The following is a 56,519-nucleotide window of genomic DNA, read 5'->3' as shown; positions in this document are numbered from 1 at the left end:
CAAGTGGCGCCTCGCACAGCGAGGGAATGACACAGGGCCGCAGCGGCGGTGGCCGGGCCGAGGGTTCCTCCGCCGCGCAAGACAGCGGCCGGGCCGCCGATAAGGGCGACAAGCAGACCATCGGTCAGGGCCGCGAGCGCGATAATGCCCGTCAGTCGCAATCCGAGTATGGCAAGCAGGGCAAGGACCAGACGATCGGTCAGAGCCGTGGCGATCGCGATCAGGCGCGTCAGTCCAAGTCCGAGAGCGACAAGAGCGGACAGAAGGACCAGACCATCGGACAGAGCCGCAGCGACCGCGACCACGCGCGTCAGTCGCAAGGCGCAGAGCAGAACAAGAGCATGACCACGGGCGCCAATACCAGGGACAATGCCCGGGACAAGGCTGCGCAAGACAAGAACGCGCAGGACAAGAACGCGCAAGGCAAGAATGCGCAGGGTCAGAGCACCACGACGACCGGCGCGAACACCAGGAATGACGCCCAGAGCAAGACCGCGCAGGATCCGAGCAAGTCAACCGGCGCGAACACTGGCAACAACGCCCAGGGTCAGAACACCCAGGGGCAGAACACGCAAGGCCAGAACGCCCAACGCCAGAACACGCAAGGCCAGAACACACAGGGCCAGAACGCGCAGGGCACAACGACCGGCGCCAACACGCAAGGACAGCCCAACACCCAGGCGCAGACACAAAGCGGAGCTGCGCAGAGCATGTCCGGCCGCGTGCAGGTGAATGCGCAGCAGCAGACCCAGCTGCAGCAGTCGGTGCTGAGCTCGCGCAATGTGGACCGCGTGAGGGTCAACGCCAACTCGATCAACTTCGGCGTCAATGCCGGCGTGATCGTGCCGCGGAACATCTCGGTGGTCTCGGTCGCGGATTATCCCGCGCTGATCGACGTCTATCCTGACTACCGCGACGACAGCTTCTTCGTCGTCGATGACGAGATCGTCGTCACCGACCGGAGCCGCAGGATCGTCGACGTCATTCCCGCCGGGCCGCGGACGCACTATGCCCGGAGCGGCAGTTCGAGCATCAGCGGTGGCGGCGGCAGCGTTGCCGCGCTGAATCTCAGCCCCGACGAGATCCGCATCGTTCAGCGCGTCCTGATCGAACGCGGCATGCTGTCCGGCGAAGCGGACGGCGTCCTCGGGCCGGAGACGCAAAGGGCATTGATGACCTTCCAGCGACAGGAGGGCTTCCAGGCCACCGGCTCGATCGATACCCGCACGGTCGCTGCGCTCGGCGTGTCCAACCAGATCAGCGCCACGCAGGGCCAGTCGACGACCGTCGGTCAGGGCGGCAGCAACCAGTCGACGTCGACGCCGCAGAACACGACCGGGCAAAGCACCGGCCAGAGCAACGCGCCGGCGCAGCAGAACCAGACCACGGGTCAGGCTCCGCAGAACCAGCCGTCCACAACCGGCGAGGCTCAGCAGAACCAGCCGGCGAACCCGGGCCAGGCCAGCACGCAACCGCCATCGGGCCAGACCACCGGCCAGGCCCCGGCCCAGAGCAACACTCAGTCCACCAGCCAGCCCGGCACCAACCAGAACACGCCGACTGGACAAACTAATCAGAACAATGCTCCGCCGCCTTCGACATCAGGGCAGCCGGCCAAGAAGTACTGACGCGCTTCCGAGCCCCGCCACGGCGGGGCTCTTTTCTGCTGCGGCTCACGGCATTGAAAGCGATGGACCGCAGCAAGCGGGATCTGATGCCAGCGCGCCCTGGCCATCCACACTCGCGTCCGTGGGTGCAGGGTGGGCAAAGCAAAGCCTGCCAACCGTTTCTCTCGCAATTATTTGATGGGCGGTGGGCACGGCGCGAGTGCGCCTTTGCCCAACCTACAATTCCGAATTCGCGGAGATGCCCCTCACGGCGCTCGCAGCAACTCGCCTAGCGGCCGCCTTTGCCCTTGTTCGTGGGCAAGGGGCAATTCGTGCAGACGCTGTCGTCACACATCCGGCAGATCGTGAAGCGATCCATCTCCGATGTGTCCTGCCGCGCCAGCAATTCGTGGATCAGGGTTTCAAGGCGCTTGGTTTCTGCCGGCGACAGCACATCCAGAAGCGATGCGACGGCTGAGATCCGGGACGTCATCAACTCGTTCCGGGTCGCGGCGCCCGTGACGGTGAGATGCAAGGCGATTTCGCGGCCATCCTTTCCGGCACGGCGCTCGACGAGCCGATCGGAGACCAGACGGTCCACCAAGCGGACCGTGCCGGAATGCGACAGGCCGAGGATACGCCGCAGCTTGTCGTTGGTCATGCCCTGGCCATAGCCGATGACGACGAGCGCCGCGGGCGCCTCGCCGCCGCGACCAATGACCTCGCGCGCGCTCTGCTCGATCCGATCCATGACCGCAAGAGAGAGCGCTCCCAGCAGGTTCGCGATTCCCGTTTCCATGACCGCAATAATATGTGCGCTGCGCACAAAAAACAACTTGACCAAATATGTGCGCTGCGCACATATTTGGTCGCAGGAAACGACGACATGGAGAATGACGATGAATCCGAGCAGCGCTGCGCGGGCGACACCAACGGCCACCGTCGGTGGGCCCATCCTGAAATACGTAGAGGCCAATGGCGTGCGGTTCGCCTATCTCGAACAGGGGACCGGCCCCCTCGTGATGTTCCTGCACGGATTTCCCGACAACGCCTGGTCATATCGCAAGCAGCTGCAGGTCTTCGCCGATGCTGGTTATCGTGCGATCTCGCCGTTCCTGCGCGGCTACGCGCCGACTGGGATTCCCGCGGACGATGTCTTCGACCCCATCGCGCTCGGCAAGGACCTTGAAGCGCTCATTGCGGCGCTGAGCGAGGATGGACAAGCCTGCGTGGTCGGCATGGATTGGGGCGGCACCTCGATCTTTCAGGCGCTGGCCACGGCGCCATCGTCGATCAAGGCCGCCGTGGTGATGAACACGGCTCACCCGATCACATTCTCGAGCATCAGGCGGGATCCCGAGATCGTTCGATCCATCTTCCACGTCTACTTCTTCCAGCTGATCGGCGCCGAGTCGGCGGTCAATATCGAGGGACTGCCCTTCGTCGACTATCTCTGGAAGCTGTGGTCGCCGACCTTCGACAACCAAGAGCATCTTCGTTCGGTCAAGGAGACGCTCGGCTCTCCCGGCACCATGGCCGCGGCCCTCAAATATTATGGAGGCCTCACCGAAGCGAGCCGCATGGGCCGGCTGCCGATCAACGACATGCACACGCCGACGCTGACAATCTATGGCAGCAACGATCCGACGGCGAAGTATTCGGTGAAAGAAGAGCGGCTGTTCAAGGGGCCGCACGAGCGCGTCGTTCTGCCCGACGTCGGGCATTTCCCGCACCTTGAGCGTGAGACCGAAGTCACCGGCCTGATCATGGACTGGTTCAGGACGCACGCATCCGCCTGAAAATAATCGCGGGCGCCGGACGGCGCCGCAGATCGATCCCATGGATTCTCTCAGCAGGAGTGCACGCGATGGACATAAAGACACAGCAGAAATACGCGGAGACGTTTCTCAGTCTCCACAGAACGGGGGATCCGCTCGTTCTGTTCAACGCGTGGGACGCCGCTACCGCCAAGGCCATTGCCAAGTCGGCGCCGGCCATCGCGACCAGCAGCGGAGCGGTCGCCTCCGCCCTTGGTTATGCCGACGGAGAAAATGTCCCGCTCGACTTGGTGGCCGGCCTGGTGTCGCGGATCACCGCGACCGTACCGGTCCCGGTATCGATCGATCTGGAAGCGGGATATGGCGACACCCCGGAGGCCGCCGCGGCTTCGGCGACGAAAATTCTGCAAGCCGGCGCCGTCGGCATCAATATCGAAGACGGGCTCTCCGGCGGAAAGCGCCAGCTCATCAGCCCCGAACAGCACGCCGCGAAGATCAAGGCGGTGCGCAATGCCGCGCAAGATTTCGGCATTCGCCTGTTCATCAATGCGAGGACCGATCCGTTTCTGCTGAAGTTCGGATCGCCGGATGATTGCCTGAACGAAGCGGCGCGCCGCGCGAAGGTCTATGCGGAGGCCGGCGCCGACGGGATTTTCGTTCCCGGCCTCACCGACCTCGCGCTGATCGAGAGGCTGGTTCGGCTTGCGCCGCTTCCCGTCAACATCATGGTGACGCAAGGTGTTCCCGAAATTCCCGATCTGGCCCGCGTCGGCGTTCGGCGGGTGAGCCTCGGGCCGTGGCCCATGATGGCAGCGATGCGCGTCATCGGACAGGCCGCCGCGGGGGTCGCCGCGAGCAAGCAGTACGGCACGTTCCTGCAGCCGAACGCCTGAGCCAACCTCTCACGCCGCGCTCGCGACGCGGTCGGTGTGACAGCCGGCATGAGCTCGCCGGCCCGGCGGCTCTGGCCTCCTCGCTGCTGTAGCCGAACAGCGCCATGAACGCCGAATTGACGTAGACGATGTTCTGCTCGACGTCGGTGAGGTTAACGTCCCCATGGTGTCCAAGACGTTTTTACAACCGGCCCCGAAGCGCCCAACATGCGCCATGCTTAACGTTCCGCGAACAACGCCAAAATGTCTTGATATGCACGGAACCTATTCGGCGTCCGTTCCCGCCCGGGGCCGGTGCAGCTGGCCGGCCACGGCCCGCACCTTGCGCGGCGCAGCCTGCCAGATCGCGAGCGCCGACAATCCGCTCACGGCGATGGCGATGGCGAAAGCGAGCGTGTAGTTACCGGCGCGATCACAGAGCAGACCCGTCACCCACGGCCCCGCCGCGCCGCCGGCCAGCGCCGCCAGCATGATCGTGCCGAAGATGCTGCCCTGATGCCTGCACTGGAAGATCTCGAACACCACCGCGCCCATGATCGAGGTGAGGCCGTAGCCGAGCGCGCCTTGCGTGAACACCATGACGTAGACCAGCCACAGGGAGGGCTGGAACTTCAGCGCCATCAGCGCCGCGAAGCAGATCGCGAACCCAGCGCAGCTGATCGCCCAGACCCATTCCCGCCCGATCCGATCGGAGACGTGGCCGAGCCAGATCTGGCCGGGAATGCCGAGCAGGCTGACGATGCCGAGCGCCCACACCGCGACGGAGGGGCTGAAGCCGATATCGAGCAGGAACTTGGTCTGATGCACCTGCACCGCGTACCAGATGTACAGGCCGCAGAAATAGCCGAGCGCGATCCACCAGAAGCGCGCGGTCGCAACGGCGCGGGCGAGCGTCCACTCGGTCGCGACCCAGGCAGGATCGACCACGTTCGAGACCGGCTTGGCAGCGCCGGACGCCGGCGCAGCGTCGCCATCAGGCTGGAGGCCGATATCCTCGGGCCGCTTGTGCAGCAGCAGATTGATCGGCGCCAGCACGATCAGGAGCAGCAGGCCCATCACGGTGCAGGCGGTGCGCCAGCCGGTCTGCTCGATCATGTGCTGCACCCATGGCAGCAGCGTCACCGAGCCGAGGCCGACGCCGGCAAAGGCAATGCCGATGGCAAAGCCGCGCTTACGGATGAACCAGTTCGGCAGGAACAGCGATTGGCCGGAATAGCCGAGACACACGCTGCCGGCGCCGACCATGACGCCGAGCGTCACGTAGAGGTGCCAGGGCGCGCTGGTCAACGGTGCCAGCAGCAGCCCGCCAACCATCAGAACGACGCCGAGCTCCATCACCGCGCGGGGACCGGCGCGATCCATCAGCCGGCCGATCAGCGGGCTCGCGACAGCGGAGGCCACGAAGCCGAACGAGAACGCACCCGCGGTGACACCGCGCTCCCAACCGAACTCGGAGATGATCGGCGGAAAGAACAATGAGAAGGCGGTGCGCGCGTTGACGCCGATCGCCATGGTGACGAAGGTCACGACGACCACGAGCCAGCCGTAGAAGAACGGAAGCCGCATTGTATGTTTCATCCCTGGACGATCCTTCGGACCATCTGGGGCTGCCTGGGTCAAGCGATTTTCGCGCATGCGCGTTTGAGTGTGGTATTCGCGAATAAGAATAAAGAGAGTGTGGCGAGCAGCGTCATTGCGGCCATCCTTCGAGACGCCCGCTGTCGCGGTCGTCTCGAAGGCGCTCAGGCCGCGTCGCGCTGCGACGGCTGGGCGGCTTCGTGCAATTCGATCTGGCCGACCGGCATCGGGCGGCCGAACAGGTAGCCTTGCGCAAAGTTGACACCGAGCGCGGTCAGCCGCTCGAACTCCTCGGCTGTCTCGACGCCTTCGGCGGTGACCGACATGTCGAGCCCGCGCGCCAGCGTCACGATAGAGGAGATGATGGCGGATGAGCGCGGCTGATGTGTGAGGTTGCGGATGAATGACTTGTCGATCTTGATCTTGTCGAACGGAAACGCGGTGAGATAGCTCAGCGACGAATAGCCGGTGCCGAAATCGTCGAGCGCAAGCTCGATGCCGATACTCTTCAGCCGCTCCATGAAGGCGTGGTTTTCGACGCCGCGTTCCAGCAGTACCGATTCCGTGATCTCGATCTCCAGCCGCTGCGGCGGCAGGCCGCAATCGGCGAGCGCGGCGCAGATCATCTCGAATAGCTCGGCTTCCTTGAACTGGATCGGCGACAGGTTGACGGCGACCATCAGGTCTGAAGGCCAGCCGGCCGCATCGGCACAGGCGCGCCGCAGCACGAATTCGCCGAGCGGCACGATCAGCCCGGTCTCCTCCGCAAGCGCGATGAACTGATCCGGCGGGATCAGGCCGCGGCCCGGATGCCGCCAGCGCACCAGCGCCTCGAAGCCCCGCCGCGCGCCAGTGAGCGCATCGACGAACGGCTGATAGTGCACTTCGAGCTGGCATTGCGCGATGGCATCGCGCAAGTCGCCTTCCAGCGTGTTGCGCGCCTCGAGCTCGGCCGACATCGCCTCGTCATAGACGGTGTAGCAGTTGCGGCCGGCCGATTTCGAACGGTAGAGCGCAAGGTCGGCCTTCTTCAGCAGCTGCTCCTGATCGGTGCCGTGATCCGGCGCGATCGCAATGCCGATGCTGGTGCCGATCTCGACGCGATGGCCGGGCAAGAGGAACGGCTCGGCCACGAGTTTTGCGATCCGCGCCGCCAGCTCGGTCGCGCAGGCGCGCTGGTCCTCGCACCCTTCCTGGATGATGGCGAATTCGTCGCCGCCGAGCCGCGCCAGCACGTCGCCGGCGCGCAAGGCGGACCTCAGCCGCTGCGCCACTTGGCGCAGCAGCACGTCGCCGGCACCGTGACCGAGGGAATCGTTGACGTTCTTGAAGCGGTCGAGATCGAGCATCAGGATCGAAAAGGCCGCACCGGCATCGTCCAGCTGGCGATTGAGCTCGTCCAGCCGGGCGAGGAAGAAGGCGCGATTGGGCAAGCCGGTGAGGATGTCGGTGTGGGCGAGCTCGAGCACGCGCCGATTGGCCAGCGACAGCCGCCGCGAATTGCGGCTCGCGAGCATCAGGTAGGTCGACAGCGACAGCGTCAGCAGCATGCCGAGGACGAGCACCGCGGCCGCGCGGTCATAGGCCGTCTCCAGCGCACCGCCGGCCGTCGGCATGGCGCGCACCTGCCAGTCGGTGTCCCCGATCTTGAGACCGCCCGACCAGTGCAGCGTCCGCGCGACATCGCGCATCGACTGCGGCGCGGTGGCGGGCGACGAAAAATCCGGCAGCATGTCCGCGAGGCTGACGATCTGCCCCGTGAAGGGTGGATAGACGTTGACGCTGACCGCGGGGCTTGCGCCGGTGGTCACGCGGATGGTGTGGAGCAGCAGCGGCAAATCGAAGATGCCGACGACGAAGCCCGTGAGATTGCGGCGCCGATCCGCAACCGTGTCGCGCGACGTCCCCTTGGCATAGACGGGCAGCGCCACGAGCACGTCGGGTTGCGGGCCGCCCTCCTTCGACTCGAAGAGGCGGGTGCGAATGGACGCGCCCCGGTCGTTGTCGCGCGCGCGCTCCAGCGCTGCGCGGCGCTCCGGGATGGTCGCGTAGTCCATGCCGTAGACTTGCGACGTCTTCGGCTGGGTCGAGTAGAACACCGGAAAATATTCGTCTCCCTGCGGCGCGGTCGAAAAGCTCTCGCCTTGAAGCGACTTGATGCGATAGCCGGAGACGCCGTCCGTAATCGCGGCAGCCTCGTATTCGGCGCGCTCCTTGCGGTTGACGCGGGGCAGCCAGGCGATGCGCAGCATGCCGGGATGGCGCTCGAACAGACGGGCGCTGAAAGCCTCGAATTCGCTGCGGGTGATCTCCTCGTTGCTGGATTCGAACAGCGTGCGCAGCGCGACCAGTCGCGAGATGTACTCGCTCATGCCGTTCTGCATGACGATGGCCTCGGTCTCGGCCGCGTTCTCGAACTCGATCCTGTTGACGCGGTCTTCCCAGCGCGCGACGACGGCCGCGCCCACGATCGAGAACAGCAGCCCGACGGCGACGGCGACGAGCGCAGGACGGTAGAGCCCGAGCAGCGGCGCGGCACGCCACCATCCGGTCACACGCTTCCGATCCTGATCGTTCTGATCGCGACCGCCCATCTTTGATCCCGCAAGTCCCCTCGGCGCGCCAGTGCGAACTTCTGGTTGAGCGACCGGCGCGACTATCGGATGGGAAGCGCGGTTAAGAACTGCACAATTTCGGAACCTTCGTGGTCCGCATCACGCGGCTTAGTTAATGATTGCCCCGCAAGTTTCGGCAGTCTGGACATAAGTTGCCGGTTTTCTCCGGAATCGTACGGACCCCGCTGGTCGTGGGGCAGTTAGCGACCTGTTCAGGGGCGCAGACCTATCCTTCCGCCAGGCGCCTCCAACATCCGGCAAAGCACCCTCATGACACGATCGCGATCCGCGACATCCGTCGCCCTGGTTATCGCATGGCTGGCCGCGTTCATGCTTCCGGCCAAAGGCGAGAAGACCGACGAGGAGGCCGGCGTCAGCGCGGACACGATCCTGTTCGGCCAGGCCGCCGCGCTCGAAGGCCCCTCGTCTGCGCTTGGTCTGCGCATGCGACAGGGCATCGTCGCCGCGTTCACCGAGATCAACGCCAAGGGTGGCGTGCACGGCCGCAAGCTCCAGCTCATCAGCCACGATGACGGCTACGATCCCGACCGTTCGGTGGCGCAGACGCTGCGCTTGCTCGACGAGGACAAGGTGTTCGCACTGATCGGCGCGGTGGGCACGCCGACGGCAATGGCGACGATCCCGATCACCAGTGCGAGGAACATTCCCTTCATCGGCCCGTTCAGCGGCGCTGAATTTTTGCGCGATCTCGAGCTTCCGAACGTCGTCAACATCCGCGCGAGCTATGGCGCGGAGGCCGAGGCCTGGATCAAGCACCTCACCGAGGATCGCCACTTCACCCGCATCGGCATCTTCTACCAGGACGATTCCTTCGGCCGCGACGGTCTTGCCGGCGTGAAGCGCGCGCTCGCCAAGCGCGGCCTGGAGCTCGCCGCCGAAGGCACCTTCGAGCGCAACACCCGCGCGGTTGGCTCGGCCTGGCGCACGATCAAGCGCGCCGAGCCCGAGGCCATCATCATGGTCGGCACCTACGGTCCCTGCGCGGAGTTCATCAAGCTCGCGCACCGCAGCGGCTCCTATCCGACCTTCGTCAACATCTCCTTCGTCGGCGCTAATGCGCTCGCCAAGGAGCTCGGCCCCGAGGGCGACGGCGTGATCGTTTCGCAGGTCGTGCCGTTTCCCTGGGATCGCTCGCTCAAGCTCGTCGCCGATTATCAGGCGGCGCAGAAAGCGATCGATCCGACGCTGACGCCTGACTTCGTGTCGCTCGAAGGCTATCTCTCCGGCCGCCTCGCCGCCGCCGCGCTGGAAAAGGCCGGGCCGCAACCGACGCGCACGGGCCTCCTGCGCGCCATCAACGACGTCGGCAGCTTCGAGATCAGCGGCAGCATCGTCACCGTCGGCCTGCGCGCACTCGACGCGCCGCCGAAAGTGTTCTTGACGGTGATCCAAAAGGACGGGACGTTCAAGGCGGTGGACCGGCTGTAGGCCGCGGGAGATCGAACTTGCGACGGCGCAGACGATTCATGGCCGCCGCGTCCAGCGGTCGGCGTTGACGGCGCCCTGAGGCACCTCGCCTTTGACGATCGCTTCGACCTGCCGGACGGTTTCCAGCGACTGGTATTCGATCGCCTGCGGCGTCAGGCCGCCGACATGGGGCGTCGCGATGACGTTTGGCAGTTTCGCGAGCTCCGGCGACGGCATCTGGTCGGGCGCGCGGCCGACATCCATCGCCGCGCCGGCGATGCGGTTCTCCAGCAACGCCTTGGTGAGCGCGGCCTCGTCGACGAGATTGCCGCGCGAGAGATTGATGAAGACGGCGTGCTTCTGCATACGGGCGAGCGCCGCCTCGCCGATCAGATTCTCGGTCTGCTCGTTGGCGATCGCAAGACAGACCACATAGTCCGATGCGGACAGGAGCTCGTCGAGGCTGACGTGCCGGATTGCACTGTCGCTGACGGTTGCGAAGGGATCGGCGACCAGCACCTCCATGCGCAGCACCTTGGCGATCTCGGCGAGATAACGCCCGATGCTGCCATAGCCGATGATGCCGATACGGCTAGCGGCGAGCTGGCGGCCCATCCGCGCCTCCGGCTTGCGGCCGGCCTGGTAGTCCGCCGTCGTCCGCGACACGCCGCGGGAGAGATCGACCATGAAGCCGAGCGCGAGCTCGGCGACAGCCTGGACGAAGCCGGGCCCTGCGCGGGTCACGAGCACGCCAGCCGCTGAGGCCGCTTCCACATTGACGTTGCGGATATCGACGGCGCAGCGGACGAAGGCGCGCAGGCGCGGCAGCTGCGCAAAGATCTCGCCGCGCCCCTCGGTCATGCGATCGGCGACGATGATGTCGGCATCCTTGGCGGCGCGCACGAGGCCGGCCGAGTCGAGCGCGTCATCGCCCTCGTGCAGGATCACCTCGGCGGCCGCGCGCAGGCCGTTCAGGCTGCGGTCGCCGTAGTAGTTGCGGCGCATCTCCGGCGTGTGAGCGAGCAGGACCTTCACTGCAGACTCCTTCAGTAGCCGAATGCCCGCGGCAGCGCGGTCGAGAGCCATGGCACAAAGGCGATGACGAGCAGGCAGAGGAACAGGAGGCCAAGGTAGCCCATGATGGGCTTGACGGTCTGCTCGATCGGCACATTGCCGATCAGGCAGGCGCCGTAGAGCCCAAGGCCCAGCGGCGGCGCGAACAGGCCGATGCCCATCGCGATGACGAGCACGACGCCGAAATGCAGGGGATCGACGCCGAGCTGCACCGCAACCGGCAGCAGCAGCGGCCCGAAGATGATCAGCGCGGCGGCGCCCTCCAGCACCGAGCCCATCACGATCAGCACGACGATCGCGAGCAGGATGAACAGCCAGACGCCCGAGGTCTTGGACAGGCCGAGCATGACATCGCCGACCGCATGCGGCACCTGCTGCAAGGTCAGCGTGAACGCCAGCGATTGCGCGGCGGCGACGATGAACAGCACGAGGCCTGCGCGCGTTGCCGCCTGCACGAAACTATGCGCGGCCGATCTGAAGCCGAGCTCGCGGAACACGACACTGCCGACGACAAGCGCATAGGCGACCGCGAAAGCCGAGATTTCCGTGGCTGTGGCAAAGCCGCTCTTGAAGCCGAAGAAGATCATGAAGATCAGGCCGAACGAGGCGATCGCACCCGTCCAGAGGCCCGACACCGGTGCCCGCGGCGCGATGTCCTCGGCCTCCGCCGGCGGCTTGCCGAAGATGATGGAGACCGCGATCAGCACCAGCGCCATCAGCGCCGCCGGGAGCAGTCCCGCCATGAACAGGCCACCGATCGACAGGTTTGCGACGAAGCCGAGGATGATCAGGTTGATGCAGGGCGGAATTGTCTCGGCCATCACGGCGGATGCTGCGAGCAGCGCGACCGCGCCGCCCGGATTTTGCCTGGAGCGGCGCGCGGCCGGGATCAGCACCGAGCCGACCGCCGCAACGTCGGCCATCTTCGAGCCTGAGATGCCCGAGAACAGCACCATCGAGGCCACCATCACGACGTTGAGGCCGCCGCGCATGCGGCCCACCGCGCGCTGCAACAGCTCGATCAGCCGCACCGACATGCCGTTGGCTTCCATGAGGTAGCCGACCAGGATGAAGAAGGGAATCGCGAGCAGGACGAAATTGTCGATGCCGCGCGCCATCTGCTGGGCGAAGATGACGCCCGGCAGCGCGCCCTCGACCCAGATGAAGATCAGCGCGGCCAGCGCCAGCGCAAAGCCGATCGGCAAGCCGCCGAACAGCGTCGCGAAGAAGCCGATCAGCATCAGCGCGCCCGCCGAGGGCACGGACGACGGCGACAGGTAATCCCAGGCGAGATAAAGGCCGGTGACGATGACGATCGCCATGAGTCCTCTGATGATGTCAGGAAGCGGCCTTGCGCAGAGATGATCGACGGCGAACACCGTCATGAACGCCGCGCCGACGCCCATCGGGTAGAATGTCAGCTCCAGCGGCAGGCCGGAGCCCGTGGTCTGGCCGGCCGTGAGCGAGCCCAGCTTGATCGCGTTGTAGGCGACATAGCCCGAGATCAGCACGATCAGCAGCGCGCTGGCGGCATCGACCAGCGAGCGCAGCCGCACCGGCAGGAGGTCGCGGAAGAAGGACACGCCGACGTTCTCGCCGCGCGCGAGCGCGCTTGCCGCGCCGAAGAAGCCCGAGCCGACCATCAGGCCGCGCGCGACGTCATCGGACCATTCGACCGGCGCATTGAAGAAGAAGCGCAGCAGCACGGAACCGCAGACGACGATGAGATCGGCGGCAAGCAGGATCGCCGCAATCGCGTCGCTGACGCGAAGCAGCAGGGTGATACTCCCGTGGCGGCCGCCCGAGACGGGCACGGCGGCGGTCATCGTCATCTCAGGCTTGAGTCGCGCGGATCATGTCGATGACGGGCTTCGATTCCGGCCGCGCCTTGATGAAATTCTCGATCTGCGGCGCGACGCGCTTCTTGAAAGCCTCGCGGTCGCATTCGGCCACCGTCACGCCCTTCTCGGTCAGGGCCGTCAGCGCCTCCTTCTCGACCGCGAGCCCATGGGCGCGCGTGTCGGCCGCGGCCTTCTTGGCGGCATCGAGGAAGCCTTCACGCAGCTTCGGATCCATGCGGCTATAGGTCATGTCGCTGAAATAGATCGCGAGCGGCGAGAAATTGTGCTGCGTCAGCGCGTAGAACTTTGAGGTTTCGAAGAACTTGCTGGCGAGGATCGTCGGCGGGTCGTGCTCGAGGCCGTCGAGCACGCCGGCCTGCAACGCCGTGTAGATCTCGCCGAAGGCGAGCGGCGTCGCGGCGGCGCCCATCAGCCGCAGGCATTCCGTGATGACGGGATTTGGCAGGGTGCGGATCTTGAGGCCGGCGAGATCCTCAGGCGTCTTCACCGGCTTCTTCGCCAGCACGCTGCGCGAGCCGAAATTATAGGCCCAGGCGATGATGCGGATGTTGCCGCCCTTGAGCAGCGCGTCCTCGATCGGCTTGGCGGCACCGGAATCGAACGCCTTGGTCTGCTGCGGGAAGCTCGAGAACAGGAAGCCGAGATCGAAGGTGCCGACCAGCGGCACCAGATTGGCCGAGATCGAGGAGCCCGACACCATGAGGTCGATGACGCCGAGCTTCACCGAGTTGATGACGTCGATCTCCTGGCCGAGCTGGTTGTCCGGAAAGAAGGCGACCTCGACCTGCTCGCCGAGGCCGTTGCCTTTCAAATTCTTGACGAGATTGTCGTAGTAGACGCGGCCATTGGCGTATTTGGGATCGTTCGGCAGCGAGGAGGAGCATTTCAGCTTCAGCGTCGCAGCTTCGGCGCGGCCGATTATCGCGGGAGAGAGCACGAGGCCGGCGGTGACCGCCGCCGATGACTTGATGAACGCGCGACGGTTCACGGGCACGATGGTCATGGTGCGGTCTCTCCCAAGCATTCTTGTTTGCGGCCGCGATCGTTGTCGCGGCCTGTTGCGCAGACTGTATGGCCAAAGCGACGGGGCAGGCAAGGGTTGCGCCCTGACCTCGCAAAGCCGCGCGCGGCGAATGGCGAGGACACGGACGCACAGCGAAACGGTCATGTTTGTGCGGGATCCGCGGTGCGGATAGGCCCGCGGCGGGGGACGCGAGAGAGCACCTCCCGCATCAGCGCAGATCGATCCAATTGGCGCATGGATCAATGCGCAATTCACATGGATTGCGCCGCAACGATGCTTTCCCCTTCGGCAGATGCCCTGCCCCATTTGCCGCAGCGGGCAGAGTGATCCAGCGCACAGACTGTGTCATGGCACAGACGTAGAAAAGGTGACATCATCGCGCGCATTGCCGATGGAGGTGACACCCATGCGCCGTCCCGTCCTTTGCAATCTGCTCCTTGCATCCGGCCTTCTTGCATTCACACAATTGATGACGCCGACGGAGGCCGCCGCCGAAGCGCGGCTTGCACTCGTGATCGGCCAGTCCGCCTATCGCACCGTGCCGGAACTGCCGAACGCCGCCAACGATGCCAACGGCATGACCGAGTTGCTCGGCAATGCCGGCTTCACCGTCACCACGGCGGCCAATCTCGGTCAGAACGAGATGCGCGCGGCGATCTCGGATTTCGCCGGCAAGGTCAGCGCCGGCGGCGCCGATACCGTCGCCCTGGTGTTTTATGCCGGCCACGGTCTCCAGATCGACGGCGAGAATTATCTCGTCCCTGTCGACCTCGATCCCAAGCGCGAGGCCGACATTCCGCTGCAGGGCGTGCGGCTGAACGACCTGCTCAACACCCTCGGCGCGCTGCCGACGCGGGCGCGCATCTTCATGCTGGACGCCTGCCGCAACAATCCGTTCCCGGCGCTGAGCGGCGCCGGCCACGGGCTTGCGATCGTCGACACCAAGGCCGGCGCGCCCGGCTCGTTCATCTCCTATTCCACCTCGCCGGGTGCCGAAGCCGAGGACGGCAACGGCGTCGACAGCCCCTACACCACCGCCGCACTGAACATCGCCAAGCAGCCGAACCTGCCGATCGAGGAGGTGTTCAAGCGCATCCGCGTCGCCGTGGCGCAATCGACCGACGGGCGGCAGATCCCCTGGGAAAGCTCCTCGCTGACGGCCGATTTCAGGTTCTTCGGCGATAGCGGCAGTTCGTCCCTGCCGGGCGCATCATCGATGGCGCTTGCCAGCGGCACACGCAGCGTCGAGGACTGGCGCAAGCATCTGCAGGGCAAGGACGCCAGGGCGGCCTATGAGATCGTGATCGCTGACGACACGGTCGAGGCCTATCAGGCCTATATCGAGCTCTATGCTCAGGACGTCCGCACACCGCGCTTGCGCACCGTGCTGGAGCGCCGGCGCCAGATGCTGGCCTGGGAGCGCGCAGTCGCCATCAATACCCGCGCCTCGTTCGAGGCCTATCTCGCCAACTGGGACAACAGCGACCTGGCTGCGACGGCCCGCCGGCTGCTGCTCCGCGTGCAGAACCGCAACTATGCCTTGCCGGTCGCGGCCGCGGCGACCCCTGCCCCGATCGCCGTCGCATTGGCGCCGACCTGTCCGTGCTCGACGCCGACGCCGCCGGCGAGCCCGGTCAACCCGGCCGTCGCGCCCATCATCAAGAAACGCGTCGATGACACGCCGCCAAAGCGAAAGGTCGACGAGACCCCGCCGAAACGCAAGGTGGTCGAGACGCCACCAAAGCCGCGCCGGCCGGCGCCCGATGAAGTAGTTTACGAGCGCGCACCGCCGCCGGATCGCGGCCCGCCGCCTGGCGCGATCATGGAAGGCATCGGCATTGGGATCGGCATCGGCATGGGCATGGGTGGTGGCGGCCGCGGCGGCGACTACCACAACGACCGCGGCCGGTACTGAGGCATCCACTGCACTGCGAAGAGGTGTCCGCAAGCCTTGGCTTGCGGACATTCTTGTTGATGACGAAGAAGTGGCTCGATCCGCCGCTCTCCTCTCCTGAAATGCTGTAGTCTGATCGATCGACGCGGGCCTTTCGGGAGACGACACATCGATGCCGCACGACGCTCATGCCAAGGATTCATCCAAGCACGCATGGCCGTTGTTCGGCTCGCTCGCGTCCTACTCCCTGCCGGGCGACCTGATGGCGGGGCTGACGCTGGCCGCGATTGCGATCCCGGAGCAGATGGCGACCGCGCGGCTCGGCGGCTTTGCACCCCAAATCGGCTTCTTCGCCTTCATGGCGGGCTCGCTCGGATTTGCGCTGCTCGGCGGCAACCGCTTCCTGTCCTGCGGCGCCGACTCCACCATCACACCGATCTTCGCCGGCGGGCTCGCGGCGCTGGCGGCTGCCGGCTCACCTGAATATCAGAGCCTTGCGATCGCGCTGGCGCTGATGGTCGGCGCCATGATGCTGGCGGGTGGCGCGTTCCGGCTCGGCGGCATCGCCAACCTGCTATCGGTGCCGGTCATGGTCGGCTTCCTCGCCGGCATCTCCGTCCACATCATCGTCTCGCAATTGCCGGGGGTGCTCGGGCTGGAATCACCGGGCGGCCCGACGCTCGATCGCATCGGTGTGCTCGCAAGCGAGATCGGCCGAACCAATCCGATCACGATCTGCATCGGTTTTGGTGTGCTCGCCGTGGTCTTCATCTCCGAGAAGATCAGCGCGAAAATTCCGGGTGCACTGATCGGGCTGGTCGGCGCAACGCTCGCCACCATCGCGCTCGGCCTCGAGAGCAAGGGCGTCAGCGTCGTCGGCAGCGTGCCGGGCACGCTGCCGCGGCCGACCTTCCCCGAGCTTGCGCCGGAACTCTGGGTGCGCCTCGTCCCGCTCGCCTTCGTCATCACGGTCGTGGTGATGGTGCAGACCGCCGCGACGACGCGCTCGTTCCCGTCCGATCCCGATGAGCCGGCCGATGTCGACCGCGACTTCCTCGGTGCGGGCGCCGGCAGCGTTTTGGCGGGCCTGTTCGGTGCGTTTCCGGTCAATGCAAGCCCGCCACGGACCGGCATCGTCGCCGAGACCGGCGGACAATCGCAGCTCGCCGGCCTTGCCGCAGCAGTGATCGTGCTGGCGCTGCTCGCGTTCGGTACCGGGCTGTTGCGGCACGTGCCCGACGCTGCGCTTGGCGGTATCCTGCTGTTCGTCGCGCTGCGGATCATCCGCGCCAGACAGATCGCCACGATTTACCGGCAGTCGTTCAGCGAGTTCCTGCTGATCGTCGCCACCGCCGCACTGATCGTCGTGGTGCCGATCCAGCAGGGCGCCTTCCTCGGCATCGTGCTGTCGCTGCTGCACGGCATCTGGAGCACCACGCGCGCCAGGCTGGTCGAGTTCGAGCGCGTGCCGGGCACCACGATCTGGTGGCCGGCGCATCCGCATATCACCGGCGAGCGCATCGCGGGCGTTGCGGTGATCGGACTGCAGGCGCCGCTGTCCTTTCTCAACGCGCCAGCTTTCCGCAGCGACGTGAGCAAGGTGCTGGGCACATCGACACCGCAATTGCTGGTGCTGGAAGCGAGCGGAATGGTCGAGATCGACTTCACCGCCGCGCAGATCTTGCTCGACGTGTTCAAGGCATGCAGCGAGCAAGGCGTCACGGTTGCGCTGGCGCGGCTGGAATCAGTGCGGGCGCAGGACGCGTTCGAGCGGTTCAGACTGTTCGATGCCCTGCCCCGCGAGCACGTCTTCCACAGCGTGGATGAGGCCGTGCGGAAGCTGGCGAAGTGCCGATAATGCTGCAGGTTCGATGTGTCTTGTGAGCGGCCGATCGCTCCACAAACTCGTCATGCCCGGGCTTGTCCCGCGCTTCCAGTTTTGCAGGAGTGAAGACCGTGGATGGCCGGGACAAGCCCGGGCATGACGATGTGGAAACGGAAGCACCAAAAATCACGCCGTTTTCATATCCAATAGCCCTCGGCCGCAGGCGCGGGAGGGAGCGCACCTTCGATGCAGCGGCGGTTTGCCCTCTAGGACGCCAGCGTAGGATGATCCCGCTGCACCGTCTCGCGGATCCAACTGGCGTGAATGGCGCGGAACAGGATCTGCGCGGTCCTGAGGTCGCCCGCCGTCATGCAGAGATCGACGATGCGGCGGACCGCGTCGTCGCGCATCAGATCGTCCGAGATCCTCATCGCGATCTCCATCGCCACCTTGGCGGCGCGCTCGTAGCGTTCGCTGTCGCGCTTGACGTTACGCGTCGAGCCGGCGGCGCTCGGAGCCGCAGCGTCACAGATCGCGCGGATGCGCGCGGCGGCCTCGATGTCGCCAAGTGGTCCCTCGATCGCCTCGTCCCAGATCTCCTGTCGCGTCTTGCGCGCGAACCACCTCATCGCCCCACCATCTGCGATCTTCTAGACGCCATATCGCCCCGCTTCAGCGTCCCGAGCATAGGGGGGCCAATCGATATCGGCGAGGCGATTTTTTCCGCACGCTCCATCTTGACGTCGTTAGGACGTCCGACGTGGTCCGATAGCCTCGAACTGCGCCTTCTGCTCGTCGTTCAGCGTGGCGTAGAAATCCTCAAGCGCCGCGCGCACCGACTTGACGCCGTCGAGCATCACATCGAGCCGCTTGCGGACCGCGGCCATTCGCGCCGGCGGCGTCATCACCTCGCTCGGCTGGCAGGCCGCCTTGAGCGATGCGCTGACCCTGGCGCTGGTGTCCTGGAGCACCTGTAGCGCCGCGCGCTGCGTGTCGTTGGGATGAAGCCTCGCCTCGATGTCGCTGCCAGGCCATTCAAGCGCGGCAGGCGCGCACGTCTGGACCAGCGATCCCCCGCTGCCGCTAGGAGCCGTCGCGCGGCGCTGATCTTCGGCCAGCGCATTGAACCGCGCCTTCTGCTCGTCGGTGAGCGAGCCATAGAAACTGTCGAGGGCGGGCTGAACGAGTTCGACGGCTTTCACCATAGCCTCGACACGCTGCTGCATTGCTGCCAGCCGGCCGGGTGCGGTTGCTGCGACCTGGGACGGACAGGACGCGCGGATCAGCGCTGCAGCGTCAATCGAGGCATTGCCGAGTGCATCGAGATTGGCGCCTTGCGCCTCGGTCGGCTGCACCGCGGCGGCGATCTGATCGATCGGCAGATCGACGATTTCGCGGCGGTCGCTGCCGCAAAGCTGATCCAGCGCAACGCCTCGCGCTTGCCGCCGTCCCTGCGGACGCTGCGGCAGATAGGCCGCCAGGCCGTCATAGCCGTAAGGCCCGAACAGGCCGGCGTAAATGTCCTGATAGCCGTAGCCCCAGAAGCCGAGGCCGTCGCCCCAGATCGTGTAGTCGTAGACATCGTTATAGGCGAACGGCCAGAACAGCGGTCCGACCCAGCCGTAACCGCCGCCCGCATGTTGCCACCATCCACTGCTGGCGCCATGCCAGCCGGCGAGCGCGGCCGCGGCCGTGATCTGGGCGCGCGCCGCCGGATTGCTGATCAAGCGGCCGTTGCGGAAGGCACGGGAATGCGCGTTGAACGCGTTGCGGAAATGCGCAGGGCGGATGGACGCATTGCGGATCTGACCGAAATTCGAACCGTGTCGGGCGCTGGTTGCAAACCGCATCGCGCGGTGATGGCCGCCACCATGCACATGCCCGAAGCCGTGGCCATGGAAATGGCCGCCGCCGTGATGGCCACCGCCATGGCCGCCACCGTGTCCGCCCTTACCCAGAGCCGTCCCTGCCAGCATGCAGGTGAGCGCCATCACCGTAATTCCAATGACCGGTCGCAACATCGCACCCTCCCGCAAAGCCGCGCCATAGAGGCATCGGAAATTGTCGGGAATTGGAACCGGCTTGGTTGCCGAAAGTTCCCGGACCGCGCGCTACGCCTCCGGCACGATCTTGCCGGGGTTGAGGATGTTGAGCGGATCGAACGCCTGCTTCAGCGCGCGCATCGCCTCGATCGCCTCGGGGCCGAGTTCCGCCTTGAGATATTTCTGCTTGCCCTGGCCGATGCCGTGCTCGCCAGTGCAGGTGCCGTCCATCGCCTGCGCGCGCTCGACCAGACGATGCATGAACTCCTCGCCGCGCGCCATCTCGGCGGCGTCGTTGGTGTCGCAGACCAGCGAGCAGTGGAAATTGCCGTCCCCGACATGGCCGACGATCGGCGACAGCAGATTGAGGCGCTCGAGGTCCTCCTCGGTCTCGCTGACGCAGTCGGCAAGGCGCGAAATCGGCACGCAGACGTCGGTCGCAACCACGCCGATGCCGTCGCCAGGACGCAGCGCCTTCACGGACCAATAGGCGTCGTGCCGCGCCTGCCACAATTTCGTGCGGTCCTCCGGCTTGGTGGTCCAGGAGAAATCGCCGCCGCCGCACTCCTTGGCGATCTCGCCGAACGCCTTCGACTGCTCGGCGACCTCGACCTCGCTGCCGTGGAATTCCATCAACAGCAACGGCGTCTCCGGCAGCGTCAGCTTGGAATAGGCATTGCAGGCCCTCACCTGCGCGGTGTTGAGCAGCTCGATGCGCGCCACGGGAATGCCGGTCTGGATCGCCAGGATCACGGCCTGACACGCCCCATGCACGGTCTCGAACGACACCGCGCCGGCTGCGATCGTCTCGGGAATACCGCGCAGGCGGATGGTCAGCTCCGAGATAATGCCGAGTGTGCCCTCGGCGCCGACGAACAGATGCGTCAGGTCGTAGCCCGCGGAGGATTTCCTCGCGCGCGTGCCGGTGGTGATGATCTCGCCGTCGCCGCGCACCACCTTCAGCGCCAGCACGCTGTCACGCATGGTGCCGTAGCGCACCGCATTGGTGCCGGAGGCGCGGGTCGAGGCCATGCCGCCGAGGGAAGCGTCGGCGCCAGGGTCGATCGGGAAGAACAGGCCCTGGTCGCGCAGATGCTCGTTGAGCGCCTTGCGGGTGACGCCGGGCTGGATCACGCAGTCGAGATCCTCAGCATGCACGGCGAGCACCTTGTTCATGTCGCGGAGGTCGATCGAGATGCCGCCGGCGGGCGCGTTGACCTGGCCTTCGAGCGAGGTGCCGGTGCCGAACGGAATGACGGGGACGCGGTTCTTGGCGCAGATCCGCACCACGTCCTGGATGTCGGCGGTCTCCTGCGCCATCACCACGCCGTCAGGTGGCTGGTTGACGATCCACGTGGTGGTATGGCCGTGCTGCTCACGAACGGCCTGCGAGGTGATGAGGCGGTTGCCGAACCGCGCGGCAAGCTGCTCCAGCGCGCTTGCAAGGGCTTTCGGCTCGACCCGCGGCGGATTATTGGTGATGGTCGTACCCACGGACATTCCTCCCGACAGAAGAACCGTGGCAAAGGACATAAAGCCGGTCAAGTCAAGCGACCGGACGCATAGCCAGGGAAGGACGCATGCCGGAGAGTGCCGCTTCAAAGCCCGCCGCCGAGCCGTTCCGCGCCTCGATCATGCAGATCGAGCCGCAATGGATCGACTATAACGGCCATCTCAACATGGCCTATTACAACGTGATGTTCGACCGGGCGATCGACGAGCTCTGGCTCGAGCTCGGAATGGGGCCGGCGTACAAGAAGGAGCGTCATGGCTCGACCTTCACCGCCGAATGCCATGTGCGGTATTTGCGCGAGATCCATCTCGGCGATCCCGTGCAAATATTCGTCTGGCTGCTCGCCGCCGATGACAAGCGCCTGCATACGTTCGAGGAGATGCGGCACGCGACCGAAGGCTGGCTGTCGGCAACTTCCGAGAACATGTCGCTGCACATGGACATGAACGCGCGACGCGTTGCGCCGTTTCCGCCCGACATCCGCGAGCGCATTGCGACCGTGGTCAAAGCCCACAGCGCCGTGCCGCGGCCCGAGGGCATCGGTCGCAACGTGGCGATGCCCTCGAAGCGGTAAGCTCAGCAAAATCGTTTACTGCGTTACAGCAACTGAGCGCGCCTCGTCCTTCGAGACGACCGCTTCGCGGGCCCCGCAGGATGGGGCTAAGCGGCATCTGTGCCCATTGAAACTGCTGCCCACGCTCCGCCCTCATCCTGAGAGCCCGCCGGAGGCGGGCGTCGCAGGATGGGCCGCAGGGAAGCACCTATATCCTGTTGCGGCCGCGGGCGAGGCCGACCACGGCCGAGACCAGGAACAGAACGACCGCGATGAAGAAGATGATCTTGGCGATCTCGATCGAAGCGCCGGCGATGCCGCCGAAACCCAGGATGCCGGCGATCAGTGCGATAACCAGAAACGTCACAACCCAGCCTAGCATGGCGAAAACCTCGTCTTGATGTCTCTCTGCGATCGGCGCAGCTGACCGCGCCACCTGCCCAGACAATCTCGACGTGGGAACGATGGTTCCGGACCCGGACAGGTGGAAATTCGCCCCTCTTTCGGGAACAAATCGGGCCGCCGCGTACGTGGAAAACCACGTCCCGGTGCCCCATATAGGCAGCAATCCCTGTTAAGAAGGCTCCCTCCCGTCACCCCGCGGTGCCATCGTGGGGCCAAATGATTCGCATGACCGAGCCGAGCAAGATCACCAGCGTACCCGACCACCAGCCCGCAGCCGGCGGCATTGCCGCGCGTGCGCGCGCCTCGGTGGGTCCGAAATACCTGTCGGGCCTCAATCCGGAGCAGCGCGAGGCAGTGGAGACGCTGGATGGCCCGGTGCTGGTGCTGGCCGGCGCCGGCACCGGCAAGACGCGCGTGCTGACGACGCGCATCGCCCATATCCTGAGCCAGGGCCGCGCCCGCCCCGCCGAGATCCTGTCGGTGACCTTCACCAACAAGGCCGCGCGCGAGATGAAGCACCGGCTGGGCCAGATGCTCGGCCACGCCGTCGAGGGCATGCCGTGGCTCGGCACCTTCCACTCCATCGGCGGCCGCATCCTGCGCTTCCATGCCGAGTTGGCGCAGCTCAAGTCGAACTTCACCGTGCTCGACGTCGACGACCAGGTGCGGCTGCTCAAGCAGCTGCTGCAGGCCGAGAACATCGACGACAAGCGCTGGCCCGCGCGCATGCTGGCCGGCCTGATCGACGGCTGGAAGAACCGCGGCCTGATGCCGTCGCAGGTGCCCTCCGGCGAAGCCGCGATGTTCGCCAACGGCAAGGGCGGCAAACTTTATGCGAGTTACCAGGAGCGGCTGAAGATCTTGAACGCCGCCGATTTCGGCGACCTGCTGCTGGAGAACATCCGCATCTTCTGCGAGCATCCGGATATCTTGCGGCAGTACCAGCAGCGCTTCAAATTCATCCTGGTGGACGAGTATCAGGACACGAACGTCGCGCAATATCTGTGGCTGCGGCTCTTGTCGCAGGCGCCGGCGAATCCTGCTGCTGCAAATGCCGTCATTCCGGGGCGCGTCGAAGACGCGAACCCGGAATCTCGAGATTCCGGGTTCGATGCTGCGCATCGCCCCGGAATGACGGAGCATGTGGTCAGCGCGCCTTTGACCACGCCCCACGTCAAAAACATCTGCTGCGTCGGCGACGACGACCAGTCGATCTATGGCTGGCGCGGCGCCGAGGTCGACAACATCCTGCGCTTCGAGCACGATTTCCCCGGCGCAAAGGTGATCCGCCTCGAGCGCAACTATCGCTCGACCGGCCACATCCTCGCCGCGGCCTCGCATTTGATCGCGCATAACGAAGGCCGGCTCGGCAAGACGCTGCGCACCGAGGATGTCGAAGGCGAAAAGGTCACGGTGACCGGCTCGTGGGATTCGGAAGAGGAAGCCCGCGGCATCGGCGAGGAGATCGAGCAGCTCCAGCGCCAGGGCGAGAGGCTCAACGAGATCGCCATCCTGGTGCGCGCATCCTACCAGATGCGCGAATTCGAAGACCGTTTCGTCACGCTCGGCCTGCCCTATCGCGTCATCGGCGGCCCCCGCTTCTACGAGCGCGCGGAAATCCGCGACGCGCTGGCTTACCTGCGCGTCATCAACTCGCCGGCCGACGATCTCGCCTTCGAGCGCATTGTCAACGTGCCCAAGCGCGGCCTCGGCGACGCCACCATTCAGATGCTGCACGACCACGCCCGCAAGCGCCGCATCCCGCTGTTCGAGGCGGCGCGCGCGGTGGTCGAGACCGATGAGCTGAAGCCGAAGGCGCGCGGAAGCTTGCGCGACGTCGTCGCCCAGTTCGACCGCTGGCGCGCCCAGCGCGAGGTCACCTCGCACACCGAGCTGGCGCAGATCGTGCTCGACGAGAGCGGCTACACCGAGATGTGGCAGAAGGACCGCTCGGCGGATGCCGCGGGCCGGCTGGAGAACCTCAAAGAGCTGGTGCGCTCAATGGAGGAGTTCGAGAACCTGCAGGGGTTCCTGGAGCACATCTCGCTGGTGATGGACCGCGAGGGCGGCGCCGAGGACGATGCGGTGTCGCTGATGACGCTACATTCGGCCAAGGGTCTCGAATTCGACAACGTGTTCCTGCCCGGCTGGGAGGAAGGCCTGTTCCCGAGCCAGCGCACGCTGGACGAGCAGGGCCGCGCCGGGCTCGAAGAAGAGCGCCGGCTCGGCCATGTCGGCCTCACCCGTGCCCGCCGCCGCGCCATGATCTATTTCGCCACCAACCGCCGGATTCACGGCACCTGGTCGACCACGATCCCCTCGCGCTTCCTCGACGAGCTGCCTGCGGCCAATGTCGAGATCACGGAATCCAAGGGCGGATCGGCCTGGGGCGGCACCGGCGGCTACGGCGCCTCGCGCTTCGACAACATGGAGGCGTTCGGCTCCAGCTATTCGACGCCGGGCTGGCAGCGCGCCCAGGCCAACCGCAACCGCGGCAGCGGCAGCAGTGGCGGCGGCCGAAGCGGCGGTTTCGAGGAAGAGACCGCCTCGTTTTCGTCCGCAGCGTCATCCGGCCCCGATTTCGGCAGCTTCTCCTCGCGCCGTCGCGGCCCCCTGACCATCGAGGGCGAGCTGGTCGCCAAATCGACCGGCACGACCTCGGAATTCTCGCTCGAAGACCGCGTCTTCCACCAGAAATTCGGCTACGGCCACGTCACCAAAATCGACGGCAACAAGCTCACCATCGCCTTCGACAAGGCCGGCGAGAAGAAGGTCGTGGACAGCTTTGTGCAGCGGGCGTGAGGCGGCATGCCTCACTACGTCGCCATCCTCGAAGACAATGGCCCGGACGAAGCCGTCGGCTTATGGTTTCCCGACCTGCCCGGCTGCATGTCCGGCGGCGATGACGTCGACGAGGCCCTGGAGAATGCGCCCGAGGCGCTCGCCTTCTACGCGCAGGAGCTGATCGCGGATGGCCAGCAGCTTCCGCCGCCGCGGACACTGGACGAGCTCAAGGCCGATCCGAAGTTTGCCGAGGGCCTCAGGAAACACACGGTGGTCCTGATCGAATTTCCTTCCAGCGACGCCGCCGTGGAGTGAGGACTGTTCGCCGCACTGGCCGAACTCTCGACAGTTCTCGCCCGAACGCCCCTTGACCATGGCGAACTTCCCCGTATCAGATGCACGTATGGTCCGGGGCTCCATCACACTGATCTTGCTGGCATTGGGGATGCCGTCGCTTGCGGCGGCGGAGACCATGAGCTTTGGCGATGCGATCGGAAAGCTGGCGGCGAGCTGCGGCGCCGAGATCGTCGCCAATTGCCGCGGCGTCAACCCGGATTCGACCCGCCTGAAGGAGTGCCTGTCGCGCAACCGCGACGTGCTCTCCCAGCAATGCGCGAGCGACTATCTCGGCGTCTTCGACGCCATCCAGAAACGTATCGCCGCGCGCGTCACCGTGGCCAACGCCTGTCAGCGCGAGATCGTCAAAGTCTGCGGCGGCTCGACCAAGGAGACCAGCAAGTCGGTCCCCTGCCTAGTCTCGACGCCCAAGGGCATCAGCAACAACTGCCTGAAGGCCGTCGACGACGCGGGGTATCGCTGATGCGCGCGTTGAGCTTCTCCACCGCCGGAATCGGCATCGCACTCGGTCTCGCCTTGTTCGCGGGCCCGGCCCACGCGCAGACGGCGGCGGCGCCGACCCGGGACGAGATCGTCGCCAAGCTCAACCATTTCGAAGAGGCGGGAGAGGTCGATCTGCCTGCGCTGAAGCAGCAGGTGATGGAGCGCGCCAAGGCCAGGATCAAGAACGATCCGGGTCCGGTGAATCGGCCGCTGATCGCGCCCGATCTCGCCAAGCTGCCCGCCTTCAATGCGCAGATCCAGTTCGACGCCGACACGCCGATCATCCAGCCGGCGTCCTACCAGACCGTCGGCCGCATCGCCGACGCGCTGGTTCATTCCTCGTTGCTGCCCTACACTTTCCTGATCGTCGGCCATGTCGAATCCAACAGCAAGACGCGCGAGGCCAACGCGATCCTGAGCCAGCGCCGGGCGGATGCAATCCGTGACGTGCTGGTGAACACGTTCAAGATCTCGACCAAGCGGCTGCATCCGATCGGCCTCGGCGAGGAGCAGTTGCTCGACCGGGCGAAGCCGACCTCGGCAGTCAACGGCCAGCTGCAGATCCTGACCTTCGCCAAGGTGCCGGAGGAAGCGCCCGCGCATCCGGCTGCGGCGCCTGTACCTGCGGCGAAAAAGCCCGCCAAGAAGCGCTGAGGATGAGCATCTCGGCACCTGGCGGAACCCCTTGAAGTTCTTCCATTTTGTGACCTGTCTCGCAGCGCGACAACACGGTTTTGCGCGACGATAGGGCCGGTTTGTGCACCGCCCTGTCAGGTGCTATAGCCTGTTCTCGCCTTCCCAACCCCATGATGCACGAGACCGAGATGGCCAGTTATTTTCAACGCCAACTGGCGGACTATGTCGAATATCATCGCGATCCCTGGAACTGCGCGATGCACGTGGTCGGTATCCTGCTGCTGTTCACGGGCGCAGTGCTGCCGCTCACGCTCGTGCATTTCACCGTGTTCGGGGTCGAGGTGAGCCTCGCCGTAATCCTGGCACTGCCGGTGCTGGTCTACTGGCTGATGCTGGACGCCGGGATCGGGCTCGGCATCCTCGCCGCGATGATCGTGCTGCTTTCGGTCGCAACCGCGATCGGCAATCAGGTCTCGATCGTCATGATGTGGTCGATTTTTGTGGTGCTGATCGGTTTTGGCGTCGCGGCGCAGATCGTCGGCCACAGGGTTTTCGAGGAACGGCAGCCGTCGATGGTTGACCACCCCGCGCATTTCCTGCTTGGACCGATGTTTGTCATGGCGAAATTGTTCATTGCATTGGGCTTCCGTCGCGACCTTGCCGCGATTCTGGCGCCTGTTCCGGCCAATTCCCTTTCAACCCGATAGCTCTAGAAGCGAAACAGTAAACCTTCTGCATGGCTCTCGTACTGGTTACCGGTGGCAGCGGCTTCATCGGACATCACCTCGTCGAAGCGCTCCGCGCCCGTGGGCAGCGGGTACGCGTTCTCGATGTCCGTGCGCCGGCCGCGGCGAATGCCGACGTTGAATATGTCCATGGCTCGGTGCTTGACGGCGCCGCGGTCGACGCTGCCGTCGCGGGCGTCGCTCAGGTCTATCACCTCGCGGGCCTGCCCGGCATGTGGGTCGCCAACAAGCAGGATTTTCACGACGTCAATTGCCGCGGCACCGAGGTGGTGCTCGCAGCCGCGATGAAGCGCGGCGTGTCGCGTTTCCTGCACTGCTCGACGGAATCGATCCTGTTCCCCTATTCCGACCTGGGCGGCGTCGCCGCCGAGGAGGCGCTGCAGCCGGCCGATGCGATGCCCGGCGCCTATACGCGCTCGAAGTCGCTCGCGGAGCATTTTGCGGCGAAGGCTGCGGCCGACGGCTTCCCGCTGGTGATCGGCACGCCGACCATGCCGATCGGCGCCGCCGACCACAATTTGACGCCGCCGACCGCGATGCTCTGGTACTTCCTCCAGAAGAAGGTGCAGCCGCATCTCAACTTCCTGGTGAATCTCGTCGACGTCCGCGACGTCGCCATGGGCCTCGTGCTGACCATGGAGCGCGGCCGCATCGGCCAGCGCTACATCCTCGGCGGCGACTGCGTGCCGCTCGGCCGCATCCTGCGCATGATGTCGACGATGAGCGGCCGCCGGCAGTTTCCGATGGTCGTGCCCGGCAAGATCGCCGAACTCTCCGCGATCATGCTCGAATACATCTCCGACCACATCACGCGCCGGCCGCCGAACGGCACCGCCGAGGGCGTGCGCATCGCACTTGCCGCGAGCGATCTCTCGATCGGCAAAGCCCGCAACGAGCTCGGATATTCGCCGCGCCCGATCGAGCCGGTGCTGCGCGAAACCATCACCCATCTGCTCGCCCGCAACGGCCAGCAGCCCTCCGGCGCCATCGAGCATCACGCGCTGTCCTCGCGCGCGGGCTGAAGCCGCCGCCTAACGCAAAGAACCTTCATGTCCTTCGATTTCAGCAAGCTTCTCTCTATCGCCTGGGGTGGCTGGACCACGACCTGGCCGACGCAACTGCTCGCCCTGATCTGGCTCGCCTGGCTCGCCAGCTGGGTCGGCGCCTCGTTCTGGCAGGGCCGCACCCAGAAGCAGGTGATGACGCTGGAGTCGGGCCGCTATCGCATCCCGATCCTGGTCGGCGGCATCCTGTTCACGCCGTGGACCGCGGAAGTGCTGAACGAGAAGCCGCTCTGGGTGTTCAGCAATCTCGGCGTCTACATCGTGGCGCTGATCGTGCTCGCCGGCATCTCCTTCACCTGGTGGGGACGGCTGCATCTCGGAAAATTCTGGTCGAACACCATCACCCACAAGGAAGACCACCGCGTCATCGACACCGGTCCCTACGGCATCGTCCGCCATCCGATCTACACCGGCCTGATCGCCGGCATGCTCGCGACCGGCATCGCGGTCGGCACGGTGACCGCGATCCTCGGCGCGATCCTGATCTCGCTCGGCATGTGGCAGAAGGGCCGGATGGAAGAGGTGTTCCTGTCGAAGGAGCTCGGCGAAGATGCCTACGGCGCCTATTGCCGCCGCGTGCCGATGATCATTCCGTTCCTGTCGCCGCGGTGACGGCGTAGCAGCTCGCCTCACTCTTGTGTCCCGGACGCGCGGCAGCGTGCCAAGAGCGCGTTCACGCGCGTCTTCGACGCGCTATGACTGCTGCGCAGAGCCGGGGCCCAGATAGCCACGCATTGCGTGGCGGTGGGATAGGCCCCGGCTCTGCAGCGCAGCGAAGGCGCACCGCGCTTGCGTCCGGGGCGCGAGCGCATAGTCCGACGCGCCACGGAACCGCCCCTCCGCTCGTCCGTTAGCCTTCGACACCTGCACCACCCGCAGAGCATCAAACCATGTCGGACGCCTACGATTATTTCCGCGCGCATGCGATCGCCGCCGTCCGCAAGGCGCGGGCGTTGCCGCCAGGGCGGCCGAAGCAGAAGCAGCGTACGGTCGCGCGGGTCTATCATCTGCTCTCCAAAGAAGCCGCGCTGGCGCCCAACGTCCATCATCTCGACGATTTCCGCGCGGCCCGGCGGCTGGAGCGGCAGATCGGCGGCTGACCTCTCCATGCAAATTTGGTCGGCAGCCATTCCGCGGGAATGGGCCCCGGCGGTGCACCGCACAGGTTGACGTCCGCCTCATCAGCCAGTTGGATGCGCGCGCAAACAGGGGCGTCTCATGACTTTTTCCAGCATCTTCGCGCAGTTCGTCGCGTTCCTCGGCGGCATCGCGCTGCAATGGCGAAAACTGTCGGGCACCGAGCCCGCGCCGGCCTGGGGAGAGAAGCCCGCGATTCCCGAAGCCAAGCCGCAAGGCGCGATCCCGACCCTGAAGATGCCGACCGCGCGCGGCTGGAGCGAAGGGCAGAAGCCGACTGCAGCGCCCGGACTCAAGGTCAATGCGTTCGCAACCGGCCTCGACCATCCGCGCTGGATCGAGGTGCTGCCCAACGGCGACGTGCTGATCGCGGAAGCGACGCAGGTCGCAGGTCCCCCGCGCACCGTGTTTCACTATGCGATGCAAGCGACGATGCGGCGCGCCGCCGCGCTCGGCGTCTCCGCCAACCGCATCACGCTGCTGCGCGACAAGGACGGCGACGGCATTGCTGAAGTCCGCGGCGCCTTCATGAAGAATCTCAACCAGCCGTTCGGCATGGCGCTGGTCGGCGATACCTTCTATGTCGGCAACACCGACGGCGTGATGGCCTTTCCCTACGTCGCCAATGCCGACGGCATCACCGCGCCGGGCAAGCGCCTCACCACCTTCAAGCCGAGCGGCCACTGGACGCGCAGCCTGCTGGCGAGCCCCGACGGCAAGAAGCTCTATGCCGGCGTCGGCTCGCTCAGCAACATCGCCGAGATGGGCATGGAGGTCGAGGAAGGCCGCGCTGCAGTCTACGAGCTCGATCTCGTTGCCGGCACACACCGCATTTTCGCCGCGGGCCTGCGCAACCCTGTTGGTCTCGCCTGGGAGCCGAACACGGGCGTGCTCTGGACCGTCGTCAACGAGCGCGATGGCCTCGGCGACGAGACCCCGCCGGATTATCTCACCTCGGTGCGCGACGGCGGCTTCTACGGCTGGCCCTATTGCTACTGGGGCAAGACGGTGGACGACCGCGTGCCGCAGGATCCCGCGATGGTCGCCAAGGCGCTGCAGCCCGACTACGCGCTTGGCGGCCATACCGCTTCGCTCGGCCTGTGCTGGATGCCCGCGGGTACCCTGCCCGGCTTCCCCGACGGCATGGTGATCGGACAGCACGGCTCGTGGAATCGCAGCAAGCTGTCCGGGTACAAGCTGGTGTTCGTCCCGTTCGAGAATGGCAAGCCGTCCGGCCCGGCACGCGACATCCTGTCGGGCTTCCTGTCCCCGGACGAGAAGGAATCCTACGGCCGCCCGGTCGGCGTCGTGATCGGCCCCGACAAGAAGTCGCTGCTGATGGCCGACGACGTCGGCAACGTGATCTGGCGCGTGACGGGCGCGTAAAGCTCACGTCCCCACACAGAGCGTGGCGCGCTGCTTCTTCAGCAGCGCGATCACGGACAGCGCGGTGATCATGCCGGTCTTGGGATTTTCGGACGGGACGTTCTCGATGCCCATCGAGAACCGCGCCGAATCCGCTTCGACCTCGATGCGATGAACATTGCGCGTTACTGTGGGGTCGGCCCAGACCTGCATCTGGGTGCGATCGGGCCCGATGCCCGCCAGCGACAGCGCAACGGCGACATTGACGTTCGCCGGAAAGCCTTTCGCGGCTTCGCGCGCGGTGCCCTCGAACAGTTTCAGCGGCTCGCGCAGATTGTCGATGTCGATCTTGTTCTGGACGATGAACGGCGCCCCCCTGAGCCCGTCGATCGGCTTGCGCGTGACCATCCTGACCGAATGGATAGTCCCGACCGCGGCGGCGTTGACGGCGTCGAGGCCGATCAGCGCGCCGGTCGGCACGAGGATGCGGCCGCCATTGGCGCGGGCGAGATCAACCAGATCAAAATTGTCGAGCAGGCCACCGACGCTGACCACGACCGCAGCCTTGCCGCGCTTCACCGCGGGCTCGACGATGGAGCGCAGATGGCTGCTCGGCGCGCATTCGACCACGATGTCGGCGGCGGCGCCGAGCTGGTCGACTGGCATGACTTCCGGCGAGCGGCGCAGGCCGCTCAGGTAGGCCTGGTGCTTGGCGGGATCCCGCACGGCCACCGCAGACAGCGCCAATCCCTCGATGCCCTGATCGAGTGCCGTTGCGATCTTGGTGCCGATCGAGCCCAGCCCGGCGATGGCAACCCGCAATTCGTTCGGCGCTTTCTGTTCAGTCATCGCATTCACCTTCTGGTCCGCCCTTATGTCCATAGCCGCTCACGCCTCCCGTGCATAGCTGCGCAGGCGCGCATGCAGCACCGCCAGCATGGCATCGCGGGCCGAATCGCGCGATCCGCGCAGCCATGCGGCGGCAAGCGGCAGCCGGCCGACAGGGCCGCTCTGCCTCGGTCGGAGCGGCACGAAGCGCACGCCCGACACCGCCATCCGCATGGTCCAGCGCGGTACGATGGCAACGCCGAGCTTGGTTGCCACCAGATTGATGATGGTCTGCTTCTCGTCGGCGACCTGCACGATGCGCGGCGTGAGGCCAGCCTGCTCGAACAATTTGATCGTGAGGTCGTGGCTATGCGGCCGCGAGCGGCGGTCCGGCACCAGCATCGCCTCGTCGGCGATGTCGGCCAATGTGATCGACTTCTTCCCGGCCAGCGCATGCCGCTGCGGGAATGCCACGATGGCCGTTTCCTGGAGCAGATCGCGGAATTCGAGCCGCTTGTCGGCGCGGCCGGGCGGACGAACGAAGGCGAGATCGAGCGCGCCGGTCAAAATCTTCGGCAACAGCCGGACGGTCTTGTCCTCGAGCAGCTGCACCGCAATCTCCGGATGCCTAGCGCGGAAATCGCGCAAGAGCGGCGGCAGGAGCCCGGCTGCCGCGCTGTCGATGGCGCCGACGCGGAGCCGCCGGGCAGTGCCTGCACGCGAGCGGTTGCGCAAATTGCTTTCGACCGCCTCGACCCTGGCGAGGATGGCGCGGGCATCGCGCAGCAGCGTCGTGCCGTCCTCGGTGAGCGACACCGCGCGCGTGGTCCGCGCGAACAGCCGCGTGCCGAGGTCTTCCTCCAGCAGCCTGATCTGCCGGCCGAGCGCCGAGGGCAGCATCTGAAGCTGCTGCGCTGCGCGGCCGAAATGCAATTGCTCGGCCGCCGCAACGAAGCATCGAAGCTGATGCAATTCCATTCAAGGTCCTTGCGTCTCGCCTAAGGCAATCACATTGTATGAGGACGTCATAGCCGCCATGACGCTATGGAAGCTTCAGTGCGTCCAACGCTCACCTCACACGGCGGCTGCCGTGCGATGATTATATCATTTTTTTGTATAAACCAGCGCCAATTGAGCCCCTCTCCTGCCGCCGCTTAGGCTCCACCGCATAACGAAGAACCGGAACCTGAGGAGGCCAGGGTGGCGAGCGAGATTCAGACGCGCGTGCTGCGCAAGATCACCTGGCGCATCGTTCCCTTCATCATGCTGCTGTACTTCGTGGCGTTCATCGACCGCGTCAATATCGGCTTCGCCTCGCTGACGATGAACAAGGACATCGGCCTGTCGCCGGCGGTCTATGGTTTCGGCGCCGGCATCTTCTTCTGGGGCTATTTCCTGTTCGAGGTGCCCTCCAACATCATCCTGCATAAGATCGGCGCGCGGATCTGGATCGCGCGGGTGATGATCACCTGGGGCCTCGTCTCCGCCGCGATGGCGTTCGTGCAGGGGGCGGCCAGCTTCTACATCCTGCGTTTCCTGCTCGGCGTTGCCGAGGCCGGCTTCTTCCCCGGTATCGTCCTCTATCTCTCCTACTGGTTCCCGGCGCGCCAGCGTGCCGCTGTCCGACCCTGTTCCTGTCCGGTCCCGCGACCGCGGCCGGCATCGCAACTGTCGCGCGCGAAAACCGCGCCCGCCGAACCCGTCCCGCAATCCCACTGACATCCCAAACCGGAGCTTTCCCATGCGCACCCATTCGATCGCAGCCATTCCCGCCGACGGCATCGGTCCCGAGGTCATCTCAGCCGGCGTCCGTGTGCTGGAGGCGCTGGCAAAGCGCAGCGGCGACCTCGCCTTCCACGTCAAGGCGTTCGACTGGGGCTCGGACTATTACAAGAAGCACGGCGTGATGATGCCGGCCGACGGCCTCACCGAGCTGAAGAAGTTCGACGCGATCTATTTCGGCGCGGTCGGCGCGCCTGACGTGCCCGACCACATCACGCTGTGGGGCCTGCGCCTGCCGATCTGCCAGGGTTTTGACCAATACGCCAATGTGCGGCCGACCAAGATCCTGCCCGGCGTCGCCTCGCCGCTGAGCAATGTCGGCGTCGGCGATCTCGACTGGGTGATCGTGCGCGAGAACTCGGAAGGCGAGTATGCCGGCATGGGAGGCCGCGCGCACAAGGGTCTCCCGGAAGAGGTCGGCACGGAAGTGGCGGTGTTCACCCGCGTCGGCGTCACGCGCATCATGCGCTATGCGTTTCAGCTCGCGCAGTCGCGGCCACGCAAGCTCCTGACCGTGGTGACCAAGTCGAACGCGCAGCGCCACGGCATGGTAATGTGGGACGAGATCGCCGCCGAGGTCGCAACCGAATTCCCCGACGTGACCTGGGACAAGATGCTGGTCGACGCCATGACGGTGCGCATGACGCTGCATCCGAAGAGCCTCGACACCATCGTCGCAACCAATCTGCACGCCGACATCCTCTCCGACCTTGCCGGCGCGCTCGCGGGCAGCCTCGGCGTGGCACCGACCGGCAACATCGATCCGCAGCGCCGCTATCCCTCGATGTTCGAGCCGATCCACGGCTCGGCCTTCGACATCACCGGCAAAGGCATTGCCAACCCGGTCGCGACGTTCTGGACCGGCGCACAGATGCTCGAGCATCTCGGCGAGAAGGACGCGGCTGCGCGCTTGATGAAAGCGGTTGAACGCGTCTGCGCGGCCGGCGTGTTGACGCCAGACGTCGGCGGCAAGGCGACGACGAAGGAAGTGACTGACGCGGTGATCGACGCGATCCACGGGTCGAATCTTTAGAGCGCGATGCCTTTCCCTCTCCCCGCAAGCCGGGGCGAGGTAAACCAAAACTACTTCCGCCCCGACGGCGGCGGCGGCGGCGCTGCCATCGCGGCGGCAGGCTCGGGCGCCGTCAGATGGCGCGGGACGATGATGGTCTGGCCGGGCGTGAGCTGCGTGTTCTCTGCCAGCGAGTTGCTCTGCGCGAGCGTCCACAGCGGCACGCGGTTGGCTGCGGCGATGCTCTCCAGGGTGTCGCCGCGGCGCACCGGCACACGTACGCCGCTGTCCCATAACTCCACCAGCGTATCGCCCGGCACGAGATAGCGCAGCGGCACCGCGTTGGCCTGGGTCTGCGGCGGAATGCGCGGCAGCTGCGTCACCATCTCGACGATCTGGCGATGGATGTCGTCGGACTTCTCGATGTTGATGTGCGAGACGCGGGCGTTTTCCTTGAGGTCGTAACTCGCATAATGACCGCGATAGCCGGGCACCGCCACGACGTCGCCGCCGCCGAGCACGCTGTCGGAGAGAAAGATGTTGATGAAGCGCTCGACATTGAGCGGCACGTCGCCGGTCGCGTGGGCGGGATCGATGGCGATGACAAGGCTGATCGGGACGTTCTCCTTGGCCGCGATCTCGGAGATCACGATCGAGCACAGCCCGCCCATGGAATGGCCGATCAGCACGATCGGCGCCGGGCTCTCCTTGTAACTGGCGATGGCGCGGTTACCGATCAGCCGACAGATGGTGAACTCGTAGACGTCGGCCGAGAAGCCGGCCTTGGTCAGCTTCTCACTGAGCCGGTCCATACCGGTCGAGAAGATCGGGCCCATGGCGCCGCGAAACAGATAGATCTTTGGCGGCGGCAGCGGCTCGAAGGGCGCGGCAGGCGGCGCGGCGGGCACGGCCGGGACCGCCGCCGGCTTCGACTTCGCCGGTGACGCCGCAGCCACGACGGGATTCAAGGCGAGCAGCGCAAACGCTGCCAGCACGACAACTCGCCTCAAGTCGATCATCAGTTCAGCAGTCCCGCCACGGGAGGTACGGACCTCCTCCAAACCGTCTCATTGACAACCGATTTGGCGGTTTTTGGGGCGCGGGAACAGGGCCGCGGCGTACCGGCACCCGGGATCAAAGGTCCGTGATCGGCTGGACGAGCAGAGCTCGTCACTGCCGGCTCCTATGCGCGGCCTGCTTGGCGCGGTTGCCGCAGATCGCCATCGTGCACCATCGCCGTGCGCGCCTGCGGGTGTGATCGACGAACAGCATCGTGCAATTGTGACCCTCGCACGCCTTCACATCGGAGAAGTCTTCGTCGCAGACGAACTTCGCCATCGCCTCGCCGATGGGCTGCAGCAGGGACTCCGGTGTTCGCCAGCGCCTTAAGCGCGACAATCCCAATGCGGTGGTGCAGTTCTTCGATACCGGCCATTTCGCGCTGGAGACGCACACGCGCGAGATCGCGGACGCGATCCGCGTGTTTCTGGCGTAACGGAAGCCGATGCGAAGCGGCCGCGGCGTAGCAATGCCGCGGCCGCCGAACATCACGGGAGAAGAGACGTCAGTTCCTCGCCGGAGCCGTTGCCGCCGCCGAGCGCGCGGGTCGCGGCGCGCCGGGTTCGGCAACGGGAGCCGCCGGTGCGCGCGAGCGCATGATCGCGGCGTCGATCTCGGCGATGACGCGGCGCTGGATCGCCTCGTTCTTGTCGATCGAGATGTGGCCGACGCCGGTGCCGCGGACGTCGACATTGTCGAGCCTGCCGCGCAGGCCTGCGGCGGCCCGCACCGGCTCGCCGGGACCATCGCCGATATAGATGTTGATGTAGCGCTCGGCGCCGGTCGAGAGCTGGGTCTTGAACACGGAGTCGAGGCCGATCGCGAGCTTCACGGGCACGCCGAGCCGGTTGAGCTTGGCGATCATGTCCGGCAGCGCGGTCGCGCCGGAGGAATGGCCGACCAGGATGATGGTCTTGAGGCGGCCGGCCTTGTAGGCGGTCGCGGCTTCATCGGCGAGTGAGGACCAGGACACGAAGTTGGCGACGGTCACCGGGATGCCCTGCGCCTGGAGCCGGGCGCCGATCGTGTCGAGACCGAGCGAGAAGATGTTGAGCACGCCGCGGAGCAGGTAGACATGGGTCGTCGCGGCCGCGGCCTGGCTCGGCGCCGCCCGGGCGGTGGTCGGGCTCATGGCAACAGCTGACAGCAGAAGCAGGGCCAGCGCCCACGCGCGGAGGGCGGACGACTGGCTGGCGCCGGCGGTGTGACGGCCGTTCGGTCTCATCGATGTTTTCCCTGGGGACGATACGCTTTGCGATTGTCCGGAATCGTAGCCACGGCCCGCTCGCAGACGCAACAAAGAGGCGCGTGAACGGCAATCTTCGCCGCAAGCCGTGACCATCGCGCAACACTCGCCCGGAACCTGCCACTCGACGGCCCGTTTTGAGGCCATTTTTCTCCGGGCAATTGCGACCGGGCAAGGGCCTTCCTATCTCAGGGCACCGCTGACCCGCCTCCCAATGGGTCCAGCCTTCCTTCCCCAGCCTTTGCCCCCAGCTTTGCGGCCATCATGTCCTCCATCATTTCCGTCGCCAATCTGTCGAAGACCTATGGGTCCGGCTTCAAGGCGCTCAAGAACGTCAATCTCGACATCAAGCGCGGCGAGATCTTTGCGCTGCTCGGGCCGAACGGCGCCGGCAAGACCACGCTGATCTCAATCATCTGCGGCATCGCCAATCCCAGTGAAGGCAAGGTTCTGGTCGGCGGCGAGGACATCCAGACCTCCTACCGCAAGGCCCGCTCGCTGATCGGGCTGGTGCCGCAGGAACTGCACACCGACGCCTTCGAAAGCGTGTGGGCGACGGTGAGCTTCTCCCGCGGCCTGTTCGGCAAGCCGAAGAATCCTGCGCATATCGAGAAGGTGCTGAAGGATCTCTCGCTGTGGGACAAGAAGGACAACAAGATCATCACGCTCTCCGGCGGCATGAAGCGCCGCGTGATGATCGCGAAAGCGCTGTCGCATGAGCCGCAGGTGCTGTTCCTGGACGAGCCCACCGCCGGCGTCGACGTCGAGCTGCGCAAAGGCATGTGGGAGGTGGTGCGCACCCTCCAGCAGTCCGGCGTCACCATCATCCTCACCACGCACTACATCGAGGAAGCCGAGGAGATGGCCGACCGTATCGGCGTCATCAACAAGGGCGAGATCGTGCTGGTCGAGGACAAGACGACCTTGATGCAGAAGCTCGGCAAGAAGCGGCTGACGCTGCATCTGCAGGGCAAGATCGCCTCGCTGCCGGAGAGCCTCGCGCATTACGAGCTCGACCTTTGCGACAGCGGCGCGACCCTGGTCTACGACTACGACACCAAGGGCGAGCGCACCGGCATCACCAGCCTGCTCAGCGACCTCCGCACCGCCGGCATCCGCTTCAACGATCTCGACACGACGCAATCGTCGCTCGAGGACATCTTCGTCGACCTCGTGAGGACGTCATGAATCACCGCGCCATCCGCGCCATCTATCTGTTCGAAATGGCGCGCACCTGGCGAACGCTGCTGCAAAGCATCGTCTCGCCGGTGGTGTCGACATCGCTCTATTTCGTGGTGTTCGGCGCCGCGATCGGCTCGCGCATCAGCCAGGTCGAAGGCGTCAGCTACGGCACCTTCATCGTGCCGGGCCTGATCATGCTCTCGGTGCTGACGCAGAGCATCGCCAACGCCTCGTTCGGCATCTACTTCCCGAAATTCACCGGCACGATCTACGAGATCCTGTCGGCGCCGATCTCCTACTTCGAGATCGTGCTCGGCTATGTCGGCGCCGCCGCGACCAAGTCGATCATCCTCGGCCTGATCATCCTGGCGACAGCGGGTCTGTTCGTGCCGCTGCACATCCATCATCCGATCTGGATGCTGGCTTTCCTGGTGCTGACGGCGGTGACGTTCAGCCTGTTCGGCTTCATCATCGGCATCTGGGCCGATGGCTTCGAGAAGCTGCAGATGATCCCGATGCTGGTGGTGACGCCGCTGACCTTCCTCGGCGGCAGCTTCTATTCAATCGACATGCTGCCGGCGGGCTGGCGCACGGTCGCGCTGCTCAATCCGGTCGTCTATCTGATCTCGGGCTTCCGCTGGAGCTTTTACGAGATTGCCGACGTCAGCGTCTCCGTCAGCATCGGCATGACGCTGGCATTCCTGGCGATCTGCCTCGCCGTCATCTGGTGGATTTTCCGCACCGGCTACCGGCTGAAGAATTGAGCTGTCATTCCGGCCGCCCGAAGGGCGAGCCCGTGGCCGGCGTGCGGCAGCGCCAACAGAGCAAGCAGCATGGCCGCGGCTGCGAACAGCAGGCGGGCGGGCAGACCGGCCGGCAGGTCTGCGGCGGCGATACGGGCTTTGTTCATCTTCGATTCCAAAGGGTATTTGGCGGCGGACGCCGCCTGTCGAGGCGGGCCACAGTCAATGTTCGAACCGGCCAGATGGTTGCGCCTTTGTGACAAATTGTCGGCGTTGTGAATGCGCGTCCGCTCGCGAAAATGTCAGCATCGCCGCTCGCCACGCGGCACAAAGCGGCCTTGCTTACATCACGCATCACGTTAACGATGGGCGGCTAGGCCGCTGGAACGAAAGCCGGATTGCAGGCATATTGCACGCCGGGGGACGGAGAGCCGCGGCGCGTTGCATGAACAGGCCGGAGGCCAGACGTCAGATGCGTTCATATTTAATCGCGTTCACTTCCCTGATGCTTTTGAGCGCGGGTACCGCGCAGGCCAAAGTCGACATTACCATCGACAAGGACAATCAGCAGATGACCGTCGTCGTCGACGGCGTGACCCGCTATCACTGGCCGGTGTCAACCGGCATCCCCTCGCGCGAGACGCCGAACGGCGCCTTCCGCGCCTTCCGCATGGAAGAGGATCACTTCTCCAAGGAATTCGACGACGCGCCGATGCCGCATTCGATCTTCTTCACCAAGGTCGGACACGCCATTCACGGCACCGACTCGGTCGGCCGTCTCGGCTCGCCCGCGTCGCATGGCTGCGTTCGGCTATCGCGGCAGAACGCCTCGACGCTCTACGCGCTGGTGCAGCAGCAGGGTGTGCTCAACACCACGGTGACATTGACCGGCTCGGCGCAGGTGGCGCTGGCGCGCAATCCGCGCGGCCGCGCCAACACCGCAGTGGCGCGCGCCCCGCAGCAGCCTGCTGACGAACAGTACGCCACCACTGGCGATCCCGTGAACCTGGCGCCGCCGGCGCAGCCCGCCCGCCGCTACATGCCGCAGGACGACAACTACATTTATCCTGCCGATGGCAGCGACACCGGCGCGCGCTATCCGGCACCGCGCTCGGCCGGCCGCCCGCTCTATGATGCGCAGGTCTATCAGCAGCAGCCGCAGCCGTACTACAATCAGGGCTATGGCCAGCAGGGCTACTATCAGCCGCAGCCGCGGCAATATTATCAGCCGCGCGGCTATTACTATCAGAATTGAGGTTATCTGAACGCGCCCTCGCCGCGTTCGACGATCTTTCGCGCCGCGTCGACGAAGGCGCGGGCGACCGGCTCGAGGATGTCGGGACCGGTCGCAGCGAGATCGTCCGAGGGCGTGTGGAACGTCCGATGGCGGCCGGCCATGCCGAGGAAGTTGGCATAGCCCGCCGCATGCACGTCGCGCAGCTCTCCGACCGCCTGCTTCTCCGTCACCAGACGTTTGGCATCGACCCTGGCGAAGGCCTCGTCGGCAAGCGCGACGGCCGATTTGCTCAGCACGAGATAGCGTTCTTCCTCAGGCCGGTCGGTGCGGGCTCCTTTCGCAAAGGCATAGCACGCGTTCGACGAGCCGAAGTGAATCCATGCCAGCGTGTCCTTCGGCGCCGGTGCGCCGTGCTTCAGGAACAGCTCCATGCCGCCATGGCCGATCTCATGGCCCGCGGTGGCGATGAAAACGAAATGCGCCGGCCATTTTTCCGCAGCGACAGTGCGCGCGAGCGCGAGGAAATTGGCGATGCCGGGGCCGCGCTCGCACACGCAGCTGTACCAGCCGGTCATCGGCGTGGAGACGACCATGGTCGGGCCGGTGCCGATCGAGGCGATGACGTTGCGGCCTGCGACATCGCGCTCGTAATGGCCCTTGACGTCAAGGCTGACAGGCGGGCCTGACACCAGCGCGCGCTCGAACGTCGCGCGCGAATTGGCGCCGACCACGATCACCGGCACCGGCCATGGCGCGTCCTCCTGCGTGACGTTGTAGGCGAAGCGGTCGTCCGCGGGATTGCCGATCGTCAGGAGGATCGCTGCAGGCTTCCTCGCCACCGCCTCGCTGATCGCCGCGCGGTGGGCGGGGCCAAGATAGGCGCCGCGATCGAACGGCAGGTCGAGCAAGAGGATCTTTCCGACGACATCACCATCGCGCGCGAGCGGCGCTGTGAGATGGAAGCTCGCTTTGTCTTCCGGCGGCCACCAGAACGGTGTCGCCTCCACGCGCGCGCCGCCGGCATCGACGCTGGCCTGCTCGACAACGTATTGCCGCCCGAGCACGACGGGCTGGAAGCTGACGTCGAACCCCGCCTGCCTCATCTCGCCGGCGATCCAGTCCGCGGTGGCGCGGTCGCCGGGCGAGCCGAAGCGGTGCAGGCCGAAGGAGGCGTAGCGTTCGACATCGGCATAGAGAACAGCACCCGAAAGCACATCCTTTGCCGCCGCCTGTCCAAGCATGAAAGCCGCCGCCATCGCGATGAAGATGCGCTGCATCTAAGTCGTCCGAATCCGATCCCGCCCGCGGCCAGTGTCGGCCTTCCGCCACCGCCGTCAACAGCCTTCGCCGGCGGGCATGAACGGCTCGATCGTGGGAAATCGCGCCGTCTCGTGTCCCGGACGCGGCGCGGCATGAACTGACGCGACGCAGAGCCGGAACCCGGATTGTGGGCCCGCGGCTCTGCAGTGCACCGCGATGGCGTCTCGAAGGGGCGCGGAAACGCGCTTATGGCGCTGCGCTGCGTCCGGGACACGAGAGATGCTCCAGAGTCGACTATTCGCCGTCCCTTATCCGCCGGTACAGCGCGCCCAAAATGTTGGAATAATCGTCGGTCCAGACCCGCACCCTGTCGTCGGCTTCGGTTTCCTCCCATTGCTTGGAGGATGCGATCCTGCCGACGTCGTCCGCATCGCGCGCGGAGATGACGACGTCGGTCGAGAAGATGTAGTCGGAATCGCGCCCCGAATCCTCGTTGTAGACCCAGCTCTTCAGATCGTTGGCATCGGCGATGCCGACCACGACGGGCTCCAGATCGAGATGCCGGTTGGAGACGTGCATCACCACGGCGCCGTGCGGGGCGAGCTTGTCCTTGTAGATTTTCATCGCCTCTTGGGTCGCCAGATGAATCGGGATCGCATCCGACGAATAGGCATCGACGATGATGAGATCGTAGGCGCCGTCGGGCTCCTTGGCGAAAGTGAGACGCGCATCCCCGATGACAGGCTTCAGGTCGGGCAGGCAGCTCGATATGTAACGGAAATTCCTCGGATCGCGCGCAGCATCCACCATCGACTGGTCGATCTCGAAGAACTTCCAGTCCTCGCCAGGTTCGGCGGCGCAGGCGAGCGTGCCCGAGCCGACGCCGATCGCGGCGACCTTCAGCGGCCCGCCCTTGCGCTCGCGCATCGCGGTGACAGCCTGACCGATGCCGCCATCCCGGTGATAATAGGTGATCGGCTCCGGCCGTCCGGCGACGGGCGTGCCGTCATTGTTGAGGAAGCGCTCCGCGCCGTGGATCGTGGTGCCGTGCATCAGCACGTGGAAATAGCCGCCGGGCGTCACAACGATCTTGTGCACGCCGAAAAAGCTGCGCACCGTTGTGACGCGGCCCTCGTCCGCGGGATAGATTCGGATCAAGGCCAGCGCCAGCGCGACGGTTGCAAAGATCTTCCAGCGGTCCGCATTGAATGTCAGTGCGAGCAGCGCGGCAAGCACACCGACGCCGCCGGCGACCCAGACGCGGTGATCCTCGAACCAGGTCGTCAGATCGCCCGTGGTGGTGGACGGCACAACGAGCGCCATCGCGAGCGCGGCGAGCACCAGCCAGTACCATTTGACGACAGCGGCGAGACGCTCGCTGGCGGGCGGCCGGCACAGCGCGGCAAGCGCGACCAGAATCGGATATTCGGCGATCCACGAGAAGGTGAAGGGAGCAACGAGACCGGCAAACAGGCCGCCGACCATGCCGCCGAACGACAGCGCGACATAGAAGCCCGTGAGATATTTGGCGGCCGGCCGGGTCCGCGCCAGCTCGCCATGGCAGGCCATGGCGATGACGAAGAAGCACAGCTGGTGACCGCCGAGCGTCAGCAGCAGGTTCTGCTCGCCGCCGAAAGCCAGCAGCACGATGACGCCGGCGATGGCGACCGGCTGAAGCATCAGCATCCATTTGTGCGGCAGCAGCGGCCGCGACTGGAACACCACCACCCAGGTGAGCAGATAGAGCGAAAGCGGCAGCACCCATAGCAGCGGCGCCGCCGCGACGTCGGTCGAGATGTGCGCGGTGACGGCGATGAGCAGGCCCGACGGCACCGCCGCAAGGAGGATCCAGCGTAGCCGCGTCAGCAGACCCGGGGCCGGTGCGTTGATCTCCTCGGCTTGCGCATCGACCACGGGCAGCCTCGGCGAGCGCAGCAGCAGCGCACCGCAGCCGCCAATCAGGAGGATCAGAAGGCCATAACCGCCGGTCCAGAACCGGTTCTGCGCATGCAGCGTGAACATCGGCTCCAGCAGGAACGGATAGGACAACAGCGCGAGGAAGCTGCCGATGTTGGAGGAGGCATAGAGGAAATAGGGATCGTGGCCGGCAGGATGGCCGGTGCGGACGAACCAGGCCTGCAGCAGCGGATTGTTGGCGGCGAGCGCGAAGAACGGCAGGCCGATCGAGACGACGAACAGGCCAAGCAGCCAGAATGCGTAGCCCGAGGCCGGCGGCTCGCCATAGGCAGAGGCGATGCCAAGCGGCAGGGTGGCGAACGCCGCGATCAGCAGCACCAGATGCACCGCAACCGGAATGACACGGCTCTTCACCTGCATCAGCAGATGCGCATAGGCGTAGCCGGCGAGCAGCAGCGACTGGAAGAACACCATCGCCACCGACCACACCGCCGGCGAGCCGCCGAGCCGCGGCAGCACCATCTTCGTGAACAGCGGCTGCACCGAGAACAGCAGCAGCGCGCTGACGAAGATCGCGGCGGTGTAGACCGTCAGCAGCAGCCGGTTGCGTGACGACGACGGCTGCTCCGTGGCGGCGGGTTGCACGATCGAATCCATGAAAGCTCCGGCAAAGCGTTTTCCAGCGAAGTGGGCACCGGCTCGCGCGAGAGAACGCGTCGAACAAAACCCTCCGGCGGGCGCCGGACCGCGCGCAATGGAGCACAGCGCGCCTGAACGGGCAATAAAGGCGCACGTGATGTTGCAGAGGGGAATGCTTGATATAAGAGAGTCGTTCCGGGGCGCCTCGAAGAGGCGAACCGGAACCTCGATTCCGGGTTCTCGCTTCGCGAGCCCCGGAATGGCGGTAGACTGGGCCACGAATCCTTCATGACCGAAACCGACGTCGTCATCATCGGCGCTGGCCATAACGGCCTCACCTGCGCGGCCTATCTCGCGAGCGCAGGCCTGCGCGTGCGCGTGGTCGAGCGCCGCAAAGTGGTCGGCGGGGCCGCGGTGACCGAAGAGTTTCATCCGGGCTTCCGCAATTCGGTCGCGGCCTACACGGTGAGCCTGCTCAATCCGCAGGTGATCCGGGATTTGGGCCTCGCCGACCACGGCCTGCGCGTGGTCGAACGGCGCGCGCAGAATTTCCTGCCCGCGCCGGACGGCAGCTATCTCCTCACCGGCGAGGGACGGACCAAAGCGTCGGTCGCGCGGCTCAGCGCGCATGATGCTGAGGCACTCGACGGGTTTTCGCGCGAGCTGGAGGACATCGCCGACGTGCTCAGGCAATTCGTGCTGCGCGCGCCGCCGAACCTGCTCGATGGGTTTGGCCCGGCTGCGATCCGCGAGGCCGTCAACGCATTGCAGAGCGCCAATATCCTGCGCGGGCTCACGTTGGAACAGAGCCGCAGCCTGCTCGACCTCTTCACCCGCTCGGCCGGCGAGATGCTGGATGAACGCTTCGAGCACGATCTGGTCAAGGCGCTGTTCGGCTTCGACGCGATCGTCGGCAACTACGCCAGCCCCTACGCCGCCGGCTCGGCCTATGTGATGCTGCACCACGCCTTTGGCGAGGTGAACGGCAAGAAGGGCGTCTGGGGTCATGCCATCGGCGGCATGGGTGCGATCACGCAGGCGATGGCGCGCGCCGCGCAGAGCCGTGGTGTCGTGATCGACCTTGATGCCGGCGTGCGCGAGGTGATCGTCGAGCGCGATCGCGCTGTCGGCGTGGCGCTGGAAAACGGCACGGCCATTCGCGCGAAATACGTCGCGGCCAACGTCAATCCAAAGCTGCTCTACACGCACCTGATCGCGGCCGATGCCCTGCCGGCGGATTTCCTTGCGCGCATAAGGCATTGGAAGAACGGCTCCGGCACCTTCCGAATGAACGTGGCGCTGGACCGCCTGCCCTCCTTCACGGCGCTATCCGGCGACGGCGATCACCTCACCTCCGGCATCATCATCGCGCCAAGCCTTCCCTACATGGACCGCGCCTATCTCGATGCGCGCGCGCAGGGCTGGAGCAGGTCACCCGTCGTCGAGATGCTGATCCCCTCGACGCTCGATGACACGCTGGCGCCGGAGGGCAAGCACGTCGCGAGCCTGTTCTGTCAGCACGTTGCGCCGGAACTGCCCGACGGAAAGTCCTGGGACGAGCATCGCGATGAGGTCGCCGATCTCATGATCGCGACCGTGGACAACTATGCGCCGGGCTTTGCGGCAAGCGTGCTCGGCCGCCAGATCCTGTCGCCGCTCGATCTCGAACGGCAGTTCGGTCTCCTCGGCGGCGACATCTTCCACGGCGCGCTGACCCTGAACCAGCTGTTCTCGGCGCGGCCGATGCTGGGCCATGCCGACTATCGCGGCCCTCTCAAAGGCCTTTATCATTGCGGCTCCGGCGCCCATCCCGGCGGCGGCGTCACCGGTGCCCCCGGCCACAACGCGGCGCAGGCGATCCTGAGGGATCACCGCTCGCTGTTCGGTAGCCGTGGATAGGTGTGTGGATGGGCTGTGGACAGGCCGCCGGCAAAGCTGTGGCAGGCCGGCGGGCCCCCGCGCTGCAAGCCGGGCAAACCCCTGTTGAAAGGCCGTGGACAAGCTGGGGATGACCGGCGGGATAACGGCGTGGACAGCGTCAGGCATAAGGACGGGACAGGCTGTGGCTTTCTTGTGAGAATCAGCCTTCAAAACGACCTCGCCCGCTAGGGGGCATTTCCCCAGCGGGCGGGTTGTCGAATGAGTCTATGAAGAAAGGTGCCCCGCTGGAAATCGGAGGCGGAAATTACTTCAAGGAGCTGCTAATCGAACCGAACTTATCGTTCATCGAGCTGCCGAGGCCGTTCACCACAGTGATGATCGCCAGCGCAATACCGGCTGCAATCAGGCCGTATTCGATCGCGGTCGCCCCCGATTCATCGGACCAGAACTTCGAAACCATGGACTTCAAGACTCGCCTCCGTTTCCATTTCAAGCTGCGTTGGTCAGCCCCAACATCCGCAAATCTACGGTGGCGCAGCCTTCAGTCGGGTTAATTGGCGAATTGCAAGTTGTACGCAAAATTGGGAACAAAAGTTCCATAAATTGAACGCGACGGGAACCGTAGGATGCAGCTTTCCCCCACCCACCGCGCCAGCTTTTCGATTGCCGACGAGGCCTCGGCAAAGCGCGTCGTAGATGTCCTCACCGAGATATTCTTCGAGGGCGATGCGGCGGTCGCCGCATTCGAGCGGCCCGACGGACAATGGGACGTCACGCTGCATTTCGCCGACGCGCCGGATCAGGAATTGTTGCGCGAACTCGTTGCAACTTCAGCAGGAAATGAGATCGCGGCGTCTCTCGTCTTCGACACGGTCGAGGCCAAGGACTGGGTCAAGGCAAGCCTGGAAGATCTCGTCCCGGTGCCGGCCGGACGCTTCGTCGTGCATGGCAGCCACGATCGCGACCGCGTCGCGCCGAACAAGCTCAAGATCGAGATCGAGGCGGCCCTCGCCTTCGGCACCGGCCACCACGGCACCACCCGCGGCTGTTTACTGTTGCTTGACCATGTCCTTAAGAGTTCCCAGCCGCGAAGCATTCTCGACCTCGGCACCGGGACCGGCGTGCTCGCCATCGCGGCGGCGAAGGCGCTGCATCGCGCGGTGCTGGCCACCGACATCGACGCGCCCTCCGTGCGGGTGGCGGCCGAGAACGCGGCGCTGAACGAAGTCGGCACCTGCGTCCGGGTGATCCGCGCGACCGGCTTTGCCGCCCCCAATTTTGCCAGATCCGGCCCGTTCGACTTGGTGCTGGCCAACATCCTTGCCAACCCGCTCCGGCAACTGGCCGGCCCAATGGCGCGGCACCTTGCGCCTGGCGCGCGCGTCATCCTCTCCGGCCTGCTCACGCACCAGGCGCCCGCCGTGATCGCCGCCTACCGTGCACGCGGCCTCGCACCGCTCAGGCACCTGCGGATCGAAGGCTGGAGCAGCTTGTTGCTGCGGAAGGTGGATTGAGCGAGGTACCGTAGGTTGGGCAAAGCGAAGCGTGCCCACCATCTGTCGCCGCTGGAGAAAGGCCGTGGGCATGGCGCTTCGCGCCTTTGCGGCAGCATCGCTGCCGCCCTACTTCGCCGGCTTCTCGTCCCGTTGCATCGCGCGCTTGCCCCGCAAGGCGCGCCTGGCGCGGCGTTCGGCGAAACGGTCGATCATCTGGCTGATGAGGCCGCGCGGCTTCTCAGGCTGTGTTGCGGCCGGGGCGCCGCGGACCGGCGGCTTGATCTTTTCAAACGTGAACGCTGGCATCGTGTGTCCCCTCGCCGTTGAGATGAACCACTTGCTCGAATTTCCCTGTCATCCGGACGAAGCGCAACTGCTGCATCCTGTACTCCACTCAGTTCGAATGGCACATTTTCAAGCACAGTCCATGCCAGATGCGGCGCAATTGCGTCCGGATTGCGGACCGATCCCCATGGTCCTAGATTGAGCCCGTCATGTTCGAAGCGCACTTCCAGACATTCGAGGAGCCCGAGGCCGGCGTCGCATTGACGGCGCGCCTTGCCGCGCTCCGTGAAGAGCTCGCCCGCCGCAAGCTGACCGGCTTCGTCGTTCCACGCGCCGATCAGCAGCAGAACGAATATGTGGCCCCGTCGGAAGAGCGGCTCGCCTGGCTGACCGGCTTTACCGGCTCGGCGGGAGTGGCCGTGGTGCTGACGCACGAGGCCGCGGTGTTCGTCGACGGCCGCTACACCATCCAGGCTGCCAAACAGGTCGACGCAAAAGCCTGGGCGGTGGAATCGCTGATCGATCCGCCGCCGGAGAGCTGGGTTTCCGCGCACCTGAAAGCCGGCGACCGCCTAGGATTTGATCCGTGGCTGCACACTTCTGCGGCAGCCGAGCGCCTCGCGGCTGCTTGCGCCAAGGCCGGCGCCGAGCTGGTCGCCGTCGACAGCAATCCTATCGATGCGATCTGGCAGGACCGGCCGCCGCCGCCGCTCGCCCCGGTCGCTGTCCACGGCCTGCAATATGCGGGGATCGCCGAGGCCGCGAAGATCGCGCAGATCAGGACGGAGATCGACAAGCTGGGCGTCGATGCACTGGTGCTGTCCGACAGCCATGCGGTGGCCTGGACCTTCAACATCCGCGGCGCCGACGTCGCCCACACGCCGCTGCCGCTGTCCTATGCGCTGGTGCCGAAGGACGGCCGCCCCACCATCTTCATCGATCAGCGCAAGCTCTCGAACCTGACGCGCGACCATCTCGAGCAGTCCGCCGACGTACGCGAGCCCGACGCGATGGCGCCGACGCTGATGGCGCTGGCTCGAAGCGGCGCGGCCATCGCACTCGACAATGCCACCGCAGCCGATGCGCTGAGCCGATTGATCGCAGGCGCCGGCGGCAAGCCGGTGCGCGGCAACGATCCGATCGCACTGCTCAAAGCGATCAAGAACGCGACCGAGATCGCCGGCACGAAAACCGCCCATGTGCGCGACGCCGTGGCGCTGGCGCGTTTCCTCGCATGGATCGACCGCGAGGCGGGAAGCGGCAAGCTCACCGAGATCGACGCCGTCGAGGCGCTGGAGACGTTCCGCCGCGACACCGGCGCGCTGAAGGATGTCTCGTTCCCGACCATCTCCGGCACGGGTCCCAACGGCGCCATCGTGCATTACCGCGTCACCCGCAAGAGCAACCGGCGCATCGCGCCCGGCGATCTCCTGCTGATCGATTCCGGCGCGCAATATGAAGACGGCACCACCGACGTCACCCGCACCATGGCGGTGGGGCAGCCGACGGAAGAGATGCGCGACCGCTTCACCCGCGTGCTGCGCGGGCACATCGCGATCGCGCGCGCCGTGTTTCCCGACGGGACCACGGGCGCGCAGCTCGACACCTTGGCGCGGCAATATCTCTGGTCCGCCGGCGTCGATTTCGAGCACGGCACCGGCCACGGCGTCGGCAGCTACCTCAGTGTGCATGAAGGGCCCGCGCGCATCTCGAAGCTCGGCACCACGCCGCTGAAGCGTGGCATGATCCTCTCCAACGAGCCCGGCTACTACAAGACTGACAGCTTCGGCATCCGCATCGAAAATCTCGAGCTCGTCGTCGCAGCCGACATCAAGGGCGCCGAGAAGCCGATGAACGCGTTCGAGACATTGACGCTGGCGCCGATCGACCGTCGGCTGATCGATGCGGCAATGCTGAGCCGTGGCGAGCTCGACTGGCTCAACGCCTATCATGCACGCGTACGGGCCGAGGTGCGGCCGGCGCTGGATGAGGCGACGAAGGCATGGCTCGATCAGGCGACGGCCGAGCTGAAGGCGTAGCGCGCCTGCCGGACGATGCATGGCACTACGCGATTAGCGCAACGCTGCTTCTCCACATATCGCTGTCATTCTCCGCGAAGGCGGAATCCAGTATTCCCAGAGGCAGAACACGTATCCGGAGTGGCCGCGGCGTACTGGATCGCCTGCCTCAGTGCGCAACCGCGCACAAGGCAGGCGATGACGCCGCTTTTGCGGAATGAGGCGCGCGCTCAATCGGCCACCCTCGCGCTGTTATTGTAACCGTCCCGGAATCCGAATAGCCGCATTCCGAAACGCCGATATCCGTCTTGCGTGAGCACGCTACAGTCGATTCGAATTCGAAAGACGGACATCTATGCATGGCATGATCAGCAGGCCGCCGGACGCGGCGACGAAGAGCATCGCGACCTCGCGCGTGGTGTTGCTGCTGCTGGTCGCCATGACCGGGATCGCGCCGATCTCGCTCTACATGCTGGTTCCGGCGCTGCCGGTGCTGGCGACGACCTTCGGCAGCGACATCTCGGTCGCGCAGATGACGGTGTCGCTCTACATGGTCGGCATCGCGCTGTCGCAGCTGATCATGGGGCCGCTGTCGGACCGGTTCGGCCGCCGCCCGGTGCTGCTCGGCGGCCTGACGCTGATGGTCGCGGCCAGCGTCGCCTGCATCTTCGCGCAGACCCTGCCGCAGCTGATCGCCGCGCGCTTCTTCCAGGCGCTCGGCGGTGCCGCCGGCATGGTGGTGAGCCGCGCCATCATCCGCGACATCTACGAGCGCGATCGCGTCGCCTCGATGATCAGCCTCGTGGTTGCGGCGCTTATGATCGGACAGATGGTGTCGCCGCTGACCGGCGGCCTGATCGAGACCGCGTTCGGCTGGCGCGCGATCTTCTATGCCATCACGATCGGCGCGCTCACCGTCGCCGTCGGTATCGCGATCGCGCTGCCGGAAACGCGCCGCACCCGCGCCCCCGGCAGCGGCTTTCGCCGCGACGTCGGCATTCTGATCCGCAACCGCGCCTTCGTCGGCTACGTGATGTGCCAGGTGCTGGCCTCGCAGATCATCTTCACCTTCGCCGGCGGCGGCCCCTACATCGTGGTGACGCAGATGGGCCGCTCCGGCGCCGAATACGGCGCCTGGTTCGCAACAACCGGCTTTGCGTATCTGGTCGGCAACCTCCTCTGCGTACGCTTTGCGCCCAGGCACTCGCTGGAGCGGCTGATCTGGCTCGGGCTCGGCCTGCAGCTCTGCGGCAGCTTATTGAACCTGGTCTGGAGCTTGACCGGATGGAACGAGGCGCCCTTCTGGCTGTTCGGCACTCAGATGATCGTGATGCTCGGCAATGCCTTTGTGATGGCGAACTCCGCCGCCGGCGCGATCAGCATCCGCCCCGAGGCGGCCGGCACCGCCTCGGGCGCGATGGGCTTCCTCCAGCAGGGCATCGGCGCGCAGATGTCGCAATTCGGCGCCTATCTGGGCGGCCATTCAGCAACGACGCTGCCGCTGATCTCGGCGGTGCTGGCAATCTCGCTGCTCTGTGCCTGCATGATGATCTTCGTCGTCCCCCGCCGCGAGGTGATGGTGAGCGAGGAATTGATTGAGCAGGCGGAAGGGGAAGAGAGCGGGATGATGTGAGCGGCGCAAAGCGCGTGCCCAGCCGTCATTGCGAGCGAAGCGAAGCAATCCAGACTACCTCAGCGGTGACAGTCTGGATTGCTTCGTCGCTTCGCTCCTCGCAATGACGGGTGAGCTCACTCCCCGATCAGCTTCAGCCACTCGTCCTCGGTCAGCACCTTGACCCCGTGCTTGTTCGCGTCGGCGAGCTTCGAGCCGGCGCCGGGGCCGGCGACGACGAGATCGGTCTTCTTCGACACCGAGCCTGACACTTTCGCGCCCAGACGCTCCGCGGTCGCCTTGGCCTCGTCGCGCGTCATCTTCTCCAGCGAGCCGGTGAACACCACCGTCTTGCCGGCCACCGCCGAGTTGCTCTTCGGCTTCTCGGCGTCGATGATCTCGACCTCTTTCGTCAGCCGCTCGACGATGCCGCGATTGTGGCTCTCGCCGAAATAATCGGCGATGCTCTTGATCACGGTGTCGCCGATCTGGTCGAGCGCATCCATCTCCGCCATCGCCTCCTCGTCGCCCTTGGCGACCTTGAGACAGGCATCGTGGAACGCGTCCCAGGAGCCGTAGCCGCGCGCCAGCGCCAGCGCAGTGGTCTCGCCGACATGGCGCATGCCGAGCGCATAGACGAAGCGCTCCAGCGCGATCCTGCGCCGGCTCTCGATCGCGCCGAATAGGTTGCGCACCGAGGTCGCGCCGTAGCCTTCGATCTCCTCGAGCTTCAGTTTCGAATTGCGCTTCTCCAGCGTGAAGATGTCGGCGGGCTCCTTGACCCATCCTTCATCGAAGAAATACTGGAGCTGCTTTTCGCCGAGACCATCGATGTCGAAGGCGCGGCGCGAGACGAACAGCTTGAGGTGCTCGATCTTCTGATAGGGGCAGGCGAACTCGCCGGTGCAGCGGGCGCGCGAGCCCTCCTCGCCGGTCGCCGTCTCCGCACGCGTGACGTCGGTGTGCAGCGGGCATGGGCACTTCTTGGGGAAGTGGAATTCCTTGGCGGTCTTTGGCCGCTTGTCGAGGACGACGTCGACCACCTGCGGAATGACGTCGCCGGCACGCTGGATCACGACGGTGTCACCGATCCTGATGTCGCGGCCCTCGCGCAGCACCTCGCCCTTGTTGCCGACACCCCTGATGTAGTCCTCGTTGTGCAGCGTGACGTTCTGCACGATCACGCCGCCGACGCCGACCGGCTCGAGCTTGCCGACCGGCGTGAACGAGCCGGTCCGCCCGACCTGGATCTCGATGTCGCGTAGCACCGTCATGGCGCGCTCGGCCGGGAATTTGTGCGCGATGCCCCAGCGGGGCGTGCGCGAGACGAAGCCGAGACGCTCCTGCCAGTCGATGCGGTCGACCTTGTAGACGACGCCGTCGATATCGTAGTCGAGCCGTGCGCGCTGCTCCTCGATCGAATGATGGAAGGCGAGCAGCTCCTCGACGGAGTGGCACAGCTTGGTCAGCGGATTGGTCTTGAAGCCGCAGCGTTCGAACCAGCCGATCATGCCGCTCTGCGTGCCCTCGGGCATCGCGCTCATCTCGCCCCAGGCATAGGCGAAGAAGCCGAGCGGACGCGAGGCGGTGATGGTCGGGTCCTTCTGCCGCAGCGAGCCCGCGGCCGAGTTGCGCGGATTGGCGAAGATGGTGTCGCCGGCGGCCTTCTGCCGCTCGTTGAGCGCGAGGAACGCCTTCTTGGTCATGTAGACCTCGCCGCGCACCTCGCAGATGTCGGGGATGTTGCGCCCCTTCAGCTTCTGCGGCACGTCTTCGAGCGTGCGGATGTTGGCGGTGACGTCCTCGCCCTCCGCGCCGTCGCCGCGCGTCGCCGCGGTGACGAGCTCGCCGCCCTCGTAGCGCAGCGACATCGACAGGCCATCGATCTTCGGCTCGGCGGAGAAATCGACCTTGTCGTCGTCGAGCTTCAGGAACCGCACGATGCGGCCGACGAAGTCGCGCACGTCCTCTTCGGCAAAGGCGTTGTCGAGCGACAACATGGGAAGCGAGTGACGCACCTTCCTGAAGCGTCCCGACGGCGCGGCGCCGACCTTCTGCGAGGGCGAGTCCGCGCTGACGAATTCCGGAAAGCGCTTCTCGATCGCGTTGAAGCGCTGGCGTAGCGCATCGTATTCGGCGTCGGTGACGGTCGGCGCGTCCTCCTGATAGTAGCGGCGGTCGTGCTCTTCGAGCTCGAGCGCAAGCCGCGTGTGCTCGACCTTGGCCTGCGCCTTGGTGAGTTCAGTGACGTCGCGAAGCGGCGGCCTTGCCTGGGATTTTGCTGCTCTTGCCATGGTGCTTGGATACGACGGAGGGGGTAGCACGGTAAAGGCGTGTGGAAATCTCGTGCCCCGGACGCAGCGCAGCGCTTCTTCAGCGCTGCGCTGCAGAGCCGGGGCCCATGTCGCGACGTTCTGGGTCCCGGCTCGCGCTGCGCGCGTCCGGGACACGGAAGCCTATGCCGTCGCCGCCTTGAGCAACCTCTCCGCGGCCGCCCTCGCCTCCGCGGTGATCTCGGCGCCGGCGAGCATGCGGGCGATTTCCTCGCGGCGATGATCGGCGGCGAGCGCGTTGACGCGGGTGGCGACGCGCTTGCCCTTGTCAAGCGCATCCTTGGAGATCAGCAAATGCTGGTCGGCGCGGGCGGCGACCTGCGGGGCATGGGTCACGGCCATCACCTGCACCTTGCCGGCAAGGCGCGCCAGCCGCGCGCCGATGGCGTCCGCGACCGCACCGCCGACGCCGGTGTCGATCTCGTCGAAGACCAGGGTCGGCGCCGAGCCGCGGTCGGACAGTACGACCTTGAGCGCCAGGAGGAAGCGCGACAACTCGCCGCCGGAGGCGACCTTCATCAGCGGTCCCGGCCTCGTGCCCGGATTGGTCTGCACCCAGAACTCGACCCGGTCGAAACCCTGCGGGCCTGGCGCGGCCTCGTCGGTGTCGACCTGGGTCATGAACTTGGCGCGTTCGAGCTTGAGCGGGGCCAGCTCGGCATTGACGGCCTTGTTGAGCTTCTCCGCGGATTTCTGTCGCGCCAACGACAGCTTCTTGGCGGCAGCCGCATAGCGCGAATCGGCCTCGATCGCGGCCTGCTCCAGCTTCTTGAGCTGCGAGGCGCCGGCGTCGATCAGCACGACGTCGGCGGCATATTTGGCGGCCAACGCAGCGAGTCCATCGACCGGTGTCGAATATTTGCGCGAGGCGGCGCGAAGTGCGAACAGCCGTTCCTCGATGCGTTCGAGCTCGGCCGGGTCGAAATCGGTCGCGGCAAGCGCGGCCTGGAGATGCTGATCGGCCTCCTCCAGCGCGTTGATCGCGGCGTCGATCGCCCGCACGGCAGGCGCGACCAGCGCCGGCGAGTTCACGCCGCGGCGCTCCAGCCGGCGGACTGCGGCTGACAGCGCCGCAACCGGCGAATGATTGCCGCCGACCGCCTCCTGCGCCTCGCGCAGATCGGAGGCGATCTTCTCGCCCTGCATCATGGTGGTGCGGCGCGAGGCCAGCGCGGTCTCCTCGCCGTCCTTGGGCGCGAGCTGCTTCAATTCGTCGGAGGCATGGCGCAGATAGTCGGCCTCGCGCGCGGCGCGCTCCATGCCAGCGCGGTGCGCTTCCAGCGCGGTGTTGGCGGTGCGGCGGGCCTCCCAGAGCGATTCGACGGCGCCGACGTCCTTCTCCAGCCCGGCATAGGCGTCGAGCAGGCGGCGGTGAGTGGCGGCATCGACCAGCGCGCGCTCGTCGTGCTGACCGTGGATCTCGACCAAGGCGGCACCGACCGCCTTCAGCGTCTGAACGCTGATCGACTGGTCGTTGATGAAGGCGCGGGTGCGGCCGTCGGCGAGCTGCACCCGGCGGAGAATCATCTCGCCGGTGTCCTCAAGGCCGTTCTCGGCAAGGATTTTTGCCGCTGGGTGATTCTTGGCGATATCGAAGACGGCGGTGACCTGCCCCTGCTCGGCGCCGTGACGCACGAGGCCGGCGTCGCCGCGGCCGCCGAGGGCCAGCGCAAAGGCATCGAGCAGGATGGATTTGCCCGCACCGGTCTCGCCGGTCAAAACCGCAAGGCCGGTGGCGAATTCGATATCGAGCCGTTCGATCAGGACGATGTCACGGATCGACAGACGCGCCAGCATGGAACCAGATTTCCTAGCCGAGGACCTACAGACCTATCTTCTTGAAGGTCCGGCTGATCCAGGACCCCTGATTCTCGCTCGGTTCGAGACCGCCCGATTTTACAAGATTATAGGCGTCCTTGTACCAGCGGCTGTCAGGAAAATTGTGGCCGAGCACGGCGGCCGCGGTCTGCGCCTCGCCGACGATGCCGATCGCCATATAGGCCTCGGTGAGGCGGAATAGCGCCTCCTCGACGTGGCGCGTGGTCTGGTACTGCGTCACGACGGTCTTGTAGCGGTTGATCGCCGCAGTGTAGTCGCGCTTCTGCGCGTAGTAACGGCCGACGCTCATCTCCTTGCCGGCGAGTTGGTCGCGCGCACCCTCGATCTTGGCCTTGGCCGAGGTCGCATATTCCGAGTTCGGATATTTGCGCACCACCTCTTCCAGCGCGGCGATCGCCTTCTCGGTGCGGGCCTGGTCGCGGCTGACGTCCGGAATCTGGTCATAATGGGAGGCGGCGATCAGGTACTGCGCATAGGCCGCGTCCGGGCTGCCGGGATGCAGGGTGACGTAGCGGGTGGCGGCGCCGATGCAGCCGTCATAGTCGCCGCCCTGGTAGGAGGCGTAGGCCGACATCAGCAGCGATTTGCGGGCCCAGTCGGAATAAGGATGCTGGCGGTCGACCTCTTCGAACTTCTTGTTCGCCGCCTTCATGTCCTTCTTCTCGTTCATGAGGTACAGGCCCTCATTGTAGATCTTGTCGGCGGGCTCCTCGACGAAGGTGTCGTCCTTGGCGGTGAACTTATCCCAGAGCCCGCCGGTGCCGCAGCCGGCCAGCGGCAGCGCGAGCAGGACGAAGGTGGCGGCGTGGAGCAGCCCGCGGGCGCCAGACGAGACCGAGAGATATCCGCGCGTCGTACGCTGTGCCGACATGAATTTAAGACCTGACGCCCTGTGATGCGGTGCCCGCCAGCCCATGAACCCGGTCATGGGCGCGAAATGTGACCGTGGTGCCTGCCATGCGACCACGCAGGAGTAACCGAAAACGATCGCTAGCCCACCCGATAGGCAGGCATTCCGCCCGGATTAAGGCGAAATTGCCGCAATGCTAGCCGATCATGGTTACCAGGAGTTTCCCGGGGAGAAGGCAGTCGCGCACCTGCGACAGCGGTTTGTTCAGGACACGTCCGGTCCGTAGGCCGCCGCGATCCGGCCGCCGACGATACCGCCACCGACTTCGCCCAGCGGGCGCGTGGTGCGGCGAGCCGCCTCGCCCTCGACGACGCGCCAAGCCGTTCGATCGGCGAGCAGCGCGCTCAGGACGGCATGGTTGAGCTTGTGACCGCCGCGAACCGAATGATAGGCGCCGAGCAGCGGCAGGCCCGCCAGCGCGAGGTCACCGATCACGTCCAGCACCTTGTGGCGGGCGCATTCGTCGGAGTAGCGCAGGCCTTCGGTGTTCAGGAGCCGCTCGTCGTCGAACACGACAGTATTGTCGAAGGAGGCGCCGAGCGCGTAGCCCGCGCTCCAGAGACGGGCGACATCGCAC

General features: G+C 65.7%; 48 protein-coding genes and 3 pseudogenes (1 of these 51 running past the window's edge). 26 read left to right on the top strand and 25 right to left on the bottom strand.

Annotated elements, in window-relative coordinates:
- Positions 1-1,628 carry the 3' portion of a peptidoglycan-binding protein gene (locus ACVWY3_RS00255; protein ID WP_456836661.1) on the top strand. The gene continues 205 nt to the left of window position 1, outside the view, so the window shows 1,628 of its 1,833 coding nt (coding positions 206-1,833); its start codon lies off the left edge, out of view; its stop codon occupies positions 1,626-1,628.
- A gap of 268 nt (positions 1,629-1,896) precedes the next feature.
- Here ACVWY3_RS00255 and ACVWY3_RS00250 read toward each other — a convergent pair whose 3' ends face one another.
- The gene (locus ACVWY3_RS00250) at positions 1,897-2,451 is read right to left on the bottom strand and encodes a MarR family winged helix-turn-helix transcriptional regulator (RefSeq protein WP_456836660.1); all 555 of its coding nucleotides are present in this window, start codon (positions 2,449-2,451) and stop codon (positions 1,897-1,899) included.
- Between the two features lie 55 nt (positions 2,452-2,506).
- Here ACVWY3_RS00250 and ACVWY3_RS00245 point away from each other — a divergent pair, with 55 nt between their 5' ends.
- Positions 2,507-3,406: an alpha/beta fold hydrolase gene (locus tag ACVWY3_RS00245; RefSeq protein WP_456836659.1), complete on the top strand. Its 900-nt coding sequence runs from the start codon at positions 2,507-2,509 to the stop codon at positions 3,404-3,406.
- A 68-nt stretch (positions 3,407-3,474) separates the two neighbouring features.
- A complete protein-coding gene (locus ACVWY3_RS00240) occupies positions 3,475-4,278 on the top strand; it encodes an isocitrate lyase/PEP mutase family protein (RefSeq protein ID WP_456843249.1) in 804 nt (267 codons plus the stop codon).
- On the opposite strand, the gene ACVWY3_RS00235 is transcribed toward ACVWY3_RS00240, so the two are convergent.
- From ACVWY3_RS00235 to ACVWY3_RS00225, 3 genes are all read right to left on the bottom strand, one after another.
- Entirely contained in the window at positions 4,208-4,408 is a 201-nt protein-coding gene (locus ACVWY3_RS00235) for a hypothetical protein (RefSeq protein ID WP_456843248.1), read from the bottom strand. The genes ACVWY3_RS00240 and ACVWY3_RS00235 overlap by 71 nt on opposite strands.
- 134 nt (positions 4,409-4,542) lie before the next feature.
- Positions 4,543-5,844, bottom strand: a complete 1,302-nt coding sequence (locus tag ACVWY3_RS00230; RefSeq protein ID WP_456843247.1) for an MFS transporter — start codon at positions 5,842-5,844, stop codon at positions 4,543-4,545.
- A gap of 176 nt (positions 5,845-6,020) precedes the next feature.
- A complete protein-coding gene (locus tag ACVWY3_RS00225; RefSeq protein ID WP_456836658.1) occupies positions 6,021-8,450 on the bottom strand; it encodes a bifunctional diguanylate cyclase/phosphodiesterase in 2,430 nt (809 codons plus the stop codon).
- Between the two features lie 291 nt (positions 8,451-8,741).
- On the opposite strand from ACVWY3_RS00225, the gene ACVWY3_RS00220 reads away from it, so the two are divergent.
- Positions 8,742-9,920: an ABC transporter substrate-binding protein gene (locus tag ACVWY3_RS00220; protein WP_456836657.1), complete on the top strand. Its 1,179-nt coding sequence runs from the start codon at positions 8,742-8,744 to the stop codon at positions 9,918-9,920.
- A gap of 36 nt (positions 9,921-9,956) precedes the next feature.
- Here ACVWY3_RS00220 and ACVWY3_RS00215 read toward each other — a convergent pair whose 3' ends face one another.
- The 3 genes from ACVWY3_RS00215 to ACVWY3_RS00205 are packed head-to-tail and all read right to left on the bottom strand — an operon-like array spanning position 9,957 to position 13,838.
- The gene (locus ACVWY3_RS00215; RefSeq protein WP_456836656.1) at positions 9,957-10,934 is read right to left on the bottom strand and encodes a hydroxyacid dehydrogenase; all 978 of its coding nucleotides are present in this window, start codon (positions 10,932-10,934) and stop codon (positions 9,957-9,959) included.
- 11 nt (positions 10,935-10,945) lie between these two features.
- Complete coding sequence (locus tag ACVWY3_RS00210) at positions 10,946-12,799, bottom strand: TRAP transporter large permease (protein WP_456836655.1); 1,854 nt, start codon at positions 12,797-12,799, stop codon at positions 10,946-10,948.
- Positions 12,800-12,806: 7 nt separating this feature from the next.
- Complete coding sequence (locus tag ACVWY3_RS00205) at positions 12,807-13,838, bottom strand: TRAP transporter substrate-binding protein (RefSeq protein ID WP_456836654.1); 1,032 nt, start codon at positions 13,836-13,838, stop codon at positions 12,807-12,809.
- Positions 13,839-14,265: 427 nt separating this feature from the next.
- Between ACVWY3_RS00205 and ACVWY3_RS00200 the strand changes: the two genes are divergently transcribed.
- Both ACVWY3_RS00200 and ACVWY3_RS00195 read left to right on the top strand, forming a co-directional pair.
- Complete coding sequence (locus tag ACVWY3_RS00200) at positions 14,266-15,774, top strand: caspase family protein (protein ID WP_456836653.1); 1,509 nt, start codon at positions 14,266-14,268, stop codon at positions 15,772-15,774.
- 151 nt (positions 15,775-15,925) lie between these two features.
- Positions 15,926-17,611, top strand: coding sequence for a SulP family inorganic anion transporter (locus ACVWY3_RS00195; RefSeq protein WP_456836652.1), 1,686 nt, complete (start codon positions 15,926-15,928; stop codon positions 17,609-17,611).
- Positions 17,612-17,844: 233 nt separating this feature from the next.
- Here the strand turns inward: ACVWY3_RS00195 and ACVWY3_RS00190 are convergent, their stop codons facing one another.
- The 3 genes from ACVWY3_RS00190 to ACVWY3_RS00180 form a co-directional block, all read right to left on the bottom strand.
- Positions 17,845-18,207 carry a hypothetical protein gene (locus ACVWY3_RS00190; protein WP_456836651.1) on the bottom strand — a complete coding sequence of 121 codons (363 nt, stop codon included), beginning with the start codon at positions 18,205-18,207 and terminating at the stop codon, positions 17,845-17,847.
- Between the two features lie 117 nt (positions 18,208-18,324).
- Complete coding sequence (locus ACVWY3_RS00185; RefSeq protein WP_456836650.1) at positions 18,325-19,599, bottom strand: Spy/CpxP family protein refolding chaperone; 1,275 nt, start codon at positions 19,597-19,599, stop codon at positions 18,325-18,327.
- Positions 19,600-19,689: 90 nt separating this feature from the next.
- Complete coding sequence (locus ACVWY3_RS00180) at positions 19,690-21,114, bottom strand: FAD-binding oxidoreductase (RefSeq protein ID WP_456836649.1); 1,425 nt, start codon at positions 21,112-21,114, stop codon at positions 19,690-19,692.
- An 86-nt stretch (positions 21,115-21,200) separates the two neighbouring features.
- On the opposite strand from ACVWY3_RS00180, the gene ACVWY3_RS00175 reads away from it, so the two are divergent.
- On the top strand, positions 21,201-21,707 hold the full coding sequence (locus ACVWY3_RS00175) for a thioesterase family protein (protein WP_456836648.1): 507 nt from the start codon (positions 21,201-21,203) through the stop codon (positions 21,705-21,707).
- 187 nt (positions 21,708-21,894) lie between these two features.
- Here ACVWY3_RS00175 and ACVWY3_RS00170 read toward each other — a convergent pair whose 3' ends face one another.
- Entirely contained in the window at positions 21,895-22,068 is a 174-nt protein-coding gene (locus ACVWY3_RS00170) for a DUF1328 domain-containing protein (protein ID WP_008556598.1), read from the bottom strand.
- 239 nt (positions 22,069-22,307) lie between these two features.
- Between ACVWY3_RS00170 and ACVWY3_RS00165 the strand changes: the two genes are divergently transcribed.
- From ACVWY3_RS00165 to ACVWY3_RS00125, 9 genes are all read left to right on the top strand, one after another.
- A complete protein-coding gene (locus ACVWY3_RS00165) occupies positions 22,308-24,893 on the top strand; it encodes an ATP-dependent helicase (RefSeq protein WP_456836647.1) in 2,586 nt (861 codons plus the stop codon).
- A 6-nt stretch (positions 24,894-24,899) separates the two neighbouring features.
- Complete coding sequence (locus ACVWY3_RS00160) at positions 24,900-25,190, top strand: type II toxin-antitoxin system HicB family antitoxin (protein WP_456836646.1); 291 nt, start codon at positions 24,900-24,902, stop codon at positions 25,188-25,190.
- Positions 25,191-25,278: 88 nt separating this feature from the next.
- Positions 25,279-25,695, top strand: a complete 417-nt coding sequence (locus ACVWY3_RS00155) for a hypothetical protein (RefSeq protein WP_456836645.1) — start codon at positions 25,279-25,281, stop codon at positions 25,693-25,695.
- Complete coding sequence (locus tag ACVWY3_RS00150; RefSeq protein WP_456836644.1) at positions 25,695-26,369, top strand: OmpA family protein; 675 nt, start codon at positions 25,695-25,697, stop codon at positions 26,367-26,369. Before ACVWY3_RS00155 ends, ACVWY3_RS00150 begins: the two co-directional genes overlap by 1 nt.
- A 152-nt stretch (positions 26,370-26,521) precedes the next feature.
- The gene (locus ACVWY3_RS00145; RefSeq protein ID WP_456843246.1) at positions 26,522-27,058 is read left to right on the top strand and encodes an Mpo1 family 2-hydroxy fatty acid dioxygenase; all 537 of its coding nucleotides are present in this window, start codon (positions 26,522-26,524) and stop codon (positions 27,056-27,058) included.
- 29 nt (positions 27,059-27,087) lie between these two features.
- Positions 27,088-28,119, top strand: coding sequence for an NAD-dependent epimerase/dehydratase family protein (locus ACVWY3_RS00140; RefSeq protein WP_456836643.1), 1,032 nt, complete (start codon positions 27,088-27,090; stop codon positions 28,117-28,119).
- 27 nt (positions 28,120-28,146) lie between these two features.
- Positions 28,147-28,773, top strand: coding sequence for a methyltransferase family protein (locus ACVWY3_RS00135; RefSeq protein ID WP_456836642.1), 627 nt, complete (start codon positions 28,147-28,149; stop codon positions 28,771-28,773).
- A 278-nt stretch (positions 28,774-29,051) separates the two neighbouring features.
- Entirely contained in the window at positions 29,052-29,261 is a 210-nt protein-coding gene (locus ACVWY3_RS00130; protein ID WP_456836641.1) for a hypothetical protein, read from the top strand.
- A gap of 118 nt (positions 29,262-29,379) precedes the next feature.
- Positions 29,380-30,684, top strand: coding sequence for a PQQ-dependent sugar dehydrogenase (locus tag ACVWY3_RS00125; RefSeq protein WP_456836640.1), 1,305 nt, complete (start codon positions 29,380-29,382; stop codon positions 30,682-30,684).
- Between the two features lie 3 nt (positions 30,685-30,687).
- Here the strand turns inward: ACVWY3_RS00125 and ACVWY3_RS00120 are convergent, their stop codons facing one another.
- Both ACVWY3_RS00120 and ACVWY3_RS00115 read right to left on the bottom strand, forming a co-directional pair.
- Entirely contained in the window at positions 30,688-31,512 is an 825-nt protein-coding gene (locus tag ACVWY3_RS00120; RefSeq protein ID WP_456836639.1) for an aspartate dehydrogenase, read from the bottom strand.
- Positions 31,513-31,551: 39 nt separating this feature from the next.
- The gene (locus ACVWY3_RS00115; protein ID WP_456836638.1) at positions 31,552-32,469 is read right to left on the bottom strand and encodes a LysR family transcriptional regulator; all 918 of its coding nucleotides are present in this window, start codon (positions 32,467-32,469) and stop codon (positions 31,552-31,554) included.
- Between the two features lie 222 nt (positions 32,470-32,691).
- Here ACVWY3_RS00115 and ACVWY3_RS00110 point away from each other — a divergent pair.
- A pseudogene (locus tag ACVWY3_RS00110) lies at positions 32,692-33,114 on the top strand (MFS transporter); the annotation flags it as partial.
- A 118-nt stretch (positions 33,115-33,232) separates the two neighbouring features.
- On the top strand, positions 33,233-34,306 hold the full coding sequence (locus ACVWY3_RS00105; RefSeq protein ID WP_456836637.1) for a tartrate dehydrogenase: 1,074 nt from the start codon (positions 33,233-33,235) through the stop codon (positions 34,304-34,306).
- Positions 34,307-34,356: 50 nt separating this feature from the next.
- On the opposite strand, the gene ACVWY3_RS00100 is transcribed toward ACVWY3_RS00105, so the two are convergent.
- Together ACVWY3_RS00100 and ACVWY3_RS00095 are read right to left on the bottom strand one after the other, a co-directional pair.
- On the bottom strand, positions 34,357-35,304 hold the full coding sequence (locus ACVWY3_RS00100; RefSeq protein WP_456836636.1) for a LysM peptidoglycan-binding domain-containing protein: 948 nt from the start codon (positions 35,302-35,304) through the stop codon (positions 34,357-34,359).
- 151 nt (positions 35,305-35,455) lie between these two features.
- A pseudogene (locus ACVWY3_RS00095) lies at positions 35,456-35,692 on the bottom strand (CGNR zinc finger domain-containing protein); the annotation flags it as partial.
- Between ACVWY3_RS00095 and ACVWY3_RS00090 the strand changes: the two are divergent.
- Positions 35,664-35,780: pseudogene (locus tag ACVWY3_RS00090) on the top strand (alpha/beta hydrolase); the annotation flags it as partial. The pseudogenes ACVWY3_RS00095 and ACVWY3_RS00090 overlap by 29 nt on opposite strands.
- A gap of 69 nt (positions 35,781-35,849) precedes the next feature.
- Here the strand turns inward: ACVWY3_RS00090 and ACVWY3_RS00085 are convergent.
- The gene (locus ACVWY3_RS00085) at positions 35,850-36,569 is read right to left on the bottom strand and encodes a hypothetical protein (RefSeq protein WP_456836635.1); all 720 of its coding nucleotides are present in this window, start codon (positions 36,567-36,569) and stop codon (positions 35,850-35,852) included.
- 285 nt (positions 36,570-36,854) lie between these two features.
- Between ACVWY3_RS00085 and ACVWY3_RS00080 the strand changes: the two genes are divergently transcribed.
- Entirely contained in the window at positions 36,855-37,778 is a 924-nt protein-coding gene (locus tag ACVWY3_RS00080) for an ABC transporter ATP-binding protein (RefSeq protein ID WP_456836634.1), read from the top strand.
- Complete coding sequence (locus ACVWY3_RS00075; protein WP_456836633.1) at positions 37,775-38,536, top strand: ABC transporter permease; 762 nt, start codon at positions 37,775-37,777, stop codon at positions 38,534-38,536. Before ACVWY3_RS00080 ends, ACVWY3_RS00075 begins: the two co-directional genes overlap by 4 nt.
- On the opposite strand, the gene ACVWY3_RS00070 is transcribed toward ACVWY3_RS00075, so the two are convergent.
- The gene (locus tag ACVWY3_RS00070) at positions 38,518-38,682 is read right to left on the bottom strand and encodes a hypothetical protein (protein WP_456836632.1); all 165 of its coding nucleotides are present in this window, start codon (positions 38,680-38,682) and stop codon (positions 38,518-38,520) included. The genes ACVWY3_RS00075 and ACVWY3_RS00070 overlap by 19 nt on opposite strands.
- Before the next feature lie 278 nt (positions 38,683-38,960).
- Here ACVWY3_RS00070 and ACVWY3_RS00065 point away from each other — a divergent pair, with 278 nt between their 5' ends.
- A complete protein-coding gene (locus ACVWY3_RS00065; protein ID WP_456836631.1) occupies positions 38,961-39,770 on the top strand; it encodes a L,D-transpeptidase in 810 nt (269 codons plus the stop codon).
- A 2-nt stretch (positions 39,771-39,772) separates the two neighbouring features.
- Here ACVWY3_RS00065 and ACVWY3_RS00060 read toward each other — a convergent pair whose 3' ends face one another.
- Both ACVWY3_RS00060 and ACVWY3_RS00055 read right to left on the bottom strand, forming a co-directional pair.
- Complete coding sequence (locus ACVWY3_RS00060; protein WP_456836630.1) at positions 39,773-41,029, bottom strand: hypothetical protein; 1,257 nt, start codon at positions 41,027-41,029, stop codon at positions 39,773-39,775.
- A 277-nt stretch (positions 41,030-41,306) separates the two neighbouring features.
- A complete protein-coding gene (locus tag ACVWY3_RS00055; protein ID WP_456836629.1) occupies positions 41,307-43,586 on the bottom strand; it encodes a fused MFS/spermidine synthase in 2,280 nt (759 codons plus the stop codon).
- 270 nt (positions 43,587-43,856) lie between these two features.
- On the opposite strand from ACVWY3_RS00055, the gene ACVWY3_RS00050 reads away from it, so the two are divergent.
- A complete protein-coding gene (locus tag ACVWY3_RS00050) occupies positions 43,857-45,467 on the top strand; it encodes a phytoene desaturase family protein (protein WP_456836628.1) in 1,611 nt (536 codons plus the stop codon).
- 286 nt (positions 45,468-45,753) lie between these two features.
- Here ACVWY3_RS00050 and ACVWY3_RS00045 read toward each other — a convergent pair whose 3' ends face one another.
- Positions 45,754-45,909 (bottom strand): Flp family type IVb pilin, encoded by a 156-nt coding sequence (locus tag ACVWY3_RS00045; RefSeq protein ID WP_456836627.1) that lies wholly within the window; start codon positions 45,907-45,909, stop codon positions 45,754-45,756.
- A 166-nt stretch (positions 45,910-46,075) separates the two neighbouring features.
- Between ACVWY3_RS00045 and ACVWY3_RS00040 the strand changes: the two genes are divergently transcribed.
- Complete coding sequence (locus tag ACVWY3_RS00040) at positions 46,076-46,963, top strand: 50S ribosomal protein L11 methyltransferase (protein ID WP_456836626.1); 888 nt, start codon at positions 46,076-46,078, stop codon at positions 46,961-46,963.
- Between the two features lie 108 nt (positions 46,964-47,071).
- Here the strand turns inward: ACVWY3_RS00040 and ACVWY3_RS00035 are convergent, their stop codons facing one another.
- Positions 47,072-47,251, bottom strand: a complete 180-nt coding sequence (locus ACVWY3_RS00035; RefSeq protein WP_456836625.1) for a hypothetical protein — start codon at positions 47,249-47,251, stop codon at positions 47,072-47,074.
- Between the two features lie 188 nt (positions 47,252-47,439).
- Between ACVWY3_RS00035 and ACVWY3_RS00030 the strand changes: the two genes are divergently transcribed.
- Together ACVWY3_RS00030 and ACVWY3_RS00025 are read left to right on the top strand one after the other, a co-directional pair.
- Positions 47,440-49,269, top strand: a complete 1,830-nt coding sequence (locus ACVWY3_RS00030; protein ID WP_456836624.1) for an aminopeptidase P family protein — start codon at positions 47,440-47,442, stop codon at positions 49,267-49,269.
- Positions 49,270-49,603: 334 nt separating this feature from the next.
- Entirely contained in the window at positions 49,604-50,881 is a 1,278-nt protein-coding gene (locus ACVWY3_RS00025) for a multidrug effflux MFS transporter (RefSeq protein ID WP_456836623.1), read from the top strand.
- Between the two features lie 116 nt (positions 50,882-50,997).
- Here the strand turns inward: ACVWY3_RS00025 and ligA are convergent, their stop codons facing one another.
- From ligA to ACVWY3_RS00005, 4 genes are all read right to left on the bottom strand, one after another.
- The gene (gene ligA, locus ACVWY3_RS00020; RefSeq protein ID WP_456836622.1) at positions 50,998-53,154 is read right to left on the bottom strand and encodes an NAD-dependent DNA ligase LigA; all 2,157 of its coding nucleotides are present in this window, start codon (positions 53,152-53,154) and stop codon (positions 50,998-51,000) included.
- Between the two features lie 162 nt (positions 53,155-53,316).
- Positions 53,317-54,990, bottom strand: a complete 1,674-nt coding sequence (gene recN / locus ACVWY3_RS00015) for a DNA repair protein RecN (protein ID WP_456836621.1) — start codon at positions 54,988-54,990, stop codon at positions 53,317-53,319.
- Positions 54,991-55,015: 25 nt separating this feature from the next.
- A complete protein-coding gene (locus tag ACVWY3_RS00010) occupies positions 55,016-55,903 on the bottom strand; it encodes an outer membrane protein assembly factor BamD (protein WP_456836620.1) in 888 nt (295 codons plus the stop codon).
- A gap of 243 nt (positions 55,904-56,146) precedes the next feature.
- Positions 56,147-56,519, bottom strand: a 373-nt coding sequence (locus tag ACVWY3_RS00005) for a UDP-3-O-acyl-N-acetylglucosamine deacetylase (RefSeq protein WP_456836619.1), incomplete at its 5' end; no start/stop codon positions are given.

This window comes from Bradyrhizobium sp. USDA 4486 (assembly GCF_054057995.1).
This window is presented reverse-complemented; position numbering and strand designations above follow the sequence as displayed.

Excerpts from the sequence above, each read along its gene's own strand:
- ACVWY3_RS00245 (WP_456836659.1), top strand. The coding sequence starts at position 2,507 with ATGAATCCGAGCAGCGCTGCGCGGGCGACACCAACGGCCACCGTCGGT.
- ACVWY3_RS00240 (WP_456843249.1), top strand. The coding sequence starts at position 3,475 with ATGGACATAAAGACACAGCAGAAATACGCGGAGACGTTTCTCAGTCTC.
- ACVWY3_RS00230 (WP_456843247.1), bottom strand. The coding sequence starts at position 5,844 with ATGCGGCTTCCGTTCTTCTACGGCTGGCTCGTGGTCGTCGTGACCTTC.
- ACVWY3_RS00225 (WP_456836658.1), bottom strand. The coding sequence starts at position 8,450 with ATGGGCGGTCGCGATCAGAACGATCAGGATCGGAAGCGTGTGACCGGA.
- ACVWY3_RS00220 (WP_456836657.1), top strand. The coding sequence starts at position 8,742 with ATGACACGATCGCGATCCGCGACATCCGTCGCCCTGGTTATCGCATGG.
- ACVWY3_RS00210 (WP_456836655.1), bottom strand. The coding sequence starts at position 12,799 with ATGACCGCCGCCGTGCCCGTCTCGGGCGGCCGCCACGGGAGTATCACC.
- ACVWY3_RS00205 (WP_456836654.1), bottom strand. The coding sequence starts at position 13,838 with ATGACCATCGTGCCCGTGAACCGTCGCGCGTTCATCAAGTCATCGGCG.
- ACVWY3_RS00200 (WP_456836653.1), top strand. The coding sequence starts at position 14,266 with ATGCGCCGTCCCGTCCTTTGCAATCTGCTCCTTGCATCCGGCCTTCTT.
- ACVWY3_RS00195 (WP_456836652.1), top strand. The coding sequence starts at position 15,926 with ATGCCGCACGACGCTCATGCCAAGGATTCATCCAAGCACGCATGGCCG.
- ACVWY3_RS00190 (WP_456836651.1), bottom strand. The coding sequence starts at position 18,207 with ATGAGGTGGTTCGCGCGCAAGACGCGACAGGAGATCTGGGACGAGGCG.
- ACVWY3_RS00185 (WP_456836650.1), bottom strand. The coding sequence starts at position 19,599 with ATGTTGCGACCGGTCATTGGAATTACGGTGATGGCGCTCACCTGCATG.
- ACVWY3_RS00175 (WP_456836648.1), top strand. The coding sequence starts at position 21,201 with ATGCCGGAGAGTGCCGCTTCAAAGCCCGCCGCCGAGCCGTTCCGCGCC.
- ACVWY3_RS00170 (WP_008556598.1), bottom strand. The coding sequence starts at position 22,068 with ATGCTAGGCTGGGTTGTGACGTTTCTGGTTATCGCACTGATCGCCGGC.
- ACVWY3_RS00165 (WP_456836647.1), top strand. The coding sequence starts at position 22,308 with ATGATTCGCATGACCGAGCCGAGCAAGATCACCAGCGTACCCGACCAC.
- ACVWY3_RS00160 (WP_456836646.1), top strand. The coding sequence starts at position 24,900 with ATGCCTCACTACGTCGCCATCCTCGAAGACAATGGCCCGGACGAAGCC.
- ACVWY3_RS00155 (WP_456836645.1), top strand. The coding sequence starts at position 25,279 with ATGGTCCGGGGCTCCATCACACTGATCTTGCTGGCATTGGGGATGCCG.
- ACVWY3_RS00150 (WP_456836644.1), top strand. The coding sequence starts at position 25,695 with ATGCGCGCGTTGAGCTTCTCCACCGCCGGAATCGGCATCGCACTCGGT.
- ACVWY3_RS00145 (WP_456843246.1), top strand. The coding sequence starts at position 26,522 with ATGATGCACGAGACCGAGATGGCCAGTTATTTTCAACGCCAACTGGCG.
- ACVWY3_RS00140 (WP_456836643.1), top strand. The coding sequence starts at position 27,088 with ATGGCTCTCGTACTGGTTACCGGTGGCAGCGGCTTCATCGGACATCAC.
- ACVWY3_RS00135 (WP_456836642.1), top strand. The coding sequence starts at position 28,147 with ATGTCCTTCGATTTCAGCAAGCTTCTCTCTATCGCCTGGGGTGGCTGG.
- ACVWY3_RS00130 (WP_456836641.1), top strand. The coding sequence starts at position 29,052 with ATGTCGGACGCCTACGATTATTTCCGCGCGCATGCGATCGCCGCCGTC.
- ACVWY3_RS00125 (WP_456836640.1), top strand. The coding sequence starts at position 29,380 with ATGACTTTTTCCAGCATCTTCGCGCAGTTCGTCGCGTTCCTCGGCGGC.
- ACVWY3_RS00120 (WP_456836639.1), bottom strand. The coding sequence starts at position 31,512 with ATGACTGAACAGAAAGCGCCGAACGAATTGCGGGTTGCCATCGCCGGG.
- ACVWY3_RS00115 (WP_456836638.1), bottom strand. The coding sequence starts at position 32,469 with ATGGAATTGCATCAGCTTCGATGCTTCGTTGCGGCGGCCGAGCAATTG.
- ACVWY3_RS00105 (WP_456836637.1), top strand. The coding sequence starts at position 33,233 with ATGCGCACCCATTCGATCGCAGCCATTCCCGCCGACGGCATCGGTCCC.
- ACVWY3_RS00100 (WP_456836636.1), bottom strand. The coding sequence starts at position 35,304 with ATGATCGACTTGAGGCGAGTTGTCGTGCTGGCAGCGTTTGCGCTGCTC.
- ACVWY3_RS00085 (WP_456836635.1), bottom strand. The coding sequence starts at position 36,569 with ATGAGACCGAACGGCCGTCACACCGCCGGCGCCAGCCAGTCGTCCGCC.
- ACVWY3_RS00080 (WP_456836634.1), top strand. The coding sequence starts at position 36,855 with ATGTCCTCCATCATTTCCGTCGCCAATCTGTCGAAGACCTATGGGTCC.
- ACVWY3_RS00075 (WP_456836633.1), top strand. The coding sequence starts at position 37,775 with ATGAATCACCGCGCCATCCGCGCCATCTATCTGTTCGAAATGGCGCGC.
- ACVWY3_RS00070 (WP_456836632.1), bottom strand. The coding sequence starts at position 38,682 with ATGAACAAAGCCCGTATCGCCGCCGCAGACCTGCCGGCCGGTCTGCCC.
- ACVWY3_RS00065 (WP_456836631.1), top strand. The coding sequence starts at position 38,961 with ATGAACAGGCCGGAGGCCAGACGTCAGATGCGTTCATATTTAATCGCG.
- ACVWY3_RS00060 (WP_456836630.1), bottom strand. The coding sequence starts at position 41,029 with ATGCAGCGCATCTTCATCGCGATGGCGGCGGCTTTCATGCTTGGACAG.
- ACVWY3_RS00055 (WP_456836629.1), bottom strand. The coding sequence starts at position 43,586 with ATGGATTCGATCGTGCAACCCGCCGCCACGGAGCAGCCGTCGTCGTCA.
- ACVWY3_RS00050 (WP_456836628.1), top strand. The coding sequence starts at position 43,857 with ATGACCGAAACCGACGTCGTCATCATCGGCGCTGGCCATAACGGCCTC.
- ACVWY3_RS00045 (WP_456836627.1), bottom strand. The coding sequence starts at position 45,909 with ATGGTTTCGAAGTTCTGGTCCGATGAATCGGGGGCGACCGCGATCGAA.
- ACVWY3_RS00040 (WP_456836626.1), top strand. The coding sequence starts at position 46,076 with ATGCAGCTTTCCCCCACCCACCGCGCCAGCTTTTCGATTGCCGACGAG.
- ACVWY3_RS00035 (WP_456836625.1), bottom strand. The coding sequence starts at position 47,251 with ATGCCAGCGTTCACGTTTGAAAAGATCAAGCCGCCGGTCCGCGGCGCC.
- ACVWY3_RS00030 (WP_456836624.1), top strand. The coding sequence starts at position 47,440 with ATGTTCGAAGCGCACTTCCAGACATTCGAGGAGCCCGAGGCCGGCGTC.
- ACVWY3_RS00025 (WP_456836623.1), top strand. The coding sequence starts at position 49,604 with ATGCATGGCATGATCAGCAGGCCGCCGGACGCGGCGACGAAGAGCATC.
- ligA (WP_456836622.1), bottom strand. The coding sequence starts at position 53,154 with ATGGCAAGAGCAGCAAAATCCCAGGCAAGGCCGCCGCTTCGCGACGTC.
- recN (WP_456836621.1), bottom strand. The coding sequence starts at position 54,990 with ATGCTGGCGCGTCTGTCGATCCGTGACATCGTCCTGATCGAACGGCTC.
- ACVWY3_RS00010 (WP_456836620.1), bottom strand. The coding sequence starts at position 55,903 with ATGTCGGCACAGCGTACGACGCGCGGATATCTCTCGGTCTCGTCTGGC.